This is a genomic window from Promicromonospora sp. NPDC019610 (genome assembly GCF_044389365.1).
Taxonomy (GTDB): domain Bacteria; phylum Actinomycetota; class Actinomycetes; order Actinomycetales; family Cellulomonadaceae; genus Promicromonospora.
Map to the genome: position 1 here is coordinate 7,888 of NZ_JBIRXX010000001.1, position 56,471 is coordinate 64,358.

General features: G+C 73.4%; 49 protein-coding genes and 1 tRNA gene (1 of these 50 running past the window's edge). 19 read left to right on the forward strand and 31 right to left on the reverse strand.

Going from position 1 to position 56,471, the window contains the following annotated elements:
* Nucleotides 1-14: 14 nt before the first annotated feature.
* The 3 genes from ACH45N_RS00050 to ACH45N_RS00060 are packed head-to-tail and all read right to left on the reverse strand — an operon-like array spanning nt 15 to nt 5,037.
* Nucleotides 15-425, reverse strand: coding sequence for a DUF742 domain-containing protein (locus ACH45N_RS00050; protein ID WP_020017526.1), 411 nt, complete (start codon nt 423-425; stop codon nt 15-17).
* Between the two features lie 10 nt (nt 426-435).
* Entirely contained in the window at nt 436-885 is a 450-nt protein-coding gene (locus ACH45N_RS00055; protein ID WP_020017525.1) for a roadblock/LC7 domain-containing protein, read from the reverse strand.
* A gap of 36 nt (nt 886-921) precedes the next feature.
* Nucleotides 922-5,037, reverse strand: coding sequence for an ATP-binding protein (locus ACH45N_RS00060; protein WP_397389965.1), 4,116 nt, complete (start codon nt 5,035-5,037; stop codon nt 922-924).
* Between the two features lie 142 nt (nt 5,038-5,179).
* On the opposite strand from ACH45N_RS00060, the gene ACH45N_RS00065 reads away from it, so the two are divergent.
* Together ACH45N_RS00065 and ACH45N_RS00070 are read left to right on the forward strand one after the other, a co-directional pair.
* A complete protein-coding gene (locus ACH45N_RS00065) occupies nt 5,180-6,157 on the forward strand; it encodes an NAD(P)H-quinone oxidoreductase (protein ID WP_397389967.1) in 978 nt (325 codons plus the stop codon).
* A 94-nt stretch (nt 6,158-6,251) separates the two neighbouring features.
* Entirely contained in the window at nt 6,252-6,875 is a 624-nt protein-coding gene (locus ACH45N_RS00070) for a bacterial proteasome activator family protein (protein ID WP_397389969.1), read from the forward strand.
* Between the two features lie 62 nt (nt 6,876-6,937).
* Here ACH45N_RS00070 and ACH45N_RS00075 read toward each other — a convergent pair whose 3' ends face one another.
* The 3 genes from ACH45N_RS00075 to ACH45N_RS00085 form a co-directional block, all read right to left on the reverse strand.
* A complete protein-coding gene (locus ACH45N_RS00075; protein ID WP_397389971.1) occupies nt 6,938-8,059 on the reverse strand; it encodes a hypothetical protein in 1,122 nt (373 codons plus the stop codon).
* Nucleotides 8,060-8,165: 106 nt separating this feature from the next.
* A complete protein-coding gene (gene dcd, locus ACH45N_RS00080) occupies nt 8,166-8,741 on the reverse strand; it encodes a dCTP deaminase (protein ID WP_397389973.1) in 576 nt (191 codons plus the stop codon).
* Nucleotides 8,742-8,851: 110 nt separating this feature from the next.
* On the reverse strand, nt 8,852-9,301 hold the full coding sequence (locus ACH45N_RS00085; RefSeq protein ID WP_397389975.1) for a TM2 domain-containing protein: 450 nt from the start codon (nt 9,299-9,301) through the stop codon (nt 8,852-8,854).
* A 154-nt stretch (nt 9,302-9,455) separates the two neighbouring features.
* On the opposite strand from ACH45N_RS00085, the gene ACH45N_RS00090 reads away from it, so the two are divergent.
* Nucleotides 9,456-9,529, forward strand: a tRNA-Gly gene (locus ACH45N_RS00090).
* Between the two features lie 98 nt (nt 9,530-9,627).
* Here the strand turns inward: ACH45N_RS00090 and ACH45N_RS00095 are convergent.
* The 4 genes from ACH45N_RS00095 to ACH45N_RS00110 all read right to left on the reverse strand — a co-directional run bounded on the left by ACH45N_RS00095 (nt 9,628) and on the right by ACH45N_RS00110 (nt 11,832).
* Nucleotides 9,628-10,218 carry a hypothetical protein gene (locus tag ACH45N_RS00095; RefSeq protein ID WP_397389977.1) on the reverse strand — a complete coding sequence of 197 codons (591 nt, stop codon included), beginning with the start codon at nt 10,216-10,218 and terminating at the stop codon, nt 9,628-9,630.
* Nucleotides 10,218-11,030 (reverse strand): DUF1206 domain-containing protein, encoded by an 813-nt coding sequence (locus tag ACH45N_RS00100; protein ID WP_397389979.1) that lies wholly within the window; start codon nt 11,028-11,030, stop codon nt 10,218-10,220. The genes ACH45N_RS00095 and ACH45N_RS00100 overlap by 1 nt, the downstream gene beginning before the upstream one ends.
* Before the next feature lie 131 nt (nt 11,031-11,161).
* A complete protein-coding gene (locus tag ACH45N_RS00105; RefSeq protein WP_397389981.1) occupies nt 11,162-11,536 on the reverse strand; it encodes a hypothetical protein in 375 nt (124 codons plus the stop codon).
* A complete protein-coding gene (locus ACH45N_RS00110) occupies nt 11,533-11,832 on the reverse strand; it encodes a hypothetical protein (RefSeq protein ID WP_397389983.1) in 300 nt (99 codons plus the stop codon). The genes ACH45N_RS00105 and ACH45N_RS00110 overlap by 4 nt, the downstream gene beginning before the upstream one ends.
* A gap of 140 nt (nt 11,833-11,972) precedes the next feature.
* Between ACH45N_RS00110 and ACH45N_RS00115 the strand changes: the two genes are divergently transcribed.
* Nucleotides 11,973-12,692 carry a GntR family transcriptional regulator gene (locus ACH45N_RS00115; protein ID WP_397389985.1) on the forward strand — a complete coding sequence of 240 codons (720 nt, stop codon included), beginning with the start codon at nt 11,973-11,975 and terminating at the stop codon, nt 12,690-12,692.
* Nucleotides 12,693-12,890: 198 nt separating this feature from the next.
* Here ACH45N_RS00115 and ACH45N_RS00120 read toward each other — a convergent pair whose 3' ends face one another.
* Together ACH45N_RS00120 and ACH45N_RS00125 are read right to left on the reverse strand one after the other, a co-directional pair.
* Nucleotides 12,891-13,805, reverse strand: a complete 915-nt coding sequence (locus ACH45N_RS00120) for a hypothetical protein (RefSeq protein ID WP_397389987.1) — start codon at nt 13,803-13,805, stop codon at nt 12,891-12,893.
* A gap of 1 nt (nt 13,806) precedes the next feature.
* On the reverse strand, nt 13,807-14,862 hold the full coding sequence (locus ACH45N_RS00125; RefSeq protein ID WP_397389989.1) for an SPFH domain-containing protein: 1,056 nt from the start codon (nt 14,860-14,862) through the stop codon (nt 13,807-13,809).
* A gap of 88 nt (nt 14,863-14,950) precedes the next feature.
* Here ACH45N_RS00125 and ACH45N_RS00130 point away from each other — a divergent pair, with 88 nt between their 5' ends.
* Nucleotides 14,951-15,751, forward strand: coding sequence for an NUDIX hydrolase (locus ACH45N_RS00130; protein ID WP_397389991.1), 801 nt, complete (start codon nt 14,951-14,953; stop codon nt 15,749-15,751).
* Here ACH45N_RS00130 and ACH45N_RS00135 read toward each other — a convergent pair.
* Together ACH45N_RS00135 and ACH45N_RS00140 are read right to left on the reverse strand one after the other, a co-directional pair.
* Entirely contained in the window at nt 15,720-16,760 is a 1,041-nt protein-coding gene (locus ACH45N_RS00135; protein WP_397389993.1) for a pirin family protein, read from the reverse strand. The two genes, ACH45N_RS00130 and ACH45N_RS00135, sit on opposite strands and share 32 nt — an antisense overlap.
* 508 nt (nt 16,761-17,268) lie before the next feature.
* On the reverse strand, nt 17,269-18,201 hold the full coding sequence (locus tag ACH45N_RS00140) for a hypothetical protein (protein ID WP_397389995.1): 933 nt from the start codon (nt 18,199-18,201) through the stop codon (nt 17,269-17,271).
* Between the two features lie 388 nt (nt 18,202-18,589).
* Between ACH45N_RS00140 and ACH45N_RS00145 the strand changes: the two genes are divergently transcribed.
* Nucleotides 18,590-19,201 (forward strand): TetR/AcrR family transcriptional regulator, encoded by a 612-nt coding sequence (locus ACH45N_RS00145; RefSeq protein ID WP_285106540.1) that lies wholly within the window; start codon nt 18,590-18,592, stop codon nt 19,199-19,201.
* Between the two features lie 96 nt (nt 19,202-19,297).
* Nucleotides 19,298-20,641 (forward strand): MFS transporter, encoded by a 1,344-nt coding sequence (locus tag ACH45N_RS00150; RefSeq protein ID WP_397389997.1) that lies wholly within the window; start codon nt 19,298-19,300, stop codon nt 20,639-20,641.
* Nucleotides 20,642-20,647: 6 nt separating this feature from the next.
* Here the strand turns inward: ACH45N_RS00150 and ACH45N_RS00155 are convergent, their stop codons facing one another.
* From ACH45N_RS00155 to ptsP, 3 genes are all read right to left on the reverse strand, one after another.
* The gene (locus ACH45N_RS00155; RefSeq protein WP_397389999.1) at nt 20,648-21,781 is read right to left on the reverse strand and encodes a magnesium and cobalt transport protein CorA; all 1,134 of its coding nucleotides are present in this window, start codon (nt 21,779-21,781) and stop codon (nt 20,648-20,650) included.
* 318 nt (nt 21,782-22,099) lie between these two features.
* A complete protein-coding gene (locus ACH45N_RS00160) occupies nt 22,100-22,978 on the reverse strand; it encodes a sugar phosphate isomerase/epimerase family protein (RefSeq protein ID WP_397390001.1) in 879 nt (292 codons plus the stop codon).
* A gap of 58 nt (nt 22,979-23,036) precedes the next feature.
* A complete protein-coding gene (gene ptsP, locus ACH45N_RS00165) occupies nt 23,037-24,686 on the reverse strand; it encodes a phosphoenolpyruvate--protein phosphotransferase (RefSeq protein WP_397390003.1) in 1,650 nt (549 codons plus the stop codon).
* A gap of 109 nt (nt 24,687-24,795) precedes the next feature.
* On the opposite strand from ptsP, the gene ACH45N_RS00170 reads away from it, so the two are divergent.
* The gene (locus ACH45N_RS00170; RefSeq protein WP_397390005.1) at nt 24,796-25,281 is read left to right on the forward strand and encodes a PTS glucose transporter subunit IIA; all 486 of its coding nucleotides are present in this window, start codon (nt 24,796-24,798) and stop codon (nt 25,279-25,281) included.
* Nucleotides 25,282-25,320: 39 nt separating this feature from the next.
* Nucleotides 25,321-25,965, forward strand: coding sequence for an HAD family hydrolase (locus tag ACH45N_RS00175; protein WP_397390007.1), 645 nt, complete (start codon nt 25,321-25,323; stop codon nt 25,963-25,965).
* A gap of 84 nt (nt 25,966-26,049) precedes the next feature.
* On the opposite strand, the gene ACH45N_RS00180 is transcribed toward ACH45N_RS00175, so the two are convergent.
* Both ACH45N_RS00180 and ACH45N_RS00185 read right to left on the reverse strand, forming a co-directional pair.
* Nucleotides 26,050-27,984, reverse strand: coding sequence for an NHL domain-containing thioredoxin family protein (locus tag ACH45N_RS00180; protein ID WP_397390009.1), 1,935 nt, complete (start codon nt 27,982-27,984; stop codon nt 26,050-26,052).
* Nucleotides 27,985-27,994: 10 nt separating this feature from the next.
* Nucleotides 27,995-28,210 carry a hypothetical protein gene (locus tag ACH45N_RS00185; protein WP_377228184.1) on the reverse strand — a complete coding sequence of 72 codons (216 nt, stop codon included), beginning with the start codon at nt 28,208-28,210 and terminating at the stop codon, nt 27,995-27,997.
* Between the two features lie 258 nt (nt 28,211-28,468).
* Here ACH45N_RS00185 and ACH45N_RS00190 point away from each other — a divergent pair, with 258 nt between their 5' ends.
* Together ACH45N_RS00190 and ACH45N_RS00195 are read left to right on the forward strand one after the other, a co-directional pair.
* The gene (locus tag ACH45N_RS00190; RefSeq protein ID WP_397390011.1) at nt 28,469-29,524 is read left to right on the forward strand and encodes a hypothetical protein; all 1,056 of its coding nucleotides are present in this window, start codon (nt 28,469-28,471) and stop codon (nt 29,522-29,524) included.
* A gap of 238 nt (nt 29,525-29,762) precedes the next feature.
* Nucleotides 29,763-30,131 carry a hypothetical protein gene (locus ACH45N_RS00195; RefSeq protein ID WP_397390013.1) on the forward strand — a complete coding sequence of 123 codons (369 nt, stop codon included), beginning with the start codon at nt 29,763-29,765 and terminating at the stop codon, nt 30,129-30,131.
* Nucleotides 30,132-30,199: 68 nt separating this feature from the next.
* Here ACH45N_RS00195 and ACH45N_RS00200 read toward each other — a convergent pair whose 3' ends face one another.
* Entirely contained in the window at nt 30,200-32,377 is a 2,178-nt protein-coding gene (locus ACH45N_RS00200) for a prolyl oligopeptidase family serine peptidase (protein ID WP_397390015.1), read from the reverse strand.
* A gap of 48 nt (nt 32,378-32,425) precedes the next feature.
* Nucleotides 32,426-34,471 (reverse strand): cytochrome c oxidase assembly protein, encoded by a 2,046-nt coding sequence (locus ACH45N_RS00205; RefSeq protein ID WP_397390017.1) that lies wholly within the window; start codon nt 34,469-34,471, stop codon nt 32,426-32,428.
* 167 nt (nt 34,472-34,638) lie between these two features.
* On the opposite strand from ACH45N_RS00205, the gene ACH45N_RS00210 reads away from it, so the two are divergent.
* A complete protein-coding gene (locus tag ACH45N_RS00210) occupies nt 34,639-34,911 on the forward strand; it encodes a WhiB family transcriptional regulator (protein ID WP_182620063.1) in 273 nt (90 codons plus the stop codon).
* A gap of 240 nt (nt 34,912-35,151) precedes the next feature.
* Here ACH45N_RS00210 and ACH45N_RS00215 read toward each other — a convergent pair whose 3' ends face one another.
* Genes ACH45N_RS00215 through pdhA form a run of 3 tightly spaced genes read right to left on the reverse strand, consistent with a single transcriptional unit; the run spans nt 35,152 to nt 38,834 of the window.
* Nucleotides 35,152-36,603, reverse strand: a complete 1,452-nt coding sequence (locus ACH45N_RS00215) for a dihydrolipoamide acetyltransferase family protein (RefSeq protein ID WP_397390019.1) — start codon at nt 36,601-36,603, stop codon at nt 35,152-35,154.
* Between the two features lie 24 nt (nt 36,604-36,627).
* The gene (locus ACH45N_RS00220) at nt 36,628-37,659 is read right to left on the reverse strand and encodes an alpha-ketoacid dehydrogenase subunit beta (RefSeq protein ID WP_397390021.1); all 1,032 of its coding nucleotides are present in this window, start codon (nt 37,657-37,659) and stop codon (nt 36,628-36,630) included.
* A 5-nt stretch (nt 37,660-37,664) separates the two neighbouring features.
* Nucleotides 37,665-38,834: a pyruvate dehydrogenase (acetyl-transferring) E1 component subunit alpha gene (gene pdhA, locus ACH45N_RS00225; protein ID WP_397390023.1), complete on the reverse strand. Its 1,170-nt coding sequence runs from the start codon at nt 38,832-38,834 to the stop codon at nt 37,665-37,667.
* A 305-nt stretch (nt 38,835-39,139) separates the two neighbouring features.
* Here pdhA and ACH45N_RS00230 point away from each other — a divergent pair, with 305 nt between their 5' ends.
* Nucleotides 39,140-40,150 (forward strand): acetylxylan esterase, encoded by a 1,011-nt coding sequence (locus ACH45N_RS00230; protein ID WP_397390025.1) that lies wholly within the window; start codon nt 39,140-39,142, stop codon nt 40,148-40,150.
* A 62-nt stretch (nt 40,151-40,212) separates the two neighbouring features.
* Here ACH45N_RS00230 and ACH45N_RS00235 read toward each other — a convergent pair whose 3' ends face one another.
* Entirely contained in the window at nt 40,213-41,763 is a 1,551-nt protein-coding gene (locus ACH45N_RS00235) for an MFS transporter (protein WP_397390027.1), read from the reverse strand.
* A 102-nt stretch (nt 41,764-41,865) separates the two neighbouring features.
* Here ACH45N_RS00235 and ACH45N_RS00240 point away from each other — a divergent pair, with 102 nt between their 5' ends.
* A complete protein-coding gene (locus ACH45N_RS00240; RefSeq protein ID WP_397390029.1) occupies nt 41,866-42,765 on the forward strand; it encodes a helix-turn-helix transcriptional regulator in 900 nt (299 codons plus the stop codon).
* A gap of 85 nt (nt 42,766-42,850) precedes the next feature.
* Here the strand turns inward: ACH45N_RS00240 and hisC are convergent, their stop codons facing one another.
* On the reverse strand, nt 42,851-43,939 hold the full coding sequence (gene hisC / locus ACH45N_RS00245) for a histidinol-phosphate transaminase (protein WP_397390031.1): 1,089 nt from the start codon (nt 43,937-43,939) through the stop codon (nt 42,851-42,853).
* Between the two features lie 14 nt (nt 43,940-43,953).
* Here hisC and ACH45N_RS00250 point away from each other — a divergent pair, with 14 nt between their 5' ends.
* Nucleotides 43,954-44,361 carry a phage holin family protein gene (locus tag ACH45N_RS00250; protein WP_397390033.1) on the forward strand — a complete coding sequence of 136 codons (408 nt, stop codon included), beginning with the start codon at nt 43,954-43,956 and terminating at the stop codon, nt 44,359-44,361.
* An 18-nt stretch (nt 44,362-44,379) separates the two neighbouring features.
* On the opposite strand, the gene ACH45N_RS00255 is transcribed toward ACH45N_RS00250, so the two are convergent.
* A complete protein-coding gene (locus tag ACH45N_RS00255) occupies nt 44,380-45,972 on the reverse strand; it encodes a hypothetical protein (protein ID WP_397390035.1) in 1,593 nt (530 codons plus the stop codon).
* Nucleotides 45,969-46,214 carry a hypothetical protein gene (locus ACH45N_RS00260; protein WP_397390037.1) on the reverse strand — a complete coding sequence of 82 codons (246 nt, stop codon included), beginning with the start codon at nt 46,212-46,214 and terminating at the stop codon, nt 45,969-45,971. The genes ACH45N_RS00255 and ACH45N_RS00260 overlap by 4 nt, the downstream gene beginning before the upstream one ends.
* 242 nt (nt 46,215-46,456) lie before the next feature.
* Here ACH45N_RS00260 and purB point away from each other — a divergent pair, with 242 nt between their 5' ends.
* Nucleotides 46,457-47,938, forward strand: coding sequence for an adenylosuccinate lyase (gene purB, locus ACH45N_RS00265; protein ID WP_397390039.1), 1,482 nt, complete (start codon nt 46,457-46,459; stop codon nt 47,936-47,938).
* On the opposite strand, the gene ACH45N_RS00270 is transcribed toward purB, so the two are convergent.
* A complete protein-coding gene (locus ACH45N_RS00270) occupies nt 47,935-49,548 on the reverse strand; it encodes an AbgT family transporter (protein ID WP_397390041.1) in 1,614 nt (537 codons plus the stop codon). The two genes, purB and ACH45N_RS00270, sit on opposite strands and share 4 nt — an antisense overlap.
* Before the next feature lie 87 nt (nt 49,549-49,635).
* Between ACH45N_RS00270 and ACH45N_RS00275 the strand changes: the two genes are divergently transcribed.
* From ACH45N_RS00275 to ACH45N_RS00285, 3 genes are all read left to right on the forward strand, one after another.
* On the forward strand, nt 49,636-51,096 hold the full coding sequence (locus ACH45N_RS00275) for a M20 family metallopeptidase (protein ID WP_397390043.1): 1,461 nt from the start codon (nt 49,636-49,638) through the stop codon (nt 51,094-51,096).
* 246 nt (nt 51,097-51,342) lie between these two features.
* Complete coding sequence (locus tag ACH45N_RS00280; RefSeq protein WP_397390045.1) at nt 51,343-52,746, forward strand: acetamidase/formamidase family protein; 1,404 nt, start codon at nt 51,343-51,345, stop codon at nt 52,744-52,746.
* A gap of 71 nt (nt 52,747-52,817) precedes the next feature.
* Complete coding sequence (locus ACH45N_RS00285; RefSeq protein WP_397390047.1) at nt 52,818-53,192, forward strand: hypothetical protein; 375 nt, start codon at nt 52,818-52,820, stop codon at nt 53,190-53,192.
* A gap of 65 nt (nt 53,193-53,257) precedes the next feature.
* Here ACH45N_RS00285 and ACH45N_RS00290 read toward each other — a convergent pair whose 3' ends face one another.
* Both ACH45N_RS00290 and ACH45N_RS00295 read right to left on the reverse strand, forming a co-directional pair.
* Nucleotides 53,258-55,639: a hypothetical protein gene (locus tag ACH45N_RS00290; protein ID WP_397390049.1), complete on the reverse strand. Its 2,382-nt coding sequence runs from the start codon at nt 55,637-55,639 to the stop codon at nt 53,258-53,260.
* Nucleotides 55,636-56,471, reverse strand: partial view of an MMPL family transporter gene (locus ACH45N_RS00295; RefSeq protein WP_397390051.1) — the 3' portion only. Its footprint extends 1,999 nt past the window's final position; only the last 836 of its 2,835 coding nucleotides appear in the window; the start codon falls outside the window, past its right edge — the gene reads right to left on this strand; its stop codon occupies nt 55,636-55,638. Before ACH45N_RS00295 ends, ACH45N_RS00290 begins: the two co-directional genes overlap by 4 nt.

Below are 56,471 nucleotides of genomic sequence, written 5' to 3' on the forward strand. Positions count from 1 at the left end.
TACGGGCCCCGCCGTCAGAGGGCGGAAATGCCATTAAGAACACTCTCCAAGACGCTCAGCGACAGGCCCGAGTTCGAGCTGCCGTGGCCTGTGTGGACGTTAACCGGTGTCGAGGTGTGCACGGTGACGTGCCCTTCCTCCTGCATGTCCGCCACAAGGATCCGGACGACACCCAGGGGCAGCCGCAGAAGGGCCGAGAGCTCGGCGATCGACACGTACGTGTGCGCGGCGTGCTGGAGGATCGCGCGCTTCTCGGGAGGCAGTCCGAAACTGCTGACTGCCCCGGGAAGAACCTCCACGAGGGCCTCGAGCGGCAGGTCGGACAGTTCCGACCGCACCCGGCCTCCGGTGACCGCATAGGGGCGGACGGTGGACGTCTCACGGACGTCCCCCTGCCCCTGGGAACCGAAAGGTGCGTACGTCATGGTCGAGTCCTCATCCCACGCTGGCGGCTCGGGTCTGCCCATCGACCGGGAGGCTGCCACGCATCTCCGAGATGAGCTGCGGCGTGAGGGTGGCCTCGGTGCGCGACACCAGGAGAGCCATCTCGTAGCCGATGAGGCCGATGTCACACGTGGCCTCCGCGACGACGCCGAGCACGGACCCGTTCGAGACGTTCATCAGGAAGAGGAAGCCGTTGTCCATCTCGATGATCGCCTGACGGACGTTACCGCCGTTGAGCTGCCGAGAAGCTCCACGCGTGAGGCTTGACATACCGGAGACGATCGCCGCGAGCTGGTCGCCGCTGGTGCGGTCGAGCTGGTCGGACATCGCCATGAGCAGGCCGTCTGCCGACACGACGAGCGTGTGCCGACTGCCGGGAACGGTACGCACGAAGTTGTCGAGCAGCCAACCGAAATTGGTTGCTTCGGTGCTGAGGGTCACTCTGTTCCTCCTAGTCAGAATCCACAGACGCGCTTGTCACCGCGACTGCGGCGCTGAGTCAGGGACATGATTCACGGTCGAGGGTGCCCACGTCGAGTCCCCACCGCCGTTCTTGCCGTTCTCGTGCTCCGACTTGCCCTCGTCCACCGACTCCGACCGGCCACGCGCGGTGGCCGACTGGAACGCCGAGAGACGTGAGCGAAGCTGCTCGGGATCACGGTCGATGCGAGCCGAGAGCCGCTCGACAGCTGGGTCCGCACCGGTGCCGGAGGCACCGCGGGTACGGCGGGTCAGCCCACCACTGGCAACCTCGGTGCTGACGGCTGCCGGACGGTACGAGTCGTTCTCTTTCACATCATCTTCCTGATAAGCCCCTCGACGGAGAAGGCTCGTCATCTCCTCGTAGAGCACTGCCGAGGCGGTCCATTCCGACCGTGCCTCCACCGAGTCACGCACGTACTCGGGGTCTAGGGGGTCCTTCCCGTCGCCGTCGGTCCCGGCGGCTCGCTTGGCGAGCGGGGCCGGCGAACCGTACGACGGGTCGTACACGGCGCCCGTCGGGTACGGCTCGCTGAACTCGCGGGCGGGAGGCTCGAAGGCCTGCTGCTCGAAGGCCTGCTGCACGTCCGCCACGGGCACGGCCTGGGTGGCCGGTGCCGACGCGAACGAGGTGGGCACGCGCTCGGGGGCCGGGGCCGCCGGGGCCGGAGCCAGCGGTGCGGCAGCCGCACGGGGCGCCGCGTCCACGAACGGGTTGGTACCGGGGGCGGGGGCCTGCGCCTGTGCGGCGGGCAGGGGGACGGTGCCACCGGCGGGCGGGGCCGACAGAGCCGGCAGCGCCGACGTCAGCGACTCCTGGACCGCCTTCTGGTAGCCCTCCTGGTAACCCCGCTGGTACGTCGGGTCCGCGACGGGAGCCTCCGGCGCCTGCGCCGGGAAGGCCCCGGTCAGCGGAGCGGGGTTGCCCTGGGGCGGACCGCTCGGAGCCTGGAAGTTCTGCGCCGGGAGGTTCTGGGTCGGGAAGTTCTGCGTGGCGAAGCCCGACGTCGGGAAGCCCTGCGTCTCGACGTTCGGGGCGGGCACGACCGGGGCGCCGAAGGTCGGCGGACCGGCCACGGGGCTCGCGACGGTCTGGATCGGACGCGACGCCGGACGCTGCTCCTGGGGCTGGTAGGCCCGCAGCTCGCCGGTGGCGGGCTGGCCCGGGCGGCGGCCGAACAGGCCCCGCTTCTGGACCGGCTTGCCCTGCTGGGCACCCGACGCCGTCGAACGACGGCTCGGGAGGTCCGCCATGAGCTCCTCGAACGCGGGCAGCGCCTCGAACGACGAGTCGGGACCCTCCGGGGACTCCGCACCGAAGCCCTGGGACTGCGGCTCGTCGCCCTGGAACCCGCCGAACCGCTCGGGCTGCGCGCCGAAGCTCTGCGCGGGAGCAGGAGCAGCAGGAGGCCTGCCACCGCCTGCCGCCGGGAACCGCATCACGTCGGTGTCGGACATGCCGGGCAGTGCCGCCGGGTCCTGCGTGACCGGGTCGAGCTGCAGCGACTGCGTGCTGCCCTCGACGGGGTCGATCGTGTTCAGCGAGCGGAAGCTCGAGAAGAGTGCGCTGCGCTGGTCCACGTCGACCGCGGCCGGCGTGGTGTCCTCGAAGACCGGGGCCACCGGCTCGACCGGCTGCGGTGCGCGCTGGCGGCTCGGGAGCGAGCTGCCCTCGGACACGTTCGACGGCGGGGCCCAGGCGTTGTCGTCGGCCTGGTACCCCTGCGGGAGCGACGGGGTCTGGATCTCCGGCAGGACGATCGAGCCGGTCGGCGTCGTCTCGGCCGCCGGCTGGGCCGCGGTCGAGCTACGCCGCCGGGCGAGGCCGAGCGCCGTCGTGCCGTCGGTGAGGGCGTTGAGGTCGACCGGCTGCGCGACCGGGGCCGGCTGGGCCGCGAACGCGGCCGCCGCGATCTGCGACGTACCGGTCGGGACCGGCATGCCGCCCTGCTGCGGCACGGACGTGGTGGCCGGGGACGCCGCGGTCACGGCCGGCGAGCCGAAGCCGCTGGTGGGTGCACCCGCGCTCCGCATCGCACCGGTACCCGGACCGGTGGCCACGCCGCCGTTGAACTGCGAGGCGGCCGCCTGCGTGTTGGCCTCCAGCGGGTCGGTCGGCATCGGCAGCGGCATCGCGTTGTCCGGCATGAACAGCACCGCCGGGAAGCGGACCGTCACCTCGGTGCCCGTGCCGCCCTCGCCCGGGCCGAACGCCACCTGGGCGCCGAGGCGGTCCGAGAGGCGGCCGACCACGTAGAGGCCGAGGCGCTGGGCGCCGACGGCGTCGGACGCGGCGTGGCTGGCGACCTTGCGGTTCGCCTCCGCGACCTCCTGGGGGTTCATCCCGAGGCCATGGTCACGGACCACGACGGTGACGAACTGCTCGTCACGCGCCGTGGTGACCTCGACCGGTGTGTGCGGCTCGGAGAACATCGTCGCGTTCTCCAGGAGCTCGGCCAGCAGGTGCGCCGCGTTCAGCGCGTTGTGGCCCAGCATCATCGGGTCGACGACGAGGTTCAGGCGGACCCGGTCGTACAGCTCGATCTCGGACGACGCGGTACGGATGACGTCGGAGACCGGCATCGGCTGGCGCACGCGACGACCGGAGTCGATGCCCGCGAGCACGAGCAGGGACTCGGCGTTGCGGCGCATCCGGGTCGCGAGGTGGTCGAGGCGGAAGAGGTTCGACAGCGTCGACGGGTCTTCCTCGGAACGCTCGAGGTCGTCGAGGAACGCGAGCTGCCGGTTCAGGAGCACCTGGTCACGGCGGGCCACGTTGACGAACATCTCGGCGATCGACCCGCGCAGGGCGGCCTGTTCGCGGGCGACGTCGATGGTCGTCCTGTTGACGTCGTTGAACGCCGCGGCGAGCTGGCCGATCTCGTCCGAGGACTCGACGGTGATCGGGTCGAGGTCGATGCTCGGGCCCTGGCCCGGCACCGAGACCTGCTCCACCAGCGTGGGGAGCCGGTCACGGACCACACCGGCCGCCTGGGTCAGGCGGCGCAGCGGCGAGACCAGGCGACGGGCGATGACCAGCGCCATGATGACCGAGAAGCCGAGCGCCGCGATCGCGACGCCACCGGTGAGGTACGCGCGGTTCGCGGCGACGTCGGCGCGCTCCTGGGCGAAGCCCGCGGTGTCCTCGCGGACGGCGTCACGGACGATGCGGCTCTCCTCGACCCACTTCGCGGACTCGCCCTGGAAGGCGTCGGCCTGGGCCGGCTGGATGGACGTGAGGTCGCCGCGCGCGACGTAGCCGCGCACGGTGCCGTAGACGCCGTCCATGCCCGGCACCTGGTACTCGCCGGGGATGCGGTCGAAGAGGTCCTGCGTGCTGTCCCACTCGCGGTCACCCAGGTTCACCAGGTCCGCGGCGCGGAGCGCCAGGGACTGGGCGGCGGCCTCGTGCTGCGGGTGGTTCGCCACGACACCGAGCGTCAGGCCGACGATCGGGCGCTCGTAGGTGTTGGTCAGCATGAGCTGGTCGATCGAGTAGTACGCCTCGAGGCGGGTACCCAGGTCACGGTCCTCGGAGGTGTCCGCGATGGCGTCCATCACCTCGAGGGCGCCGTCGATGTACGTCCCGTAGGCGTCGGTCGCGACCTGCTCGGTGAGCCGGCCCTGCGCCACCTTGTTCTGCACGTCGGTGATGGCCGCGCGGTCCTCGATGGTCTGCGTGACGGCGTCCTTGACGCGCTGGTCCAGCATCGAGATGTCGATGTCCAGCAGCTCGTCGTCACGGGCGTCGAGGGCCGTGATCGTCTGCGCCTGGGCGGCGGGGGCGGCCCACACGGGGTTGCCGTCCTTGTCCATGACCTGCTTGCCGTCTTCCCCGATCTTCGGGGTTCCGCGCAGCAGGGCGACGCGGGCCTGGTCACCCGTCGCGCTGCTGTCGATCATCGCGACGATGTTGTACGCCCGCTCCTGCGCGAACGCCGTGCCTGCCTGGTCCTGGTACTCGAGCGCTGCGACGAGATCAGCGGTCTGCTGCGCGCGCATCGCGTCGGCCACGGAGAGGCCGATGATGTACGCCGCGGCGATGACCAGGACGACGGCAGGCGTGACCAGTGTCGCAAGAACTTTCCCGCGCACTCCCAACCTGCGGAACATGCGTACCTCTCTCCATCACTGATCCGGAAGGGGGTGGCGTGCGTGGTGCCCGCCGAACACCCCTCGGTGCTGCGTACAAGTTACCGGCACCCGGTTTCCACTGGCGACCAACGCGGGCCACACGGAAGTAGGCTTCATCGATGTGCGAGCCGTCACGATATCCGGACCGGGGCCATCAGGGAAACTCTCCATTTCATCCCTGAACCACCCGAATGCTGGCCAAAGCGACGTGGTGATCACCGTCGCCGCCGCCGGAGTGAACCGTGCTGACCTGCTACAACGGGCCGGATACTACCCCCCTCCGGCGAATGCCCCGGACTGGCCGGGTCTTGAGATATCCGGAACTGTGAAGCGTGTCGGACACGGCGTGTCGCGCTGGCGCGCCGGGGACCGGGTCGTCGCGCTGCTGGAGGGCGGCGGTTACGCGGAGGAGGTCGCGGTCCGCGAGACCCAGGTGCTCCCGGTGCCGGACGGCATGGACCTGGTCGACGCCGCGGCCCTGCCCGAGGCCGCGTGCACGGTCTGGAACAACCTCGTCGACGTCGGCGGGCTGCGCCCCGGCGAGTGGGTGCTGGTCCACGGCGGGTCCGGCGGCATCGGCAGCATCGCGATCCAGGTCGCCAAGGCGCTCGGCGCCCACGTCGCCACGACGGCGGGCGGCCCGGAGCGCGCGGCGCGGTGCGCCGAGCTCGGCGCCGACGTCGTCATCGACCACCGGCAGGAGGACTTCGTCGAGGCGGTCCGCGCCGCCACGGACGGCCGTGGGGCCGACGTCGTGCTCGACCTGCTCGGCGGGGGCGCCCTGGGCGACAACGTCCGCGTCCTGGCCCGCGGCGGTCGCCTCGTGGTCATCGGGATGCAGCAGGGGCGACGCGGCGAGCTCGACCTCAGCGCCCTCCTCGCCCGGCGCGGCACCATCTCGGGGACGCTCCTCCGGTCCCGGCCGCCGGAGGAGAAGGCGCGCATCGTCGCGGATACCGAACAACACCTCTGGCCACTGTTCGCCGCAGGCACTGTTCGGCCGGTGATTCACGCCCGGATCCCGTTCGCGGAAGCGCAGTCGGCACACGATCTGCTGGAGTCGGGAGAGGCCTTCGGCAAAGTGCTCCTGGTCCCCTGATCAACGCGTGCCTATATATAGGCATGGCCGACAATTTCGTTCCCCACCCGGGAATGCAATGCAGGCGACCGGCGATTCGGGCAAGACTGGACCCATGAACGACGAGCGAGCCACCCCCCAGTCCGCCGAGCGACCCGACGACCGCCGCGACCAGACGCATGTCGCGCACCCCCAGGTGGTGACGCCCGACGGCGCGGCCGTGCCGCCGGAGCGCGAGCCCGAGAGCGCCGGCGACGAGCGCGAGGCCGGCGAGGCCGAGGCCGTCGTGGGCCAGGTCGAGGAGCCGGCCAAGGTCATGCGCATCGGCGGCATGATCAAGCGGCTGCTCGACGAGGTGCGGGACGCCCCGCTCGACGAGGCCGCCCGGACCCGCCTGGCCGAGATCCACGAGCGCTCGATCCACGAGCTCGAGGACGGGCTCTCCCCCGACCTGGTCGACGAGCTGCACCGCATCACGCTGCCGTTCTCGGACGACTCCGCGCCGTCCGACGCGGAGCTGCGCGTCGCGCAGGCGCAACTCGTGGGCTGGCTGGAGGGCCTGTTCCACGGCATCCAGACGGCGCTCGTCGCGCAGCAGATGGCGGCGCAGGCGCAGCTCTCGCAGATGCGACGCGCGCTGCCGCCCGGCACCGGCGCCTTCGGCCCGGGTGGGCCCACCCTGCCCGGTGCCCCCGACGACGAGTCGGGCGAGCGCCGGACCCCCGGTCAGTACCTCTGACCTCCGCCGTTGCCTCCGGGGTGCGACCCCGGAGGCAACACGGCGGGTAAAGGCCGGGGCGCCTACAGGTCGGCCGGGTCCACCAGGAAGCCGTCCTCGTCGGCGACCTCGCCGCCGGCCGCCTCGTGGATCGCCCCCGCGAGCCGGGCCACCAGCTCCGCGGCGCGCTTGCGCGCGATCCGCAGCTCCATGTTGGGGAACTCCCGCTGCGACTCCACGAGGTCCTGCGGCTCCCAGTGCACCCAGTAGCAGACGGCTCCCTGCTCGGCCCACGGCAGGCCGCGCAGGAGCCGCGGCAGCTTCTCCTCGCCGCTGATCTCGACCGAGACGATGCCGTCGACGCCGAGCTCCACCACCAGGCCGTACCCGTCCAGCACGCGGGGGCCGGTGAGCGCCTTGATGTCGTACTCGTCGGCGGCCGCGTGGATCTTCTTGCGCAGCTCGGGGTCCATCTTCTCGCCCCGGTAGAGCGGCTTGTCCGCGATGCCGTCCGGCGGCCCGCCCCACTCCTTGCCGTCCATGTGCAGCCGGGCGCGCGGGTGCACCTTCTGCAGGATGGCGTGCGCGGCCTGCGGGTCGAGCCAGACGTCGGAGTAGACGGTCATGTCGATCGCGGCCCCGGCGTCGGGGGTCAGCACGACGCCGGAGCCCGGACGCGTCGTCGGACCGTCGGGCGCGGTGTCCCAGAGGCCGCCCACGTCCAGGCGGAGGGACCCGCCGAGGCGCCGCGCGACGGCGACGAGCCACTCGACCAACCGGCGCTCCTCGCGCTCGGGCATGCCGGCGGCGAACGCACGCCCGACGCCGTCGCGGTCGCCCGCGGGGAACGGCGGCTCGCCGCGCTCCCGGTGGCAGACGATGTCGAAGGCCATCTCGGCGCCCGGCGGCACCCCGAGGTCGAAGCCGTCGCCCACGGGCTGGTACGGCCCGTTCATCACCGCGTGCCGCGAGACCCGCAGCACGCCCGGCTCCCGGCCCTGCGCGCGGCGGCCCTGCGGGGCGCCGGCCACGTTGCCCGGGAGGATCCCGGCCGGGACGACGTCCCAGCGGGTGGCGGAGAACCGGGAGAGCGCGAGGACCTCGATCTCGTCCAGCTCCACGTCACCGGGCACGGTCAGCACGTGCCGGGCCTGGTGCGCCTGCGCAACCGTGCGCGGCAGGAGAGGAAGCTGGGGAGCGGCCATCGGGGTCCCTTCTCGGTCCGGGTGCCCGGTCCGCGCCGGGCACCCGGAGCCTACCTCCCGGCGAACGCCCGTCGGGGCGCCGGGACGGCCCGTGGGCGGGCCCCGTTCACACCGTCGTGCGGTGGAAGTTCTTCGAGGAGCGGGACGCCGTCGGGCCGCGCTGGCCCTGGTAGCGGGACCCGTACAGGTCCGACCCGTACGGGTGCTCGGAGGCCGACGAGAGCCGGAAGAAGCAGAGCTGGCCGATCTTCATGCCCGGCCACAGCTTGATCGGCAGCGTCGCGACGTTGCTCAGCTCCAGCGTGACGTGCCCGCTGAAACCGGGGTCGATGAAGCCGGCCGTCGAGTGCGTCAGCAGGCCGAGCCGCCCGAGGGAGGACTTGCCCTCCAGGCGGGCCGCGACGTCGTCGGGCAGCGTGACCGCCTCGAAGGTGCTGCCGAGCACGAACTCCCCCGGGTGCAGCACGAACGCCTCACCGTTGTCGGCCTCCACGAGCCGGGTCAGCTCGGGCTGGTCCGTCGCGGGGTCGATGAAGGGGTACTTGTGGTTGTCGAACAGCCGGAAGAACTTGTCGAGGCGCACGTCGATGCTCGACGGCTGCAGCATCGACGCGTCGTACGGGTCGAGGACGACCCGGTCGGCCTCGAGCTCGGCACGGATATCGCGGTCGGAGAGGAGCACCCGGATACGGTACTGGGCGGCGCGCGGAGGCGCCGCCCCGGTCCGGGGCGGCACCGTCCGCACCCGGGGGGACGCCGTCCGCGGGACGCCGCCGCGTCAGCGCGCGGCCGTCACCACTGCAGCGGCCGGTGCTTCGCGTCCACCGACCAGTAGCCCTTGCGCATCACGAGATAGAGGATGCCCTCGATGGCGCCCCAGATGGCCGGCACGAACCACGCCTGCCCCAGGGAGACCGCCGTGATGAGGAGCATGATCCAGCCCAGGCCCTTGTAGCCCAGGTAGAACCGGTGCGCCCCGACGACGCCGAGCAGGATCCCGAGCAGGCCGGCGGTGATGCGCGACTTGCGGCCCGGCACGTGCTCCGGCGGCGGGGTGGGGCGGTCGTAGTCGTACTGCTGCTGGTAGTTCGCGGGGGCGGCCTTGGCCGCGGACCCGGACGTCGGCTTCTGCAGGGCGCGCGTCTCCTGCGGGGGCGGCGGGGGCTGCGGCGGCCGCGGGGGCAGGGGCTTCGTCTCCTGGTAGATCGGCTCGGTCGGCTTCTCGCTGGGGTGCTCGCTCACTGCTGCTCCGGCTGCTCGGCGACACTCGCACGGATCTGGTTCGGGCATCCGGGCGAGTTTGGGTATGATCGGGTCGCGCGCCAGGTTCACGGGCGCTGTTGCGGAACCCTAGCGGGATTCCGGAACGGCAGAAACCGGGTCAGAACCGGACGTTGCGGGTGTAGTTCAATGGTAGAACTTCAGCTTCCCAAGCTGATAGCGCGGGTTCGATTCCCGTCACCCGCTCCAGCACGAAGCCCCAGGTCAAGAACTTCCGACCTGGGGCTTCGTCGTTCCCGGCGAGATGCCCGGCGCCGCCCGCGGGACCCGACGGGCCCCGATCTCCGTCAGCGGCAGTCGATGGCGTGGGCGGCCGGCATGACGGGATCGGACGGGGTGCCGCGCACCGTCAGGGTCCCGCCGTCCGGCCCCAGGGCCAGGTCGTAGGTGCCGGCACCCACCGGGCGGTAGCCGTCGTCGGCGGTCCAGGTGCCGACCCGCTCCCCGACGCCGAGACCCCGCACCACGTAGACGTCCCCGCTCCCGATCATCAGGTAGGACGTCTCCCGCGTCACGACGCGGCAGCCGTCGGAGGCCTCGGCCGGGAGCAGGCGGTAGTCCGCCTCGTAGAACATGTCGCTGCCGGCCGCGAGGCCGACGCTCACCACGGCCAGGACCGTCGCGGCCGCGCGGCTCCGGCGCAGCACCGGCCGTCTCGTCTCCTGCGCCTCGTCCCCGGCAGCCACCCGGACAGGACGCGGGTACCAGAGGAGCACCAGCGCGACGGCGAGGAGCACGACGCCGATCCCCCACCCGGGGACCACCTGGTCCCGGACGACCAGCACCCACCCGAGCCAGGGCGCCACCGCCGCGAGCGCCGCGCCGCCGAGTCCGACGAACCTCGTCGTGCCGAACGCTCCGGCGGTTCCCGTGCGCATCAGAGGCGCGCGAACCGGGCGCGGGCGAAGGAGTAGCCGCCGAACGCGGCGATGCCCACCCCGACCACCAGGAGCAGCACGGTGCCGTACGGCTGGTCGCGCATCGTGTGCAGCGCCTCATCGAGGCCGCCGGCCTGCTCGGGGTCCGTCGTCACCGCGGCGGCGACCACAAGGCCGCCGACGACGCCGAGCGCGATCCCCTTGGCCACGTAGCCCGCCTGTCCGAGCCGCACCACCACCGGCCGGACGGTGCTGCCGCCCGTGCCCGCGAGGTCTTCCAGGAACTTCTTCCGGACGCCCTTGACCACGTGGTAGACACCGACGCCGACGATCACCAGGCCGGCGGCCCCCACGAGCCAGGCGCCCCCGGGCATCGCGAGGACGCGCGCCGTCAGGCTCTCCTCGCTGCCGCTGCCGCCGCCGGTTCCCTGCGCGTACCGGACGCCGGTGACCGCGAGCGCCCCGTAGAGCACGGCCTTGGCCACGCTCTTGGCGCGCGCGGCGAGCTGGTTCTCCGCGTTCGGCACGCCGACGACGGCAGTGGCGAGCTGCCAGAGCGCGAGCGCGGTGAAGCCCACGGCGACCAGCCAGAGGAGCGCCTCCCCGCCCGGCATCCGGGCTACCGCACGGAACGCGCCGGACTGGTCCGCCTGCCCCTCGGTCTGCCCGAGGGCGAGCTGGACGGCGAGCCAGCCGATCAGCAGGTGCAGCACGCCGGACGCGACGTAGCCGCCCCGGGCCAGGCCGCGGACGGCGCGGCTGTTGCGGACCCGCCGGACGGCGTCGCCGGCAGCTGTCGAGTTCTCGGACATGGGGACACCTCCGTCGGGTCGCGGGGGTCGCGACGCCGTACACACTCGCGCACCCGCACCCCGGTCAGCAAGAACGCCGCGGGCCGGACCCACCGTCCGGCCCGCGGCGTTCGTTCATGGGGGAGCCGCGCTCATCCCCGGACGGGCGCCGTCACGTGCAGCGACACCGGGAGGCCCTCCCCTGCGGCGGGTACCCAGCCGCTCCAGCACCGCCACACCGCGCGCCCGTGTGCCTGCCCGTCGTGATGCCCTCGCCGCTCGGTGAGGTGGAGCATCCTGGCGAGCCGCGCGGCGTCGGGCTCGCGGGCGGCGACCACGTCCACGGTCAGCATGCCCACGACGTCGTCCTCGAGGTCGAGGTGGTCCACGCCGGCCCGCACGTCGAGGGTGTGGATGTCGAAGATGTGGGCGATGAGCGCGGTCACCTCCACGAGCTCCGCGAGGTGCGCGCCCGGCGTCGGGCAGCCTTCCGGGCCGAGGCCCGCGTTGCACGACCCTGCTGTCATGTGGGCCACGCCCGGACCTCGCGGATGCTGCCCCGCAGGTCCCCGTAGACATACAGGTCCATGCCGTTCCAGCACCCGGTCCACATCGTGAAGCCCGGCCTGGTCGCCGGATAGTCCGTCGCCACGGTGATCCCGAGCTGCGCCGCGATCGCAGCACCCTCCGAACGTCGCGTCGGATGCACCACCAGATGATCGCGGAACACCTCGACCCACTTGACCCGCGCATCCCCGATCTCCGCCAGCAGCAGCGTCGCACCCGTCGCGGAATCCGCCAGGTTGCCCGCAATCGTTGCCATTTCTCCCACCTCTCTGCACCTACCTCTAGGCGCATAGACAGCCTGTTGCGGGTTAACTGGGAGGTGCAACCGCTACGCGGAAAAGTTGCGTATACGCACTGGCTGCGGGTTAGGTGGGTTCCGTGTCTAGAGAGGGACGTGTGACTGCCGCAAGCATCGCCAAGGATCTTCGTGCCGCGATCCGCTCCGGGACCTACAAACCGGGCGATCGTCTTCCGAGCGAAGCAGCGCTCATGTCGAACTACGGCGTGGCCCGCATGACCGCGCGCCACGGCCTGTCGATGCTCAAGGACGAGGGCCTGACGGTGACCCGGCACGGCTCCGGCGTGTTCGTGCGTGCCTTCGAGCCGATCGTCCGCGACAGCACGGGCGGTGAGCCCGGCGAGTCCACGGTGACGGCCGAGATCGACGAGACCGGCGCCGGCCTCACGGTCCGCACGCTCGCCGTCACGGCCGAGGCCGAGCCCTCGGAGAAGATCCGCGCCACTCTCGGCCTCGCCGAGGGTGACAAGGTGACCGTCCGCGAGCGCCTGCACCTGCGGGAGCGCAAGCCCGTCCTGTTCGCGACGTCCTACCTGCCCGCGTCGATCGCTGCGGGGACGCCGATCGCCGACCAGGAGGTCGGGCCGGGCGGCACCCACGCGCGCCTGACCGAGGCGGGGCACGCGCCGGTGCGGTTCCGCGAGGACGTGGTGGGCCGCATGCCGACGATCGAGGAGATCGAGGAGCTGCGCATCGAGCCCGGCACACCGGTGCTGGCGGTCACGCGCACCGCCTTCACCAAGGACGGCTCGGCCGTCGAGGTGAGCCACGTGGTGCTGGACGCGGGCGAGTTCATGCTCCGCTACGACATCGACTGAGCCGGAGGTGCAGCGCAGGGTGGGGGCCGAGGAACGAGGCACCCGCCCGAAGCGGAACCGCAGGCTCAGTCGACACAGACAGAGCCTGAGCCGCAGGCGCAGCGCAGGGTGGGGGCCGAGGAACGAGGCACCCGCCCGAAGCGGAACCGCAGGCTCAGACGACCAACAGGCAGAGCCTGAGCCGGAGCCTGACCCACCTCACACGAGCCGCAGCCTCCGCTCCGCCACACCGATCCGGACCTCCTGGCCCCAGGAGACCTCGAGCCGGTCGGCCTCCATGCCGTCGCCGAACACGACGAGCCGGTCGGACTGGACGGTCACCACGAGCTCGCCGCCGCCCCCGAGCACCCCCTCCGTCATCGTGACGCCGGTGACCGGCGACGGCCACGCCTCCCGGACGAACCAGGCCAGCGCCGGGTCCGTGGGACCGGGCAGCCGGCGCCCGCCCCGGTCGTGCGCGATCGACGCGCACCAGCCCGTCGCGCCGGTGCCGGTGCTGACGATCAGGCCCGACGACGACTGCCGCTCCGTACCGCCGTCGACCCCCAGCAGGTAGCGCGCCGACTGGTGGCTCGGGTGCCCCAGGAACAGCTCGTTGACGGCGTGGAGCTCCTGGCCGTCGTCGAGCCGCGCGTGCACCATGGTGAGCTCGTCGTGGAGCAGCGGCGCGAACGACGGCTCGTTCGCGCCACCCCGGGGCGCGGCCAGCGCACCGATGATCGCGCCGACGTCGCCCACGTCGTGCCGCACGAGCACCCCGAGGTTGGTGCCCGGTTCGGGGTCGACGCCGATCACGAGCTGCCGGTCCAGGTACTTGGCCACGTTCGCGACCAGCCCGTCCTGTCCCACCACGAGGACGACGTCCTCGGGCGCGAAGAGGAACCGGTCCAGGTCTCCGCGCTCCACCTCCGCGAGCGCCCAGTCGGACGGCACGCTCGCCGCGACCACCTTGCGGGCGGTCGCGGCGGCGTCGTGCCGGGCCTCGACGTCGGCGAGCGTGCGACCCCGCGTGCGGAGGAAGAACTCCGCCTGGCCGCGGGTCGCGTGCCGGTCGAGCAGCTCGTCCAGCTCCGTTCGCCGGTGCACGAGGACCGCGCGGGTGCGGAGGGCCATGTCAGCGCTCCGTGGCCGGCGCGCCGTTCGCCGCGGCGGCGACGTCCGACGCCGGCTCGCCCGCCCGGGCGGTCAGCGCGCCCAGGAGGCCGCTCACCAGGTCGGGCGTGACGGTCAGCGAGCCCACGTTCGGCAGGTGCGGCGCGGCGTCGCGCAGGGCGAGCGCCATGAGCACGTCGCGTCCCACGTTCGCGTAGACCGCCATGAGCGCGGCCTCCTTGGCAGCCTCGGCCTCGCCGAGCCGGCGCAGCGAGGCCGCCTGGGCGGTCGCCGCGATCTCGCGGCGCTCGGCGTCGGACTTCGCGGACACGAGGGCGGCGGCCGCGGCCTCCTCCGCCTCGCGACGCTTGTTCGCACCCTCCTGGGCCACGAGCTGCTCGCGCCGGGAGGCGAGCTCGATCTGGCTCGCGAGCTCGTTCTCCGCGATCTTGCGCTCCCGCTCGACGGCGACGGCGCGGCGCTCGTAGGTCGCGCGGTCGGCCTCGGCCTGGAGCCGCTCGCGCACGGGCGTGCGCAGCGCCTTCTCGACGTCGCCCTCGGGCCGGACGGCGAGCACCCGCACGCCCAGGATCTCGATGCCGGTCGCGGCCAGGCGTGCGTCCTCGCCGAGCGCGCCGAGCGCCGTCCGCACGCGGCCGACGCCGGACTCCAGGGCCTCCGCGAGGTCCAGCGTGGCGATGAGGTCGACCGTGAGGCTCTGCGCGAGCTGGCCCACGATGGCCCCCACCTGCTGGCGGCCGCTCGCCTCCTGCCCCTTGCCGACGACGGGGAAGATCCCGAAGTCGAGACGCTGGGACGCGAGCACCGGGTCGCCGAACCGGTAGGTCACGTTCGACTGCACGCTGACGTCCTGCTGGTCGCGCGTCACGGCGTGGAACAGGACGGGGAGCTCCTGGTCGGTCGCGGGCACCTCGCTGAGCACGGACGTGTCGGGGCGGAACCAGAAGGCCTGGCCCACACCCTCGTGCCGCACGGTGCCGTTGCTGAGGTGCACCACGTAGTCGCTCGCGGAGCCCAGGAACTGCCGGAACCCGGGGTAGCGCTTGATCGTCGCCATCGTCGGCCTCTCTCGTTGTTGTCGTCAGATTGACGATATCTACCCGCTCGGCTTTTCGTCAAGGTGACGAGAATGTACGGTCGATGTCATGGCCCGCACCACACCCGCCCCGTCCGCCGTACCCGACTCCGCCGGCGCGTTCCCCGTCACCGTCGACGTCGTGGCCCTCACGGTGCGCGACGGCGTCCTGCAGGCGCTCGTCGTCGACCGCCTCCTGGAGCCGTACCGCGGCCGGGCGGCGCTGCCGGGCGGGTTCGTGCTCCCGGGCGAGACCCTGGAGCAGGCGGCGGGGCGGGAGCTGGAGGAGGAGACCCGGCTGACCGTGCCGGCCGGCGCGACCGGCACCGGCCCGTGGCACCTGGAACAGCTCCGCACCTACGGCCCGCTGGGGCGCGACCCGCGCGGCCCCGTGCTCTCGGTCGCCTACCTCCTGCTCGCACCGGCGTTCGGGCTGCCCGCGGCGGGCGGCGACGCGGCCGAGGCCCGCTGGGTTCCCGTCGGCGAGCTCCGCGGGCGGAGCGGCGGCGCACGGGGCGCGAGCCTCGCCTTCGACCACGACGGGATCCTGGCCGACGGCGTCGAGCGGGCCCGCGCCAAGATCGAGTACTCCCCGCTGGCGGCCGCGTTCTGCCCGCCCGAGTTCACGGTCGCCGAACTGCGCGGCGTCTACGAGGCGGTGTGGGGCACGCAGCTCGACGCACGCAACTTCCACCGCAAGGCCACGGGCACCCCGGGCTTCCTGGAGCCGACGGGGCGCCTGGGCGGCGGCGGGCCCGGCCGTCCGGCCGAGCTGTTCCGGCTCGCGCCCGGGGTCGACCCGAGCGCGGCCGTGCTGCACCCGCCGCTGCTGCGGCCGGTCAGCCCTGGCCCGGCCGCGCCCTCGGCTTGAGCCGCAGGTCCGGCAGCGCGGGCGCGCGCAGCGGCCCGCTCGGATAGCCCAGCACCCGGCCGAACAGCCGCCCCTCCGCGCCGGGCGCGTACCCGGTCGCGCCGCCGTCGAGCTCGGCGATCTGCGCCATCCAGGCGTCGCGGGCCCGCACGATGTCCTCGTGGGTGCGGCCCATGAAGTTCCACCACATGATGACGTCCTCCTCGAACGGCAGGCCGCCGATCAGGACCGCCCGCGCCGGCGCCCCCGCCCCGGCGCGCACCACGAGCACGGACCGGCCCGGCGCCACGTAGCCGAGGTTCGACGGCGGCACGGCGCTGCCCTCGAACGTCACGTCGCCGGCGTCGACCAGCAGGGCGTGCTCGTGCTCCGCGTCGACGTCGATCCGCACCTCTGCGCCCGGCTCCAGGTCGATCTGCGCGCCCACGAGCGGCGTGTAGGTCGTCGCGGCCGACGCCAGCTCCTCCCCCGCCACGGTGAGCCGCCCGACGAAGACCTGCACGACGGCGCCGTCGGCGTGCGCGACCGGGAGGTCCCCGTGGTGCTCGAAGTGCGGGTCGACACCGAGCGCGGACCCGGGCAGCGCCGTCCACAGCTGCACGCCGTGCAGGCGGGGCGGACGGACCCCGGCGGGCGACTCCTCCGAGTGCGAGATGCCCCTGCCCGCCGTCATGAGGTTGAGCTCGCCGGGCCGGACCGTCTGCAGCGAGCCCACGGAGTCGCGGTGCAGGATCTCGCCCTCGAAGAGCCAGCTCACGGTCTGCAGCCCGGTGTGCGGGTGGGGCGGGACCTGCATGCCCTCGCTGTCGGAGACGTCGTCGGGGCCGTAGTGGTCGCTGAAGCACCACGCCCCCACGAGCGACCGCGCGCGCTGCGGGATGGTGCGCCGGACGTTCATCGCGCGTGGCCCGCCGAGCGGAACGTCGCGCGGGGTGAGGAGCTCGATGCCGTCGCCTTGCTCACCCGCGACGCAGACCTGCTCGGTCGGCCGGGTCTCGAGGTTGCTCATGGGCCGAGCCTAGATCGCGCGGGAGACCCCCGGGGAGGGGCCAGGGCCCCCGGGGCAGGCCGGGGGCCCTGGCGAACCGCATACCCGTGGCCCGCGCTCGGCGCGTACCAGGGGCGCCGTGTCGACGTCACGACTCCGATGTGCTCGTCAGACCCGGATCGCCAGGCCTGTTCTGCACGAACACCTCGAACGCGGGCGGTCTTCCGGCCCCGTACAGGCACCTGTGGCGTCATCCACAGCCCGCACCGCGGTACGGGACGTCCTGTCGTTCTCCGGTCGACCATGTGTCCGATGCCCGGGTCGGTCGGTACTGCTGCAGCGCACCGCATCTGCACCCGGATCGTCGAACCACTGCCAACGTTTCTATCCGCGTGCCGCACCAGCGGCAACCGCTCCACCGTTGTAATTTTCACCCTGCGGTATTACACAGTTCTATCCACAGGAAGAACCCCGAATTTCCCACACAACACACAGGGCTGTGGATCAAATCTGTGGATAACTAATTCCGTCAGACCCAGGCACGAGAACCCGGGGCGCCACCCGTGGCCGAGTCGTTGCGCCCGTCCAGCTCCTCGGGAGTGGCGATGAAGCCGCCGTCGTCCACGACGATGCCGGCGATGCGGCCGTGGAGGGAGACGCCGAGGCGGGCGATCGAGACGCGCATGCGCGCCCGGGCGATGACGTGCAGGCCCGACCCGTGCTCGAGCTCCAGCTCGTAGGGGTCGGCCGGCATCCAGGTGAGGCGGTAGGCGTACGGTCCGTAGCTGCGCCAGTCCAGCGCCCCGAGGGCGCGCGGCACCCGGTCGACCCGCTCGACGTCGACCACGATCGAGCCGTCGTACGCGGTGCTGCCCGCGAGCGTGTAGCGCGGGGACCCGTCCGGTGTGACCTGCTCGGCGGACACGTCGGCGGTGGCGATGAACGACCGGAGCATGGGCAGCACGTCCGCGGGCTGCAGCGCGTGCGCGGAGTAGAGGGCCAGGTTGACGGATGCCGCGGGGTCGGGGAGCAGCGGCTGCCGGCCGTCCGCGAGCACGCCGCCGGCGGTCTTGCGTGCCGCCGCGACCATCCACTGCACGATGCGCAGCTCCTCGCCCTGCGGGAGCGCGTGCGGAAAGGCGCGGGCGATCCCGTCCCGGTCGTCGTACGAGGTCGGGGCGGCGCCGCGCACGTCGCGCAGACCGTCGCTGCGCGCGATGGAGTACGCCTCCGCCTTGGTCGCGGGGATCGACAGCTCGGCGAGGTGCGCCTCGCCCACCTCGAAGGGGCCGGTCGCGACGTGCGCCTCCCCCAGACGCATGACACCAGGAACGAGCGAGTCCGGCTGCGCCATGCCCCGGAACCGGGACCCGGCCATGCGCCGCGAGCCGGAGGCGCGGGACGGTTCTCGGAGCCACGCGACCTCCGAGAACCACGCGGCGGCGAGCTCGCTGACCGCCACGGGGCCGTTCGTACTGGGCAGGATCAGAATGTGACCCGAGGCGTGTTCCGCTGGAATCACGCCCGCCAGAAATGTCATGCGGGCACCTTACTGCCGGGCACTTTCGCCCATGATGCGGGCGTGTTACAGAGAGGAAACACACTCGTGACGAAGCGCTCACGCCATTAAGGCAACGGATGGCGTTATTCCGCGGCAGCGTCCCGGGCGCCCGATCGGCATTTCCGGGCGACTGAGTCTCAGTGCAAATACATGAAGATAGCCTCACCGCACCACGCAAAAAGGGATCTATCCGAACTTAACGCTATCTGTCCGATGAAAGCGCATGCTGTCTCCGCAGACCGCCGATCCCGCGTTCCAGTTACTGACGACGCGGGCATATGATGTCAGCATGCCCAAGATCATCGGCAAGAGCCTGCACGAGCACCGCCAGATGACGAGGCACAAGCTGTTCACCGCTCTGTCCACCCTCATGGCGGAGCGCGGGTTCGACACCATCACCCTGGCCGACATCGCCGCAGCGGCGAACGTCGGCCGGACCGCTGTCTACAACCACTTCCACGACAAGGAAGCGCTGCTCCTCGGGTTCATCACGCACGAGACCGAGCAGTACGCCCACACGCTGGAGCGCGCGCTGGACGGCGTGAGCGACCCGGTCGAACAGCTGCGTACCTACATCCGCCAGCAGGCTCAGCTCACCCGCGTCTTCCACCTCGCCCCCGGCCCGGACCTGCGGACGGTCCTGTCCCGCGCCACGCAGCAGCGCCTGCGGGAGCACGCCGACATCGTCGAGGCGATCCTGCGCCGGATCCTGACCGCCGGGATCGAGGCGGGGACGTTCCCGCCCCAGGACATCGAGCCCACGGTGCACCTGGTCAATGCCTGCCTCTCGGGGCGTCTCATCCCGGACGAGCCCGTGGCCCGCGAGCGCACGATCCGCGCCGCCGAGTCGTTCGTGCTGCGCGCCGTGGGGGCGCGGGTGCCGGAGCGCGTGCCCGCTTAGCCGTCCCCGCTGAACCGCCCGCCGCCACCGACGGGAACCTTCGCTGCCGGCAATTCGGGTGAAAACCCCTGCCGCCGAGACGGTAGCCTCTGGCGCGTGTCCTCCCCCGCCGTGAACCCCGAGCCCGCCCCCGCGACGCGCCCGGCGCCGCTCGGCGGCCCGTTCACCCGGGTCGTCGCCGCCAACCTCAGCTCCAGCCTGGGCGACGGCATCGCTCGCGTCGCCGCACCGCTGCTGGCCGCGCAGCTCACGAACGACCCGCTGCTCGTGTCCCTCGTGGCGGTCGCAGCGCTGCTGCCCTGGCTCCTGTTCGCCATCCCGGCCGGCGTGCTCGTGGACCGGATCGACCGCCGACTCGCCCTCGCCCTGGCGGGCGGGGTCCGCGCCCTCGTCGCCGGTGGCCTCCTCGCCCTGCACCTCACCGGCGCGCTCACCATCTGGTGGCTGCTGCTCGTGGTGCTCCTGTACGGCGTGCTGGAGACGGTGTACGACGGCGCCATCCGTGCCGTGGTCCCGTCCCTCGTGGGTCGCGGCGACCTGCCCCGCGCCAACTCGCGCATCGAGGCCACCGAGATCGTGGTGCAGCAGTTCCTCTCCCAGCCGCTCACGTCCTGGCTGCTCGCGTTCTCCGCGGCCTGGGCGCTCGGGCTGAACGCCGCCGCGTACGCGGTGGCCGGCGGGCTGGCGCTGGCGCTGCCCGCCGTGGCATCGGGGATCGCCGCGCGACGGCGCCGGGCGGAACCGGCCGCCGGGCCGGCTGCCGCCGAGCCAGGCGCCGAGCCGGCCGCCGACGCGGACCAGGACGGCGGGCCCGCCCCCGCCGCGGGCTGGCGGGCCGAGCTCGTCGCTGGCTTCCGGTTCATCTGGGCCAGCGCCATGCTGCGGCCGCTGTGGATCGTGAGCGTGCTCATCGGCATCTGTCACGCCGCCATCACGTCCACGCTGGTGCTGTTCATCCTGGAACGGCTCGACGTGCCCGAGGCCTGGTACGGCACCTTCATGCTGGCCGGCGCGCTGGGTGCCCTGACCGCCGCGGCCGTCACGGGCCGGCTGAAGGCGCGCTTCCGGACGGGGCCCGTGATGGCGGTCGCGAACGCCGTCGGGCTCGGCGCCTGGTTCCTGGCCGGCGCGTTCCCGCTGGTCTGGGTGGGGGCCGTCGCGATCTTCGTCTCGTTCGGCTGCACGACGACGTGGAACGTGCTGGTCATGTCCCTGCGTCAGGCCGCGGTGCCGAACCACCTGCTCGGCCGGGTCCACGGCACCTGGCGCACCGCGCTGTGGGGTGCGATGCCGCTCGGCTCGCTCCTCGGCGGACTGCTGGCCCGGTCGGGCTACGGCACCCCGCTGCTCGTCGGGGCGACGGCCGGCCTGGTCGTCGCCGTCGTCGGGCACCGGTACATCGCGGGCCTGCCCGACCCGGAGTCCCTCGACCCCGCCTGAGGCAGGTCAGATCCAGCGCTTCCAGCGGAAGACGCCGAACAGGCCCACGCTCACGGCGAGCATCGCGACCAGCGCCGCCGGGTATCCCCACGCCCAGCCCAGCTCCGGCATGGTGTCGAAGTTCATGCCGTAGACGGTGCCCACGAGGGTCGGGGCGAACAGGATGGCGGCCCAGCCGGAGATCTTCTTGACCTCCTCGCCCTGGCGGATGCTGACCTCCGAGAGGTGCTTCATCTCCTCGTTCTGCCGCTGCGCGACGAGCGTCGCGGCCACGGTCAGGATGTCGCGCAGCGCGGCGCGGAAGACCTCGATCCGGTCGGCGGCCTCGGTGAGGTGGTCGGCGACGTCGCGCAGGTAGGTCTGCAGCTCCGGGTCCACGCCGTACTTGTCGGCGCCCTTGGCGAGCGAGGCGCACAGGGCCTGCTCCGGCCGCACGGCCCGCTGGAAGTCGAGCACCTCGCGGGACAGCTCGTAGACGCGCCGCGACACGTCGGGGGCGCCGCCCCAGACGTCGGACTCGATCTCGTCGATGTCGTGGTCCAGCCCGGCGACGACCGGCGCATACCCGTCCACGACGCTGTCGAGGATGGCGTAGAGCACGGCCTCGGGGCCGCGGGCGAGCATCTCGGGGTCGGCCTCCAGGCGCGTGCGCACCGCCGCGAGGTCGGGCGAGGCGCCGTGCCGCACGGTCACCACGAAGTCGGGGCCCACGAACACGTGCAGCTCGCCGAACTCGACCTCCTCGGCGTCGTCCAGGTAGCGCGCGGCGCGCAGCACGACGAACAGGGTGTCGCCGTAGCGCTCGATCTTGGGGCGCTGGTGCGCCTGGATGGCGTCCTCGATGGCGAGCGGGTGCAGGTCGAACTCGCGCGCGAGCGACGTCAGCTCGGTCTCCTCGGGACGCTCCAGCCCGATCCAGGCCATGCCGCCGGGGCGGGACCGGAGCGCGCTGAAGGTCTCGGCGAGGTTGTCGTAGCGGGCGGTGCGGACACCGTCGTCGTAGATCGCGGCGGCGACCACCGCGGAGCGGGGCTCGGGGGCGACAGGGCGCGGGGCGACGTCGGGCACGCCGACGGTGCGGCGCTGCCGCAGCGCGCCGAGCAGCGGGCGGGCAGGGCGGGAGGGCAGGAACGTGGCCATGGGAAAACTCCTGGGGTCGAGCGCAGGAAGACGGACTGCGAACGCACACCGCAGCAGCGGACGGCCGGGCGACCGGTGGACCTCACGCCCCGTCAGGGGGCGGAGCGCACCGGTGCGCGAGAACCCGCGGACACGCGGGCAGGGGAACCGTCAGCTCAGCTGCGGTTCGGACTACTCGGAGGCTCGCTACGGGTCATGCGCGCCACCTCCTTCGTCCTGCGGCGGTCCGCCGCACCAGTACCTGCTCGACGGAGGCCAGTCTAGCCACGTCGCCCCTCCTCATCGAAACAGTTCGAGAGCAAGGTCACAGAAAGCTCGTCACCAGGCGTCGTGCTCGCGGTGGTGCGGCCCCGGCGGGGTGTGGAACTCATGCGGCGTGGGCGACAGGTAGGCCCGCGCGAACTGCAGCGAGGCGGCCAGGTCGTCGTGCCGCTCGGCGGCCGTGCGCGCCGCGCGGGTCGAGATCTCCACACAGACGTCACCGCTCCAGCGGCGCGCCACCAGCTCCTGCAGCACCTTCTCGGCGTGCATGCTGCCGCGGCCCGGGACCAGGTGCTCGTCCCGTGCGCCGTGGTTGCCGTCGGCGAGGTGCACGTGCCGCAGCCGGTCGCCGAAGGTGTGCAGCAGGGTGAGCGCGTCCTGCTGGGCCACGCTCGCGTGCGACAGGTCGAGGGTCACGTAGTCGTAGTCGTGCTCGGCGGGGTCCCAGCCGGGCAGGTAGGCCTGGAACTCCCGCCGGCCGCCCCGCCAGGGGTACATGTTCTCGACGGCGATCGTGACGCCGGTGGACTCGCTCAGCTCACGGACCTGGTCCTGGAACTGTCGCGCGTACTTGTACTGCCAGCGGAACGGCGGGTGCACCACCACCGTGCCGGCGCCGAGCTCCAGCGCCATCTCCGTGGTCCGCTCCAGCTTCGCGTCCGGGGACCGGCCCCAGACCCGCTGGCTCACCAGCAGCGTCGGCGCGTGCACCGACCGCACCGGCATGCCGTTGTCGGCGGAGAGCTTCGCGAGCGAGCGCGGGTTCTGGGTGACCTCCTCCGACCAGATCATCACCTCGATGCCGTCGTAGCCGAGCTCGGCCGCGGCCTCGAAGGCCAGCGGCACGCGGCGAGGGAAGACCGACGCCGTCGAGAGCGTCACCTGCACGTCGGGTGCGGCGGGCTCCTGCGGTTCGGTCCGGATCGGTTCGGGCATGCGGGCCACCTTAAAGCGCCTTCGTAACTGAGATGTGACCGTGGGGTTCAGATGAGGTTCACGTGAGGAGACGTTCTCGCGCCAGGTCGCGCGCCGCCTGGGCGGTCGAGCACTCGAGGACGGCCCGGGCGAGCTCCACGCACTCGTCACGCGACACGCCTGCGAGAGTACCGGCGACGTCCGCCAGCGCACGAGGTGTCATGGACAACGACGTTACGCCCAGTCCCACGAGGACGGGCGCGAGCAGCGGATCGGCCGCGGCCTCGCCGCACACCCCCACCGGAGCACCATGCAACGCCCCGCCCTCGCTCGCCACCCGGACGAGCTCGAGGACGGCGGGCTGCCACGGGGTGGACAGGACCGCGACCCCGGCCAGGTCACGGTCGGCCGCCATCGTGTACTGCGTGAGGTCGTTGGTGCCCAGGCTCGCGAACGACACCTCGGCCAACAGGTGCCGCGCCTGCAGCGCTGCCGCCGGCGTCTCGATCATGATCCCCGGCTGCTCCAGACCGTGCGCCGCGCACGCCGCCGCGAAGTCGCGGGACTCGTCCACGGTCGCGACCATCGGCGCCATCACCCAGACCTCGGCGGTCTCCGCGGCGGCGGCCCGGGCGATCGCGTCGAGCTGCCGGTCCAGCACGTCCGGGTGCGCGACGGCGGTGCGCAGCCCGCGCACGCCGAGGGCCGGGTTGTCCTCGTGGTCCGGCGTGAGGAAGCGCAGGGGCTTGTCGGCGCCCGCGTCGAGCGTGCGGACCACCACCCGGCGGCCCGGGAAGTGGGACAGGACCGCCCGGTAGGCGGTCACCTGCTCCTCGACGCTGGGCTCCTCGCCCCGGCCCAGGAAACAGAACTCGGTACGGAACAGGCCGACGCCGCGCGCGCCGGCGGCAGCGGCGGCCTCGGCGGCCGCCGGGTCGGCGACGTTCGCCACGAGCTCCACCTCCGACCCGTCGCGGGTCACGCCGCGGCCGTCGAACGTGGCGGCCGTGACCCGGCGCCGGGCGCCGGCGACGTCGTCGGCGGACGGGGCACGCAGGACCGTGCCGAGCGTGCCGTCGACCACGAGCTCCTCGCCGTCGGCGAGGTCGTTCACCCCGGGGAGGGCGACGACGGCCGGGATGCCGAGGGCGCGCGCCAGGATGGCCATGTGCGAGGTGGGGCCGCCGCGCGCCGTGACGATCGCGGTGACCACGGCGGGGTCGAGCATCGCGGTGTCGGCGGGGGCGAGGTCGCTCGCGACGAGCACGAACGGGTGCCCCGGGTCGGGCACTCCGGGCGGGGCTGCGCCGGTGAGCGCGGCGACGATGCGGTCGCGCACGTCACGCACGTCGCGGGCGCGCTCCGACATCGGCGGGCCGAGCGACTCGAGCTGCGACGCCACCGCCCCGGCGGCGTCCCACACGGCACGTTCCGGAGTGAGGTGGTCGTCGCGGACGCGGCGGGCCGCGGCGGCGGCGAGGGTCGGGTCGGCGGCCATGGCCGCGGTGACCGCGAGGACGTCGGCCGCGGTGCCCGACGCGCGTCCCGCGCGCTCCGCGAGGTCGGCCTCCACCTGGGCGGCGGCGTCCTCGACGGCGCGGACGGCGTCGTCCGCGGAACCCGACAGGCGGCTCGTGCTCGGCTCGGGCACCCGGGCCGGCATCCGGACCACGGTTCCCACCGCCCGGCCCGGGCTCGCCGGGACTCCCGTGAGCCTCTCGCTCGTCATCCGTACGCTCCCTCGGGCTCGTCGTCGAGTGGTCCTCGGAACGTTACACGCGACGGACGGGCCGAGCGAGACCCGGTCGCGCGGTGCGGTGTTCTGACAAGATGACCGCATGGCCGAGGCCCTGAACGTCGGATCTCCCGTCGCTGGACGGGTGGTCGCGATGCGCGACGTGCCGGATCCCGTCTTCGCCGAGAGCATCGTCGGCCCGGGACTCGCGGTCGAGCCCGACGCGGAGACCGGCGGGCGTGTCGTGGCGCCGTGCGCCGGCGTCGTGGTCAAGCTGCACCCGCACGCCTTCGTGCTGCTGGCGCCGTCCGCGGGCGCCGAGCCCGCCGGGGGCCGGGGCGTCCTCGTGCACCTCGGCATCGACACCGTCCAGCTCCAGGGCGAGGGCTTCACGCTGCTGGTCGAGGAGGGCGACACGGTCACGGCGGGCCAGGAGCTCGTCGTCTGGTCCCCCAGCACGGTGGCGGACGGCGGCCGCTCGCCCCTGGTGCCCGTCGTCGCCCTGGACCTGGGCACCGGGGCGCTCGACGAGCTGGTCCGCCCGGGCGCCGTCGTCCGGGCGGACGACCCGCTGTTCCGCCTGGCGTGACGCGCCAGATCCTCCCGGACGTGTCCTAGGGTCGGGGCCATGGTGCGCACCGTGGTGTTCGACGTCGGCGAGACCCTGATCGACGAGTCCCGGATCTGGCTCCGGTGGGCCGAGCGGCTCGGGGTCCCGCCGCTCACCTTCCTCGGTGTGCTCGGCGGCTGCGCCGCCCTCGACCTCACGCACCGGGAGGCCTTCGAGCTGCTGCGGCCCGGGCTGGACTACCAGGCCGAGGCCGCCGCCTGGGCGCTGGACGATCCGGACGGGTTGCGCACCGGGTTCGACGCCGACGACCTCTACCCCGACGTCCGCCCCGCGCTGGCGGCCCTGCGCGCGGCCGGCTTCGACGTCGTCATCGCCGGGAACCAGCCGCCCGAGGCGCGCGCCGCGCTGGAGGCGATGGACCTCCCCGCGAGCGCGATCCGCACGTCCGACGAGTGGGGCGTGCAGAAGCCGGAGCCCGAGTTCTTCGCCCGGGTCGCGGAGCTGTCCGGCGTCGCGCCGGAGGAGATCGCGTACGTGGGCGACCGGCTGGACAACGACGTGCTCCCCGCCGCCGACGCCGGGATGCGGCCGATCCTGCTCCGCCGCGGCCCGTGGGGGTACCTGCACGCGCTGCGCCCCGAGGCGGCGCGCGCAACCGTGATCGACTCGCTGGCGGAGCTCCCGGCGGCGCTGGCAGGCTGAGTTGTCAGACTCCCGCACAGGTGTCAGACGTACAGATCACCAGGGGGACCTGTACGTCTGACACGTGCGGCCGGGACTGACTGGTCAGCCGCGGAGCGGCAGGGTCAGCTCCGCGGAGCCGTCCGGTGCCACGCGGACCGGCACGCCCCAGTCCTGCTGGGCCAGGTGGCAGGCCGGGAAGACGTCGGGGTCCGGCTCGCCGTTCGGCAGCAGCGGCACCTGGTCGCACGACGCCGCCTTCGCGGTCACGTGCAGCACGCCCTCGGTCACGTCGGGGTTGATCACCAGGTCGCGGAACAGGTCCGTCCCGTTCCCGGCACCCGACAGCAGCAGCTCCGGCGGGGTCGCGCTGACCTGGAGCGACGTCGACGGACCCCAGCGGTCGTCGAGCTTCTGACCCGGGGCGGGCGCGAACGGCACGTCCAGCCGGAGCGCACCCGCGGCCACGTCGGTGGCCGGCCGGGCGACCCTGTGCGCGCCGGCGTCCAGCACCTCGCCCGCGAGCCCCGCCGGGAGCGCGACCCGCGTGAGCCGGTGCGCGGCCGACTCCACGACGAGCAGGCGCACGGCGCCGTCCGCGACCTCGACCAGCACGTCCGACGGCTCGGCCAGGTCCTTCGCCAGGGTCGTCACCTCACCGGAGGCCGGGTCGTACCGGCGCACGGCGCCGTTGTACGTGTCGGCGACGACGACGCTGCCGTCCGGCAGCACCGCCACGCCGAGCGGGTGCTGCAGCAGGGCCTGGCCGGCGGCGCCGTCGCGGTGCCCGAAGTCGAACAGCCCCTGGCCGACGGCGGTCTCGAGGGTCACCTCGGTCTCACTCACCGGCACCACGCGGCGCAGGGCGGAGGTCTCGGCGTCGGCGAGCCACAGCGCACCGTCGGGCGCCGCCGCGAGGCCCGAGGGCTGCGCGAACCACGCGCCCTCGCCGGGGCCGTCCTCCAGGCCCTCGTTCATGGTGCCCGCGAGCAGCGAGACCTGGTCGAGGTGCGGGCCGGGGTGGAAGTCCCACAGGGTGTGGTTCCCGGCCATCGCGACGACGAACACGCCGCGCTCGGCGGACCACTCCACGTCCCACGGGGAGGAGAGCCGGACGCTCAGCGCGTCGTACGCGTCCTCGGTGTCGAACGCACCGACGGTACCGGCCACGTTCTCCTGGCCGCCCACCATGAACTGCTGCCCCGTACCCGCGACCGTGTGCACGGCACCGTCCGACAGCCGCACGCCGCGCAGGGCGTGGTTGACCGTGTCGGCGACCAGGACGTCGTAGCCGAGGCTCGTCGCCAGGTCGGCGGGCACCAGGCACAGGCCGTTCGGCTCCGAGAACCGCGCCTCGTCGGGTCCGCCGTCCACCAGGCCGCGCTCGCCCGAGCCGATGCGCCGCACCAGCGTCTCGCCGTCGGGCGCGAGCTCCGCGAGGGAGTGGTGCCCGGCGTCCGCGACCAGGAGGTTGCCGTTCGGCAGGGCGAGCGCCTTGGCGGGGAACCGCAGCGTGCCCGACGCCGGGGCGGGCGGCACGTACGGACCCGAGCCGCGGTGCAGCGTGCCCTTCAGCGCGTGCTCGGCGATCAGGTCGTCCACGAGCGCCGCGATGGCGGAGCCGTGCCCCTCCCCCGCCATCTGCGCCACGATGTAGCCCTCGGGGTCGATGACCACGAGCGTGGGCCAGGCCCGCGCGGTGTACGCGCCCCAGGTGACCAGCTCGGGGTCGTCGAGCACGGGGTGACGCACCTCGTACCGCTCGACGGCGGCCGCGAGCGCGGCGGGGTCGGCCTCGTGCTCGAACTTGGGCGAGTGCACCCCGATGATCACGAGCTCGTCGCGGTGCCGCTCCTCGACCTCGCGCAGCTCGTCCAGGACGTGCAGGCAGTTGATGCAGCAGAAGGTCCAGAAGTCGAGCACCACGACCTTGCCGCGCAGCTCGGAGAGTGTGACGGTACGGCCGCCGGTGTTCAGCCAGCCGCGCCCGACGAGCTCGGACGCACGGACCCGGGGAAAGTTCTGGACTCCTGTGCTCACCGGCCCATTGTCACTCCCGGGGCGCGGCGTCCTTGCCGCCGTCCGCCCTGCGGGCGCGCCACTGCTCGACCAGGGCCTTGTCGGCCCGGCGGCGGGTGAGCTCGCTCTTGCTGGAGTGCACGGCCGCACGGTGCGCGAGCAGGGCAGCGCGGTCCCGCTCGAGGGCCCACATGAGGGCCTCCCGCACGTCGGCGCGGGTCACCCGCGCGCTCCGCGTCTCGTCCATCGTCCCGATCATTCTCGCCGTTTCGTGTCCTTCGGCGTCCGAAGCGGGCGCCGCCAACGTTTCAAGAGGCTGCCGAGGATCTTTTGTGACACCTCGGGGCTTCCTGGCTTTCACCCGGCCATGGTTGGGTGTAGCAGAGGAACGTACCGCGCAAACCTGGCAGCGCGATATCCGTCTATCGGATGACTTTCCCGGGCAGATCGGCGTGTCGCCAACTTGCTGCCGTGTCGTGTTGGTGGGTGAGGAGAGGATCAGGGCATGGACCGCGACCAGGCCAGGAAGATGAAGGAGCAGCTCACAGCCTTCGCCCGAGAGCTAGCCGAGAAGCACGGGGCCGTGGCGACACCGCGGTCGCCCGGTGCGCAGACGGAGGCCGACGCCGCGGACGCCGTGCGGGCGCCCACCCTGGCGCTGGGTCTGGTGCCACAGGCGGACGGTGAGTTCGGCATCGCGGTCCGCTACCGGCTCGGGATGCCGCGGGCCCGCTCGATCGTGCGCAAGGTCTCGGCCGAGATCGGGCCCACCGCCGACGTCCGCCGCACCGGCCGCATCCGGCCGGTGAGCGAGCTCGGCCCGCGTCCGCCCGCGCCGACGTCGCAGGCGGACGGCGACACCGACCGTCGGCGTCCGCTCCGGCCGGGCATCTCCATCGGCCACGTGGGCGTCACCGCGGGCACGCTCGGCGCCTTCGTGACCCGCGCCGTGCCCGGCGACGGTCACCTGTACGCACTGTCGAACTACCACGTGCTGGCCGGCTCGCCCGAGGCGCGGCCCGGCGACGTCGTCCTGCAGCCGGGGCCGGCGGACGGCGGGCTGGCGCCCGGCGACCGGATCGGCGAGCTCACGCAGGTGGTGGACCTGGACTCGACCGAGCCGTCGTACACGGACGCCGCGATCGCCCGCCTCGACCAGGTCCCGGTCAGCTTCGACTACCCCGTCGGGCGCGTGGTCAAGACCGCCCGCGCCCTGGGCGGCGAGATCGTCGGCAAGGTGGGCCGCACCACGTCGGTCACGCACGGGCGGGTCACCGCCATCGAGCTCGACGACGTGATCGTAGGCTACGAGGACCTCGGCGCCCTCAGCTTCGACGACCAGATCGAGATCGAGAGCCTCGACGACGGGCCGTTCTCCCGGGGCGGGGACTCGGGCGCGCTCGTCTACCGGGAGGACGGCGTGGCCATCGGTCTGCTGTTCGCCGGGTCCGAGTCCGGGGGCCGCAGCGGGAAGGGGCTCACGTACGCCAACCCGATCGACCAGGTCCTTGAGATACTGGGTGTGGAGCTGGCGAGGGAGCAGGCCCATCCGTTCGCATGAGGTCGGCGACGGAGCGCATCCACCCGGGGCGGGCCCGGGTGCCCGCGGGTGATGTTCGGCATGCGCACCAGCGTTTCCCCCGCCGGGCGTGTCGCGATCGGCGGCCCGTTCGATGGGCGTGTCGGCCCGGCGCGTCGCGGGCTACAACCCGGCTGACCTGCGGCGCTGCCCGAGGTGCCGAAGTGGGTTCCGCGACCCCTTCCGGCCCCGGTGGAAGGGGGTAGACACGGGGGACACAATGGATGACCAGGAGGTGATCGGGATGGCAACACTCGACGAGGCTCGGTCGGCAAAAGCCGCATTGCGGGAAAAAGTCACCGGGCTCGACGGTGTGATCGGGGTTGGCGTCGCCCCAGAGTTCACGGCGTCAATCGGCCAGCCACCACGTGAGCACCCCGCTCGAAAGCAGGCACAGCCCGGCACGTCCGGCAGGTCGCCGGTCGAGGTCCTCTCCGAGGACGAGCTGGTCGAGCAGGTGGCGGGACCCGGCGGTAGCTGGGTGCTGCAGGTCAACGTGACGGACGCCCGTCTCGTGGACAAGATCCCCGAGGAGATCAACGACGTCGCGGTGCGCGTGCGCGTCGTCGGCGCCGTCCGGGCGGGCTGACACCCGGAGCCGGCCCGCCGGAGCAGAGCGGACGCCGGGCGCCCGCTCCACCCCGGCGCGACGTCCGGTCAGCCGAGCGTCGCCGGCAGCTCAGGCGTCTCGCCGAGCACCCGCTCGGCGAGGAACGCCGAGACCACCTGGTACCAGACCTTGGCGTTCTGCGGGGTCAGGATCCAGTGGTTCTCGTCCGGGTAGTACAGGAACCGGTGCACCGTCTCGCCGTCGTCGGACGCCGGGAGACCCGACTTCGTGAGCAGCTCGAACCACAGGCGCAGGCCCTCGCCCACCGGGACCCGGTAGTCCTTGTCCCCGTGGATCACGAGCATCGGGGTCCGGATGTCGCCCACCGCCAGGTGCGGGCTGTTCGCCAGCGCCATCTCGGGCGTCATCTCGCGCGCCCAGTAGAACGAGGCGTCCGTGGTGGGGCCGAACTGGTCCAGCGCCCACAGGCTCGCGTGCGTGACGACGGCCTGAAACCGGTCGGTGTGCCCGGCCACCCAGTTGGCCATGTAGCCGCCGAACGAGCCGCCCATCGCGGCCGTGCGGGTCTCGTCGATCTCGGGCAGCGCCTCCGCGGCGTCCGTGATCGCCATCAGGTCCGTGAACGGCGCCCCGCCCCAGGCGCCCCAGCCGCGCTGCACGAACTCCTGGCCGTACCCGGTCGACAGCGCGGGGTCCGGCAGCAGCACGGCGTAGCCCTGGGCCACCATCAGCCACGGGTTCCAGCGCCAGCTCCACGCGTTCCAGGAGCCCAGCGGTCCGCCGTGGATCCACAGCAGGAGCGGGGCCTTGGCCTCCGGGCCGACGTCGGCGGGCAGCGCGAGCCAGGCGCGCACGCGGGTGCCGTCCTCGGCCGTGGTCTCGACCTCGGTCAGCGTGCCGGGCAGATCCGGGGCCGCCACCGGTGACCGCAGGAGGGTCGCCGCGACCGGCGTCCGCTCCCCCGGTGCGCCCGATGCCGCGAACGCCGCCAGGTCGACCCGGACCGGCTCGGCCGGGGCCGCGTAGGAGCTGCGCAGCGCGAAGAGGGTCGCACCGTCGGGGGTGACGTTCAGGTCGGAGAAGACGGCGTCGTCGGAGGTCACCTTCTCGACGACCACGTCGGCGCCGGGCAGCGCCCCCGAGAACGTGAGCAGGAAGACCGGGCCGCGGCCGTCGTCGTCGGCCTGGACCAGGAGGCCGCTGCCGTCCGGGAGCCACGTGGGGCGGCCGGGCCAGCGGTCCCAGTCGTCCGCGAGGACGACGGGCTCCGCGGAGCCGTCCGTGGGCACCAGCGCGAGCCGGACCACGGGTGCCTCGTCCGGGGACGAGATCGACTCGGTCATGTAGGCCACCCAGGCGCCGTCGGGGGAGATGCGCGGGGCGCCGGTGTCGGCGTCCGGGTCGTCCACCAGCACGCGCCGCTCGCCGGTGGTGGTGTCGTGCACGACCAGGGTGCCGCGCACGGCCGCGCCGGGGTCGCTCACGCTCCAGGTGGTGACGAGGGTCGTGCCGTCGGCGGACAGGTCTGCGGCGTGGTCCGTCAGGTGCCGCCCCGCGCCGGTGAGGTCGCGCAGGTCGAGGTGCCTGCCCGGCGTCGCCTCGTCGGCCGCCGAGGTGGCGCCCTCCGGACGCGGGGCCTTGGGCAGCGGCGCCGCCGGCTCGTCCACGAGCGACGCGAGGTCGCCGACAAGACGTCGCTCCTCGTCCGGGCCGAGGTCGTGGTCCCAGAGCCGCACGGGGTAGCCCGTGTGCAGGATCGCCGAGACCTTCTGGTCCTTGCGGGCCTTGCGCAGCTCGGCGTCCTGCGCCAGGTCCTTCGCGGAGGGCAGGAGGCTCGCGCCCACGCTCACCGTGTCGGCGTCACGCGCCGCGAGCGGGCCGGAGACGCCGCTCGGCGGGGACGCGATGACACGGGCCTCGCCGCCACCCGCCGGCAGCAACCAGAGGGCCGACCGGGGCTCGTCGGCGTCCTTGCCGTCGGGGTCGGGCCGGGCCGACGTGAACAGGAGGTCGCCGGACCGCGTGAAGACGGCGGACGACTCGCCCTTGGCGGACCGGGTGAGCCGACGTGCCGGTGCCTCGCCCGCCGGATCCACCTCCCAGAGGGCGGTGCGGTAGGCGGTGCGCTCGCCGTCGAGCGTCTGCAGCGTGGCGACGAGGCGGGTGCCGTCCGGACTGGCCGTGAGGCCGGTCAGGCGCGGGATCGCCACGTACCGGTCGAGGTCGTGGAACGGGGTCTGCGGGGTCTGCGGAGATTCGCTCACGCGGCCGTCCTATCACGCCGGAACCCGGCCGGACACGGATTTTCGCCGTCAGCCCTCCCCGCGCCGCGCGGCCTGCTCCGCCTTCTTGGCCAGCATCTCGTTGTACGCCTCCAGCTCGGCGTCGCCGTCCCGCTCCGCCTTGCGATCGGTGCGCCGGGCCTCGCGCGCGTCGGACCGGGTCCACGAGACCGCGACGAGGACGGCGAGCAGCAGGGTCGGCAGCTCGCCGATGCCCCACGCGACCGCGCCGCCCTTCTGCTGGTCCACGATCGCGCTCGGACCCCACGGGCGGCCCATGAGCCCGAACCAGTCGGGGACGAGCAGGGCGGTGCCCGACGTCAGCGTGACGCCGAAGAACGCGTGGAACGCCATCGTGGCGAACAGCAGCACGAGGCGCATCGGGTACCCCGGCCGGGACGGGCCCGGGTCGACGCCGATCAGGGCGTTCGCGAAGAGGTACCCCACCAGCGTGAAGTGCAGGATCATCCACAGGTGGCCGGCGTACGTGGTCAGCGCCAGCTCGAACAGAGGCGTGAAGTAGAAGACGATCATCCCGCCGGCGAACAGGACGGCGGCCACGATCGGGTTCGCCAGGAACCTGCCCCATGCCGAGTGCACCAGCAGCAGGACCCACTCGCGGGGGCCGCGGGAGTCGTCCTTGCGCGCGGGGACGGCCCGGGCGAGCAGCGTGATCGGCGCGGCGAGCACGAGGAAGATCGGCACCACCATCGCCAGGATCATGTGCTGGACCATGTGGGCGCTGAACAGCACGTGGCCGTAGGCGGCCGCGCCGCCGTTCGTGGCCCAGAACAGCACGACGATGCCCAGGCACCACGAGACGGTGCGGCCCACCGGCCACGCGTCCCCGCGCCTGCGCAGCCGGAGCGCCCACCGGACGTACACGATCAGGGCGGCCGCGCACGCGAACGCCACGATGACGTCCCACTGGAACTCGGTGAGCCACCGCAGCGCCGTCGGCTCGGGCGGCAGCGGGTGGCCGGTGACGATCTCGGCCGGGGTCGGGTCGGTGATCGCGTCGTCGGGCACGGGGGGCGCCGTGGAGCCGAGGGCGACCGCCACGCCGGACACGGCGCCCATCACGGCGACCTCCACCGCCGCGAGGCGCCAGAACAGGCCGACCGCCGCGTTCCGCGTGGTGCCGGCGGACAGGCGCGCGACGACGGTGCTGCGGTGCAGCCAGCCCAGGCCGCCCAGCACGATGAGCAGCACGGCCTTGACCACGATCAGGAGGCCGTAGTCGGTGCCGAGCCCGTCGAGCGACCCGATCCGGATCCAGGCGCTGACCAGGCCGGAGACGGCGACGGCGGCGAAGCACCAGATCGCGATCGCGGAGTACCGCCGGATCACGTCGGCGGTCGCGGCGTACCGCAGCCCGACGAGGACGATCGCGGCCAGCCCGCCGATCCACAGGGCGGCGCCGCCCAGGTGCAGGAACAGGGCCGAGATCGCGAGGTCGTGGCTGGCTGCGCCGGCGGCGTGGCCCGTGGAGGACTGCATTCCGAGGGCCACCAGCGGCAGCGCCATCGTGCACAGGGCGCCCACCGAGCCCCGCACGAGGAGCGCGACGGCCGCGGTGAGCGCGGCGACGATCACGATGCCCAGGTACGTGCGGCCCACCGGGATGGTCGAGACGTACTCCATCAGGGCCGGGCCGAACGTCGGCGAGTCCAGGGGCAGGTACGTGGACCACGAGAACCGCAGCACGAGCTGCACCAGCGCGGCCACGGTCCACACCCCGGCGGCGACACCCGCGACCCCGATCGCACGGTCCACGAGCGGCCCGCGGGGCAGCACCCAGGCCGCCAGCGCGAGCGCGCCGACGGTCACGGCCACGGCCAGCTCGGTGGTCACCGTCGCGACGGGCACGCCCCAGCGCACGACGACACCCGGGTCGGTGAAGTTCGCGAAGGCGGTGAACGCCCCGGAGAACGCGCCGGCCGCGACGAGGGCGGCCAGCGCCACGAGCCCCGCCACGGGCAGGGCCACACCGAGCCACGAGGGGCTGGTCGGGCCGCTCTCGGTGGTCTTCCGCGCGGTTCTGCTGGTCCCGTTGCGGGCGTCGGTGGGTGTCACACCGTCCAGCCTAGGCGCGCCGGACAGCGGTTCTGACCGCCCGCGGGCATCCCGTTGACCACACCGGGGGCATACCGCCACCGGGACTTTCGAAGAAATTCAGGAAAAGTTGGGAGGGATTATGCACCAAACCCAACCCTTTAGCCCTCTTCTGCGTTGTGACCAGTGTGGACCTCGCGAACATCATCACCGAGACCGACGACTCCGTGCCGTGCTCGGAACAGCCCGAGCTCTGGTTCGCGGAGCATCCGGCGGACCTCGAGGAGGCGAAGCGCGCCTGCGCAGCCTGCCCGCTCAAGGCGCAGTGCCTGGCGGGCGCGCTCGCACGCCGCGAGCCGTGGGGCGTGTGGGGCGGAGAGATCGTCGTGGACGGCACCGTACGCAGCCGCAAGCGTCGTCGTGGACGCCCGCGCTCGATCGGTGGCATGCGCGTGGCGTGACGGCCGCGTGAGCCCCAGACATCGCCCGGGGCACGGCGGCCGAGCCCGGCCGCCGTGAATGTCGGAGCAGTGCGCCCGTCCGTACCGCGGATCGCCCAGACCGATCCGGGCAGGCGCACTGCTCCGGCCGCACCACGTCTTGGATCGTTCCAGCGCATCGGCCGGGCGTGGGCCACAGACGTGTCAGACCCCCAGGTCACCCGGGTGACCTGGGGGTCTGACACGTTCAGGTGGTGCGGATCAGCTCCAGACGAGGCCGCGCGAGGGGTCCTCGAGCACCCGCGCGACGTCGGACAGGAACCGGGCGCCCAGCTCGCCGTCGGCCAGCCGGTGGTCGAAGCTGAAGCTCAGCGTGGTCACCCAGCGCGGCTTCACCTTGCCCTTGTGCACCCACGGCTGCTTGCGGATGGCGCCGAAGGCGAGGATGCCCGACTCCCCCGGGTTGAGGATCGGCGTCCCCGTGTCGATGCCGAAGACACCCAGGTTGGTGATGGTGATGGTGCCGTCGGACATGTCCGTGACCGAGGTGCGCCCGGCCCGCGCTGTCGCCGTCAGCCCCGCGAGCGCCTTGGCGATGCCGAGCAGGTCGAGCGTGTGCGCGTCCTTGATGTTCGGCACCACGAGGCCCCGCGGCGTCGCCGCGGCGATGCCGAGGTTCACGTAGTGCTTGTAGACGATCTCCTGGGCGGCGTCGTCCCAGGAGGCGTTGATCTGCGGGTGCCGCTTCACCGCGAGCAGCACCGCCTTGGCGGCCACGAGCAGGGGCGTCACCTTGACGTCCGTGAAGTCGCGGTCCTCCTTGAGCGCGGCCACGAGCTTCATCGTCTTGCTGACGTCGACGGTGTGCAGCACCGTCACGTGCGGCGCGGTGAAGGCGCTGGCCACCATGGCCTCGGCCGTGCGCTTGCGCACGGACCGCACCGGGACCCGCGTCTGACGCCCGTCCGGCGAAACAACACCCTGGGCGAGCCACGGTTCGTCGTCCGGGTAGCTGGTCAGCTTCTGCACCGAGGAGCGCTCGGCGTGGGCGACCACGTCCTCGCGCGTCACGATGCCGCCGGGACCCGACGCGTGCACGCCCGCAAGGTCCACGCCCAGGTCCTTGGCGAGCTTGCGGACGGGCGGCTTGGCGAGCACGCGGGCGCGAGCGGCCGTCGTCGTCCCGGTGTCCGACGGCGGGGCCGCGACCGGGGCGGGTGCCGGAGCCGGCGGGGCCGCCACGGGGGCGGGCGCCGGAGCCGGGGCGGGCGGAGCCGCCACGGCCGCGACCGGAGCCGCGGTCGAGGCGGCTGCCGCCACCTGGTGCCGGCGGCGCCGTCCGCTCGCCTTCGCCTCGGCGGTGCCGTAGCCGACGAGCACGGACCCGGAGCTCTCCTCGCCCGCGGCGGCCGGGGCCCCCGCCGCCTCGGAGGAGGTGCCGTTCGACGCGGGGGCGGGCGCGCCCGCGCCGTCGGACACCGTGATCTCGATGATCGGGGTGCCGACGTCGACGGTGGTGCCCGACTCCACGAGGAGTGCGGAGACGGTCCCGTTCCAGGGCGACGGCAGGTCGACGAGCGACTTCGCCGTCTCGATCTCGACGATCGTCTGGTTGACCTCGACGGTGTCGCCCACGGCGACCTGCCACTCGACGATCTCGGCCTCGGTGAGCCCCTCACCGACGTCGGGGAGCGGGAACCTCTGGATGTTCAAGCTCACTCTCGGTTCACTCCTGGGTCAGTGCGCGAAGGCACGGTCGACGGCGTCGAGCACACGGTCCACGCTGGGCAGGTACTCGTGCTCGTGCTTGGCCACGGGGTACGGGGTGTGGAAGCCGCCCACGCGGAGCACGGGCGCCTCCAGCGCGTAGAAGCACTCCTCCGTGACCCGGGCCGCGATCTCGGCGCCGGCGCCGAAGAACACGGGGGCCTCGTGGATCACGACGCAGCGGCCGGTCTTGCGCACGCTCGCCACCACGGCCGCGGTGTCGATCGGCGAGATGGCGCGCAGGTCGATCACCTCGGCGGACCGGCCTTCCTCCGCGAGAGCGTCGGCGGTCTTGAGCGCGGTCACGACGGACGGCCCGTAGGCGACGAGCGTGACGTCGGTGCCCTGGCGGACCACCTGCGCGGCGTTGAGCGTGTCGGTGCCCAGCGGGGTGTCGAGGTCGACCGCACCCTTGCCCCAGTAGCGGCTCTTCGGCTCGAAGAACAGGACGGGGTCCGGGGAGGCGATGGCCTCCTGGATCATTGTGTACGCGTCCTGCGGGGTGCTCGGCGAGACCACGCGCAGCCCGGCGGTGTGCGCGAACAGCGCCTCCGGGCTCTCGCCGTGGTGCTCGACGCCGCCGATGCCGCCGCCGTACGGGATGCGGATGACGACGGGCATCTGCACCGCGCCGCGCGTCCGGTTGTGGATCTTGGAGAGCTGCGTGGTGATCTGGTTGAACGCCGGGAAGACGAACCCGTCGAACTGGATCTCGCAGACGGGCCGGTAGCCGCGCATGGCCAGGCCGATGGCGGTGCCGACGATGCCGGACTCCGCCAACGGCGTGTCCACGACCCGCCGCTCGCCGAACTCCGCCTGCAAGCCGTCGGTCACGCGGAAGACGCCGCCCAGCGGGCCGATGTCCTCACCCATGAGCATGACCTTGTCGTCGCGTCGCATCGCGGCGCGCAGGCCCTCGTTGATCGCCTTGCCGAGCGACAGCGTCCGGGTGCCCGACGCCGGTTCCGCGGCGCCGCCGGTGGTGTGCGTTCGTTCCGCCATGGTTGTCATCGTGCGCCTCCCTGCGCTGAGTCCGCGATCGCGTACTGGGGGGCCGGCGGGTCACCGGCGTCGTAGGCCTCGTACCAGGCCCGCTCGGCGGCGACGACGCCGTGCGGCGTGGCGTAGACGTCGTCGAAGGTGCTGGAGACGGCCGGGCCGCCGTCGAGGGCGCGGACGCCGGTGCGCAGCTTCGCGCCCAGCTCGTCGCCCGCGGCCTTGATCTCGGCCTCGAAGTCGTCGTCGAGCCCGCCCTCGGCGCGCAGCAGGGCGCCGAGGCGGTCGATCGGGTCGCGACGCCGCCACTGCTCCTCCTGCTCGGAGGTGCGGTACCGGGTCGGGTCGTCGGACGTCGTGTGCGCGCCCATGCGGTAGGTGAACGCCTCGATGAAGCTCGGGCCCTCGCCCAGGCGGGCGCGCTCGAGGGCCTCCTGCGTGGCCGCGTACACGGCGAGCACGTCGTTGCCGTCGACGCGCAGGCTCGGCATGCCGAACGCCTCGCCGCGCTTGTAGAGCGGGCCCCTGGTCTGCTTGGTCGTCGGCTCGGAGATCGCCCACTGGTTGTTCTGCAGGAAGAAGACGACCGGGGCGTTGTTCACGGCCGCGTAGACCATGGCCTCGTTGACGTCGCCCTGCGAGGTGGCGCCGTCGCCGAAGTAGGTGATCACCGCGGTGCCGTCGTTCTTGTCGTGCGGGGTGTCGTCCCGCTGGACGCCCATCGCGTAGCCGGCGGCGTGCAGCGTGTGCGCGCCGATCACGATGGTGTAGACGGCCGTGTTGTGCTCGGTGGGGTTCCACCCACCGTGGTCCGAACCGCGGAAGAACCGCAGCCGGTCGACAGGGTCCAGCCCACGGACGTGCAGCACACCGTGCTCCCGGTAGGACGGGAAGACGTAGTCCTGCGGCCGCAGTGCGTAGGCGCTGCCGACCTGCGCGGCCTCCTGGCCACGAGCAGGCGCGAACAGGGCGAGCTCGCCCTGCCGCTGGAGCGAGGTCGCCTCGTCGTCGAAACGACGAGTCAGGGCCATGTCGCGGTACATGCCACGGAGGTCTTCCGTGGTCAGGGTCGCGGCGCGGTCGCGATAGCCCTTGGTCCCGCGCGTCGTGACGCGGTTCCCTTGGGGATCGAGTAGCTGCAACGTCGGGATCGCCTCGTTGGAGCCGTTGGTGGTAGTCACACTTTCCTCCTTCACCTGCGGACGCGAGCGCCCGCAGATGCGGAGACGCCCGGCCCGTTCCGGGGACCTTTCCATCCTGGCACGGGTCCAGCCGGAAATTTGGCCGATCCGCAACCTACGCTCTCGTAGCCTACGCAAGCGTAGGCTACGGCTCCGTAGGTAGGTCTGCCGCGATCTCCCCCAATCTCTCCCGGGACCGTTTGTCGGAACCCACCAAGGGGTGCGACCGGGTCTCGGCGGCCAGGGCCGCGGCGCCCTCCGCGCGGCGTCCGCGTCTCGGCGGGCCGCGCGCCGATACTGGTCCGATGCCGCTGCCCGAGCCGTACGACGTCTGGTTCCCCGATGCGCCGATCGACGGCACCTACGGCTACGACCTGGACGCGCTGCTCGCCGTCGAGCCGGTCCCCGCACCCGCCGGCTTCGCCGAGCTGTGGCAGGGCTGGTTCACGGCCTCGCGCGCGGTGCGCCCCGAGCCGCGGCTGACGTCGCTCGGCCGGCAGGGCGCGCACGACCTCTACGAGCTGGAGCACGTGGGCGCGGGCGGGCTGCGGCTGCGCGGCTGGCTCGCCCTCCCCTCCGACGGCGCGGCCCGGGTCGGCGTGGTGCACGGCCACGGGTACGGCGGCCGGGACGCGCCGGACTTCGCCCGCGTGCCCGACGACGCCGCCGTCGTCTTCCCCGTGGCACGCGGTCTCGGGGCGCTCAACGTCGGTGTGGGCGCACCGGACGACGCGGCCGAGCACGTGGTGCACGGCATCGGCTCGGTGGAGACCTACTCGCTGGGCCGCTGCGCCGTCGACCTGTGGCACGCGGCCGACGCCCTCGTCGAGATCGCCGGCGACCTGCCGCTCTACTACGTGGGCGCGAGCTTCGGCGGGATCGGGGTGCTGGCCGTGCCCTGGGACCGCCGGTTCGTGGGCGCGACCTTCGTGGTGCCGAGCTTCGGGCAGTACGACGTGCGGCTCGGCCTGGAGTGCACCGGCAGCGGCGAGGCCGTGCGCCGGTACGTCGCGGAGCACCCCGAGGCGCGGGACGTGCTGCGCTACTTCGACACGTCGACGGCGGCCGGGTACCTGCGCATCCCCGTGCGCTGCGAGTGCGCCCTGTGGGACGCGGCGGTGCCGCCGCCCGGGCAGTTCGCGGTGGCGAACGCGGTGGCTGGGGTGGCCGCGTCCCGGGCCGGCGGGACGGCCTGCCCCACGCTGGAGCTGGAACCCCTGCCGGCGGGGCACGCCGACTACCCCGGCGACCAGGACGTCGACGCCCGGGCCGCCGCGGCGACCCGCACCCACATCGCCCGCTGCCTGGCGGGCTGACCCGTGCTGAACCGGGGTGCCGGGGCTGCCGCGGCCGGGTCCCGGCCGGGCGTCGCACCGGATCAGGCGCCGGCAGTGTGCCGCGCGACGCGGTGCGCCAGGAGCGCGAACACGACGGCGCACCCGGCCTGGACGGCCACGGCGGTGACCAGGCCGACCGTCAGGCCCGAGCCCGTCCCGGTGGCGTCCGCCGCGGCCGTCCCGCCGGCGGCTCCGCCCGCCAGACCCGCGACGGCGTGGAAGAGCCCGCCCAGCAGCGCCACGCCCAGCCCGATCCCGAGCTGTTGCAGCGTGGTCAGCAGCCCGCCCGCGACCCCGGCCGCCCAGACCGGGGTCCGCGAGAGCACCGTCTGCAGCGCGGGCCCGTACATGAAGGCCTGCGCGGCGCCGAGCACGACGAGCAGCGGCTGCAGCGCCAGCGGGGCGCTCCGGCCGTCGTCGAGTCCGATGACCAGCGCGATGGCGAGCAGCGCCGCCGCCTGCCCGGAGGCGGCGTAGACCATGATCCGCGGCCCCACCCGGCGCAGGACGCCCGGCAGCAGCAACGCGGCGACGAGGAACCCGCCGCCGAAGCCGAGCGTCAGCATCGCGACGTCCCAGCCGTCGGCGCCCCAGACGGTCTGCGAGTACTCCGAGACCTCGTAGAGGAACGCGCCGTAGGTGACGAAGAACAGCATCGTCATGGTCAGGCCGATCCGCACCACCGGGACCCGCAGGACGCTCGGCGGCGCCACGGGCAGCCCGCCGCGTCGTTCCGTGGCCCGCTGGGCGAGGCCGAAGGACGTCAGGGTCACCGCGGCCACGCCCAGCAGGCCGAGCGACCAGGCCGGCCACCCCGCCGTCGGACCGAGGGTCAGCGGCACGACGAGCGCCACCAGGCCGCCCCCGAGGAGTGCTGCGCCCCGCAGGTCGAGCCCCAGCGGCGCCGGCGAGCGGGACTCCGGAACCGAGCGCAGTCCGACCAGCGCCAGCAGGGCGATGAGACCGGTGATGACCTGGACCGCCCGCCAGGCCAGGTGCTCCGGCAGCGCGACGGTCGTCGCACCCGCCACGACCTGTCCGGCGATCGAGGCGACCGCGCCGGCGGCCGTGAACAGGATGATCCCGCGGGTGCGGAGCCGGTCGGGCGCCGTGGCCTGGATGCTCGTCAGCACCTGAGGCGTGAACAGCCCGGCGGCGAGACCCAGGGCCGCGCGCAGGGCCACGAGGGAGACCACGTCCTGGGCGAGCCCGGTCAGGACGGCCAGCGTCCCGAAGGCGACCAGCCCGATCCGGAGCAGCCGCCGGCGGCCGTAGCGGTCGCCCAGCCGCCCGGACACCACCAGCCCGGCGGCGAAGGTGGTGGTGTAGGCGGACAGCACCAGCGCACCGCCGGACGGGCCGGCGCCCAGGTCCGCCGCGATCGCGGGAACCAGCAGGTTCACCGCACCGAACGTGAAGTTCACGGGCAGGAAGGCGAGCAGCAGCACGGCGAGGCCGCCCGCGGTCAGTGCCGGCGCCACGGCGGGGAGCGGCCGTGGCAGGCGTTCCGGGTGGGCCGGCAGCACGCGGGGGTCGACTGCGGCGGGGTCGACTGCGGCGGGGTCGACTGCGGCGGGGAGGGAAGTCGTCATGTCCTCGACGGTGCGCCGCTCGGCATCCTGGTACCAGGAGCCTGTTCATACGGGTACTGACACCACCTGGTTGTCCGCGCCCCGCGGGGTGACACTGGTCGGGTGACGAGTACCGCACCGGACCACAAGGCGCTCGGGGCGTTCCTGCGGGAGCGCCGCGGCCGCGTGACCCCGGCCGACGTCGGGCTGCCGCAGGCCGGCCGGCGCCGGACCCCCGGGCTGCGCCGCGAGGAGGTGGCGCAGCTCGCCGGGGTGGGCGTCACCTGGTACACGTGGCTCGAACAGGGGCGGGCGCCCAACCCGTCGGACCAGGTGCTCGACGCCGTCGCGCGGACGCTGCGCCTGCGTCCCGAAGAGCGGCGGCACCTCATGATCCTGGCCGGCCGCGCCGCCGACACCGGGGCTGACGCGCCGAACCCGCTCATGGAGGTACGCCCCGAGCACATCGCGCTGCTGGAGCGGCTGCTGCCCTTTCCCGCCGCGGTCCAGACCGCGACGTACGACCTGGTCGCGGCCAACCGCAGCTACCGGTTCCTGTTCGGCGACCTCGAGTCGGTGGATCCCGCCGACCGGAACTGCGCCTGGCTCCTGTTCATGAACGACGAGTGGCGCGGAAGCCTCGTGGAGCCCGAGGTCGTGCTCCGCGACCTCGCCGGACGGCTGCGCGCGCGGGAGGCCGAGTTCCGCCAGCACCCGAGGTGGAGCGGGCTGCTGGGCGGCCTGCGCGAGCACTCGCCCGAGTTCGTGCGGTACTGGGACGAGCACGAGGTGCGGGGCGACCGGGCCGGACAGCTGCGCCGCTACCTGTCCTCCCGGGTGGGCAGGCTCGACACGGTCTTCCAGGGTCTGTGGCTCGACCGCGAGCGCGGCGAGCGCATCATCGTGCTCACTCCCGCCGACGCCGACTCGGCCCGCCGGCTCGAGCGCCTCGACTCCCTGGTGGGCGCGGCGCCCGCCTGGACCGCCCGGGACGGCGTGCTGGCGGACGCGCTGATCAGCTGAGCGTGCTCCAGCTGATCAGCGTGTCCGCCGGCACCGCGCGTCGGCACCCGGTCGGCAGCGCCAGGTCGGCAGCGTCAGGTCTGCCTCAGCGCCAGGTCGCCGCGATCCGGAGGAAAGCGTCGTTGGCCTCGGTCTCGCCGATGGTCACGCGGAGCCCGTCGCCCGCGAACGGGCGCACCAGGACGCCGCCGGCGCTCGCCTCGGCCGCACGCTGCGTGGTCGCGTCGCCCAGCCCGAACCAGACGAAGTTCGCCTGCGTGTCCGGCAGTTCCCAGCCCTGCTCGCGCAGCGCGGCCGTGACGCGCGTGCGCTCGGTGACGAGCGCGTCCACCCGCTCCAGCAGCTCGCCCTGCGCGGCGGGGGCCAGCGATGCCAGCGCGGCGACCTGAGCGATGTGCGAGACGCCGAACGGCGTGGACACCGCGCGGATGCCCGCGGCGAGCCGGGGCTCGGCGACGGCGTAGCCGACGCGGAGCCCCGCCAGGCCGTAGGCCTTGGACAGGGTGCGCAGCAGCACCACGTTCGGGTGCCGGCTCAGCAGGTCGACGCCGTCAGCCACCCAGGGGTCGCGGACGAACTCCAGGTAGGCCTCGTCCACGACGACGAGCACGTCCCGCGGCACAGCCGCGAGGAAGGTCTCGAGCTCGTCGGCGTGCACCGCGGGGCCGGTCGGGTTGTTGGGCGTGCAGACCAGCACCACGCGAGTGGCGGGCGTGACGGCGGCCGCCATCGCGGGCAGGTCGAGCCGGCCCGTGCCTTCCTCGACCGGGACCATGACGGCCGTGCCGCCCGCCACGGCGACCGCGATCGGGTACGCCTCGAAGGACCGCCACGGGAACACGACCTCGTCCCCGTGCTCGACCACGGCCTGCAGCACGTGCGCGAGCACGGCGACGGAGCCGTTGCCGACCACGACGTTCTCCGGAGCCACACCCGTGTGGGCCGCGAGCGCCTCGACGAGCTCGCCGGCATACATGTCCGGGTACCGGTTCACCTCGGCCGCGCCCCGCGCGATGGCGTCCAGCACGGACGGCAGCGGCGGATACGGGTTCTCGTTGGACGACAGCTTCCAGGCCTGGGCGCCGGCGGCGACGCGTGCGCCCGGAACGTAGGCGGGGAGGGCCGACACGGCCGCGCGGAGCGGTACGAATGCATCTTCCACGGGGGTCAGCATGCCACGATGACCAGATGAAGCTCGTGGCCAGCATCCTCATCACCGCACTCGCGATCGGGCTGTCGGCCCTGATCCTCGGCTCTCACATGGACGTCGTGAGCGACGGCACCACGCTCGGCACGATCCTCGCCGTGGTCGTGGTCGCCATCGTCTACGGCCTGGTCCACATGATCGTGAAGCCGATCGTCCAGCTCATCTCGCTCCCGCTCTACATCCTGACCCTCGGCCTGGTGTCGGTGCTGATCAACGCGCTGATGCTGTGGATCACGACGCTCATCACGAACCAGTCCTGGTTCTCGGACACCCCCAACTGGGGCCTCGAGGTGAACGGCGGCTTCTGGTGGTACGTGCTGGCGGCCATCGTGATCTCCGTGGTGCAGACCATCCTGCTGGCCCTGCTCCCGAAGCGGATCTCGGACTGATCTGATCGCGGGCACAGGTCACGCACCGACCCTCTCTGCCCGGTAGAACACGGTGCTCGCCCTCGGGCCGGCGAGCCGCGCGCCGATCCGGTCGACCGTCCCGGTCACCCGGGGATCGCCCGACGCGACGGCGAGGTCCAGCGTGCGCACGTGGGTCGCGACCGCGTGCGCCTGCGGCAGGCTGCCCGACGCCGACCGGTCCGCCTGCGCGGCCGAGTCCCGCAGCGTCCGGACCACGGTGAGCCGGTCGTGCGTCCGCGGGTTCTGTGCGGCGGACCGGCCGTCGGTGTGCGAGACCAGCTCCTCCGGGGTCTCCAGGTGCAGCACGGGGACGCCGGGCGGCGTGGTCAGCAGGCCGGTCGGCGCGCCGGCGGTGACCAGCCCGCCCACCCGGTAGCGCTCGGCGAACCCCGCCCGCGACACCAGCGCGGTGGCCGCGATCCCGCCGAGGCTGTGCCCCACGAGGGTGACGGGCTCGTCGGGGCCGACGCCGGAGTCAGCCAGCGCCTCCTCGATCGCGGCCGTGGCGCCGTCGAGCTCCCCCGCGACGAGCTCCAGGTCGGTCCGCCCGTCCCAGGGGTGGTCCGCGGGCAGCGCGGACTGGGTGCCGGGTACCAGCACCGTCCAGGACACCGCGCCGTCCGCCGCCGTCACGCGCTGGACCGCGATCGTGGCCGTGGGCGCGCCGCCCGGGCCCGGGTAGAGGTTGTCGATCCTGGCCAGGGCATCCTGCACCGACCACGCCCCGCTCGTGGACCATGCCGGGACGGCGCCGCCGGCGAAGTCCTCGGGTCCGAGCCGGGTGAGCCGCAGCCCGGCATCGTCGTTGCCGAGCACCGGCACCTCGCGCGCCACGTGCGCGAGCACGCCGGCCCCGCCCGCGACGCCCGGTCGGTTGCCGGCGAGCCCCGGTCTGGCGAGCGCGACGCCTCCGCCCAGGCCGGCGAACGCCTCGTCCGACCAGGACGCCAGGTCACGGGTCAGGCCCGCCCCGGCCCACCCCGTGACCGCGGTGGAGAGGCCCCGGGTGGCCGCCCCGCCGGCCACGCGCGCCGCGATCTCCGCCCCGCCTGCGACGCCGACCCCCACGAGGGCCGCCCAGCCCAGGCTGCCGAAGGCCACCCCGGCGCCGAACGCGCCCGCCGTGACCAGCGCACCGACCAGGCGGTGCGCGGTCGACTCCGCCTCCTCGTACAGGCCCGCCGCGCGTAGCAGCCGCCAGCCCAGCAGGTCGCACCGGTCGGCCCGCTCCGCCAGGCGCCCCGCCGCGTCGCGCGCCGCCTCGTCCAACGCCAGCGCCGCGGGCGCGAGGGCGCCGGGCACCCCGCCGGCCGCCGCTGGCCACACCCCGGCAGTCCCGGCGGCGCCGGCCCATACCGCGCCCGTCCGCCCGGCCGCGCCCAGGACCGCTCCCGGCACGAGGTCGTGACTCACGCCCAGGCAGCAGCGGGCGGCCGCGCGCAGGTCGTCCGCGGCGCGGGCCAGCAGTGCCGCGGCCCGCCGCACGGACGCCGTCCCGACGACCGACGTGCCCCCGCCGCCGTACACCATGACCGTGTCTGCCGACAGGAGCCGGTCCCCGCCCCGGGGCTGCGCCGGGTCGCCGCTCACCGGACCCACCCCCCGTACGCCAGCCGCACCGCGCCGTCCAGCAGCATGCGGTCCCGGGCCAGGCCGCGCGCCACGTCGACGACCGCCGCCTGGTACAGCTCGGCCGCGCGTGCCCGCCACTCGACCTCACCCGCCGCGCGGATCCCGGCGGCCGCCCCGTCCACGAGGTCCACGGCCCGCGCGAGCGCCAGCAGCACGTCCTCCCCCGCCGGCGCGACGCACGACGGGTCCCTGCCGTTCATGGACGGGCTCTGTTCATCGGCGCTCGCACTCCCTGGGTCGGCCGGTCATGTCTCCTGGCGACGTTAGGCCGGGCCCGGGGGACGGCGTCGGGCGGAGAGGCGTGCCTGTGCACGGACAGCCCGAACCGGCCCCTGTGGTCGGCCTCGCGCCCGCCCACCGCCGTCGGGAGGGTCCCCCGGGTGTCGTCTGCCTTTCTGGCCCTGTGGACGACCAACCCGGGTCAGGACGCGCCCGTGGGAGAATGGAGGACGTGCCTGAGACCACCACGCCCAGCCCCGTCACCCGCGTCGCCCTCGCGGAGGTGAGCCCGGCCATCGCGCTCGGCCCGCTGGACGGCCGGTACCGCAAGGCGGTGGCCCCGCTCGTGGACCACCTGAGCGAGGCCGCGCTGAACCGCGAGCGCATCCACGTCGAGGTGGAGTGGCTCATCACGCTGTGCAACGGCGCCCCAGGCGTGGACGCGCCGGTGGTGCCGGGTGCGCCTACGCTGACGCAGCAGGAGATCGACTACCTGCGTGCGATCCCCGCGACGTTCGGCGCGGACGAGATCGCCGAGCTGGCCGAGATCGAGCGGGAGACGGTGCACGACGTCAAGGCCGTCGAGTACTTCATCAAGCGGCGGATCGCCGTCGCGCCCGAGGCGCTGGGCGAGACGAGCCTGCCCGCCGCCAGCGAGCTGGTGCACTTCGCCTGCACCAGCGAGGACATCAACAACCTGTCGTACGCCCTGATGGTGCGCGGCGCGGTGCGCGAGGTGTGGCTGCCGGCCGCGACCGCCGTCGTCGACCAGCTCGCGGGCATGGCGCGCGAGCACGCCGCCGCCCCCCTGCTCAGCCGCACGCACGGCCAGCCCGCCACGCCGTCGACGCTGGGCAAGGAGCTCGCCGTGCTGGCGCACCGCCTGCGGCGTCAGCTCCGGCGCGTCGAGGGCGCCGAGTTCCTGGGCAAGCTGAACGGCGCCACCGGCACCTACGGCGCGCACACGGTCGCCGTCCCGTCGGCCGACTGGCCGGCGGTGTCGAAGGCGTTCGTCGAGGGTCTCGGGCTGGACTGGAACCCGCTGACCACGCAGATCGAGTCGCACGACTGGCAGGCCGAGGTCTACGCCGACGTCGCCCGCTTCAACCGGATCCTGCACAACCTCGCGACGGACGTGTGGACCTACATCTCGCTCGGGTTCTTCACGCAGATCCCGGTCGCGGGCGCCACGGGCTCGTCCACGATGCCGCACAAGGTGAACCCCATCCGGTTCGAGAACGCCGAGGCCAACCTCGAGATCTCGTGCTCGCTCCTGGACACCCTCTCGGCGACGCTCGTGACCAGCCGCCTGCAGCGCGACCTCACGGACTCGACGACGCAGCGCAACATCGGGCCGGCGTTCGGGCACAGCCTGCTCGCGATCGACAACGTGGCGCGCGGCCTGGACCGCCTCGCCGTGAACGAGACCCTGCTGCGCGAGGACCTCGACGCCAACTGGGAGGTGCTGGGCGAGCCCGTCCAGTCCGCGATGCGCGCGGCGTCCGTCGCGGGCGTGCCCGGCATGGAGAACCCGTACGAGCGCCTCAAGGACCTCACGCGAGGCCAGCGCGTGGACGGCGCACGCATGCGCGAGTTCGTCGCCGGCCTCGGCCTGCCCGACGACGTCACCGCCCGCCTCACGGAGCTGACCCCCGCCACGTACACGGGGCTCGCGGAGCAGCTGGTGAAGGACTACCTGGACTAGTCCAGGAAGATCCCGTTGCCCGGCCCGATCGGCAGGTCGAGGAAGAAGAACACCGACAGGATCGCCGCCCACACCAGCCAGAAGGCCACCGTGAAGGGCAGCAGCCGCGCGATCACGGTGCCGAGGCCGGCCTTCGGCTCCCAGCGCCGCAGGAACGTGAGCAGCACGATCATGTACGGGTTCAGCGGCGTGATGATCTGCGTCGCGGAGTCGCCCACGCGGAACGCCGCCTGCACGAACCCGGGCTCGTACCCGATGAGCGCGAACATCGGCACGAACACGGCCGCCATGATGGTCCACAGCGACGAGCCCGAGATGATGAACAGGTTCAGCAGGGACGCCAGCAGCAGGAAGCCGACGATCGCGCCGTAACCGGTCAGCCCGCTCGACTCCAGGCCCTCGGCCCCCGCGACGGCGATCCACTGGCCCACGCCGGACCAGTTGAACAGCGCGATGAACTGGCCCAGCACGAAGGCCAGCACCAGGAACCCGGCCATGTCCTTGATCGACTGCTCCAGCAGACGCGGGACGTCCTTCATCGAGGTGACGGTCCTGGTCACCACCCCGTAGACGATGCCGGGCACCATGAACAGCACGAAGATGACGAAGGTGATCGAGCCGAGCAACGGCGACTCGGGCAGGAACCCGCCGTCCTCGTTGCGCCACGGCGACCCGGGCAGTACGAACGCGACGGCGAGCACGGCGGCGACCAGCAGCAGCGAGCCGATCGCGAACGCGAGCCCGCGGCGCTCCGCCGCCGTGAGGTCGGCGGTGACGACCGGCTCGTCGTGCACGGCCGTGCCGGACGCGCCCGCGCCGGACGTGGCACCGGGCACCACCGTGCCGGCGAACCGGGCCTCGTCGACCGGGACCCGCTGCCGCACCAGGCGCGGCTCCAGCACCTTGTCGATGAGCAGGCCGGCGAGCACGGACAGCAGCACCGCCGAGACCACGTTGAAGTACCAGTTCGACAGCGGGTTCACCGGGTCGCCCGGGTTCGGCAGGATCTCGGTCACCGCCGTCGTGATGCCGGAGAACAGCGCGTCCAGGCTGGTGACGGCGATGTTGGTGGAGTATCCGGCGCCCGCGGCCGCGAACCCCCCGAGCAGGCCCGCCACGGGATGACGGCCGGCCGCCTGGAACACCAGCGCGGCGAGCGGCGGGATGACGATGAAGGCGCTGTCGGACATGACGCTGCCCATGACGCCCACGAAACCCACGGCGTACGGCAGCGCCCAGCGGGGCGCCGAGCCGAAGACGGCGCGGACGCCGGCGGCGAGCAGGCCCGTCTTCTCGGCGACGCCGACCGCGAGCCAGATGGTCAGCACCGTGACCAGCGGCGGGAATCCGATGTAGTTGGTGCCGATGTTCGTGGTGAACCAGGTCAGGCCCTCGGGCGTGAACAGCCCCTGGACCTCCGTGACCTCGTCGGCGCCCGGGACCTGCACGGTCACGTCGGCGAGCGCCATGAACGTGGAGACGAGCGCGATCACCAGGAACAGGATGAGGAAGAGCGTGAACGGTTCGGGCAGCCGGTTGCCGAGCCGTTCGACGGCACCCAGGAACCTGTCCGTGCGGGACGGTCGGACGGGCGATGCTGCGGTGCTCAATGCGGTCTCCCTCGATCTCCGGTGGTCAGGCAGCCTAGGTCCGTAATGTAAAGGGTGATTTTTCGGTCGTGTAACGCTTTCCATACGATGGACCGCATGAACCGCCCCACCCCGCCCAGCACCGCGTACCTCGACCACCTGGTCGCCGAGACCGCGGGGCGGCGGGCCGCCCTGGCCGGCGCAGCCCTGGGAAGGGCCGGTTCGGACGGGGCAGCCTCCGGTGGGACGGCCGGTGAGGGAGCGGCCCGGGCCGAGGTCGGCGCGCCCGACGACCTGGTCGCAGCCGTCGAGCAGGCGGCGGACCGGCTCGAACCCGAGCTCGCGGAGATCGTCCGGCGGCTGCACGAGCACCCCGAGCCGGCCTTCGAGGAGCACCGCAGCGCCGCGACGCTGGTGGAGGTGCTCGCCCGGCACGGCGTCGAGGCGGAGCTGGGCGCCCACGGGGTGCCGACGGCGTTCCGGGCCGAGTTCGGCGACCCGGCCGGGCCGACCATCGCCATCTGCGCCGAGTACGACGCGCTGCCCGGCATCGGGCACGCCTGCGGCCACAACGTCATCGCGGCGTCGGGCGTGGGGGCGTTCCTCGCGCTGCACGAGGTGCTGACGTCGGGCGGCTCGGGCGGTCCGGGCGGCTCGGGCAGCGGCTCGGGTGGTCCAGGCGGCTCTGGGGCCGGCCCGGTCCCGGCGGGCCGCGTCGTCCTGCTCGGGACGCCGGCCGAGGAGGGGCACTCCGGCAAGGAGGTGCTGGCCCGCAACGGGGCGCTGGAGGGCATCGACGCCGCGATCATGGTGCACCCGTACGGGCTCGACGTCGCCGACCAGGTCTGGCTCGGCCGCCGTCTGCTGACCTGGACCTTCACGGGGCGGCCGGCGCACGCCTCGGCCCAGCCGTACATGGGCCGCAACGCGCTGGACGCCGCGTCCCTCGCCTACCAGGGCATCGGCCTGCTGCGGCAGCAGATGCCGCCCGTGGACCGCGTGCACGCGACGATCGCCGAGGGTGGCACCCGACCCAGCATCATCACCGAGCGCGCGGTGGTGCACCTGTACGCGCGGTCCAAGTACCCCGACACCCTGCGCGACCTCTCGCGCCGCCTCGACGACATCGCCCGCGGCGCGGCCCTGATGACCGGCACCGAGGTGGAGATCACCTGGGACGACGGCGCGCACCCCAGCCTGCCTGTGCGCACCAACGACGCGCTGACCGAGCGCTGGGTCGCGGCACAGCGCCGGCGCGGGCGCGACCCGCTGCCCGCGGGCGTGCTGTCAGAGACGCTCGCGGCGTCGACCGACTTCGGCAACGTCTCGTTCCGGATCCCCGGCATCCACCCGCTGGTGCAGGTCTCCGCGCCGGACGTCGCGCTGCACACGGCCGAGTTCGCGGCCGCCGCGGCGACCCCGGCGGCGGTCTCGGCCGCCGTCGACAGCGCCGCAGGGCTGGCGGCGACGGCCCTGGACTATCTGTCCGACGCCGGGCTGCGGGCCGCCGTCCACGAGGAGTTCGCCGCGCAGGGCGGCCCGGTCGACGTGGTGCGCTACTTCGACTGACGGTCGTCGCCGGCGCGGCGGGGACCGGGCAGGCCGGCGCCGGCACAGCGGCGCGGCGGCGGCCGGGCTCGCTGGCACGGGGGCGGCCGGCGTCGAGCATGCACCTGCTGCCAGTTCCGGGGATCGTGCGGCAGCAGGTGCATGGTCGCCGCCGTAACGGCCCGCACATCCGGGCGAAATCTCCGCTTCCTAGCGTCAGGGGCGCGCGGTGCCCGACCGCGCGCCCGACCGAAGGAGCGTGGACCCGTGACACCTCGCGGACAACAAGACGGACAGCACGAAGGCCGGACGGCGGCGCGGACCCTGGTCGCGGCCCTGGGCAGGCGCCGCTTCCTGCAGGCCGCGCTCGGCGTGGGGGCGGGATCGGCGCTGGCCGCCGGGTCGGCGGTGCCGGCGTCGGCCGCGACCCGGCCGGCTGCCGCGGGCACGTCCGCCGCCCGGGGCGCGGGAGGGCGGGGCTCCGGGAAGTTCTCCGGGATCCTGCAGCCCGGCCGGGGCCGCATCCGCGGCGACGTCTACCTGAGCTCGGACACCGACGACGTCCTGTGGGGCTACGTCCCGTCGGTGCACGCCGACGCCGTGGCGCGCGTGCGCTCGGGACGCACCATCACGATCGACTCCGTGTCCCACGAGGGCATTCTCGAGGACCAGGGGCGGGACCCGGTCACCTACTTCGCCGAGCGCGGTGTGCGACGCCGCGAGGTGCTCGACGACGCCGCCGCGATCGCCGCCGGGTACTCCCGGACGGCGCGGAACTTCGACGTCGACGGGCCGCACGTCGTGACCGGACCCGTGTTCGTGGAGGGGGCCGAGCCGGGCGACGTGCTGAAGATCGAGACGCTCGAGGCCACGCCCCGCGTGCCGTACGGCGTCGTGTCGTCGCGCCACGGCAAGGGCTCGCTGGCCGCGACAGCATCGGGCGCGCCCGCCGGGATCACGCTCGACGAGGTGATGCCGCCCGTCGCGACCGACGGCCGCGGCTCCGGCGTCCCGACCGAGTACGGCAACGTGTCCGTGTTCGCCGAGGTGCACGGCGACCACGCGACCATGGGCTCCGGCCGGGGACGGGTGCGGTTCCCGCTCCGGACCTTCTTCGGGATGATGGGCGTCGCCTACGCCGAGACGACCAGCCTCACCGCACCCGAGGCCAACTCGATCCCGCCGACGCTCGGCGGTGGCAACATCGACATCAGCCACCTCGGCGCCGGTTCCACCTTCTACCTGCCGGTCAGCGCCGAGGGCGCGCTGTTCTACGTCGGCGACCCGCACATGGCGATGGGCGACGGCGAGGTGGCGCTCACCGCCATGGAGGGCTCGCTGCGCGGGACGTTCCGGCTCACGGTCTGCAAGCCCGGCTCCGGGGACGCGCCGTCGGTCGCGTACTCGTACCCCTTCGCCGAGACCGCGGACGCGTGGATCCCGATCGGCCTGTCCGACCCGGACGGCGCGGTGGGCGGCCAGCTCAGCGACCTCGACGTCGCGATGCGGCGGGCCGTCGTCAACGCGCTGGACTTCCTGGAGCACGACCACGGCCTGGACCGGACGGTCGCCTACGCCTACCTCTCGGCGGCGGCCGACTTCGCCGTCTCGCAGGTCGTCGACCGGACGGTGGGCGTGCACGGGCTGATCCGGAAGTCCGACCTGGGCTGAGTGCGCCCGTGCCCGTGCCCGCGCCCGAAAACAGCGGGCGCGGGCGCGGCGGGCGACCCTAGGGTCGAGCCATGACGATGCCGGAGACTGCCCCTGTCGACACCTGGCTCGCGGTCACGCGGGAGGACGGCGAGACCGTCGGTTACCTCGAACCGGTGACCGACGACTACGCCGACGTGATCCCCCGCAACCGCCTGGGCCACGCCGTGGGCGAGGTCAGCGACTACCACACGGCCGAGGAGCTGGTGCTCGATCGTGGCCTCCGCGAGCTCGCGGAGCACTGGCTGCTGGACGGCGAGGGCAGGGAGCTCGCGATCAGCGAGCTCTCCCCCGCCGGCGTCGTGCTGCGCGACGCGTACCTGGCGAAGGCCCTCGTCCCGCTGGAGGCGGTGCACGTGCCCTGGCCGGACACGGCGGGCCGCCTCCGGCGCGTCACCAACAGCTGAGTGCGGGGTATTTGCGCCTTCCAGCCGGCTGGAGGCGCAAATATCCCGCACTCAGCGGAGGTGGGTCAGGCGGTGCGGAGCAGGTCCGCCACCCGGACGGTGCGCTCACGCGCCACCATCAAGGTCGTGACGACCAGACCCGCGGCGGCCCAGAGGACCATCGCGGCGATCGCCATGCCGATGCCGCCGGTGCCGGGCTCGATGAGCCGCACGAGGCCCACCTGGGCCGGGCCCACCGGGAGGAACCCGGCCAGACCGCCCAGCAGGCTCGGCACGGTCGACACGACTCCCGTCGCGATGACGAGCACCGCGATCAGGAGGCTCACGCCCCGGCCGATGTGCCCGAGCGCCGCGGCGAGCGCCTGGTTGACCGCGACGAACGCGACCGACACCAGCGCGCCGAAGGCCATGGCCGCGAGCCAGCCGCCGACGTCGAGGCCCTCGATGCCGGCCAGGATCGCGCCCGTCGCGAGACCCGTGAACAGGCTGATCGCGGCCGGGATCGCGAACGTCCCGAGCGCGAGCCGGAACGCCCCGCGCGTGGAGCCGCGGGCGCCCAGCGGCACCGGCGGGAACACGATCATCAGCGCGAGCGCACCGAGCCAGAGCGCCAGCACCGCGAACATCGGGCCGGTCGCGCCGGTGTTGAGGTCCGTGACCTCGCCGTCGGTCGCGACCGGGTCGGCCACGACGGAGGCCAGCGACTTGCGCTCCTGCTCCGTGTACGACGGGATCTCCTCGGTCGCCTGCCCCAGGCCGTCCGAGAGGTCCGACGCGCCGCCGGCCAGCTCGCCGACACCGTCGGCCAGGCCGTCGACGCCGGTCGCGAGCTGACTGGTGCCGGAGCCCAGCTCGGTGACGCCGCCGGCCAGACCGTCCACACCCGTGGCGAGCTGGTTCGAACCGGCCGCGAGCTGTCCGGCACCGGTGGCGAGCTGCGACGCACCGGACGAGATGCCGCCAGCGCCGGTGGAGAGCTCGCGCGCACCGGAGGACAGCGCGCTCACGCCACCGGCTGCCTGGTCGGCGCCGGCCGCGAGCTCGCCGAGACCGTCCGCGAGCTGGTGCGTGCCGGCGGCAAACTGGATGAGCCCGTCAGAGGACTTCTCCGCACCGTCGGCCAGCGGAGCGGCACCGCCGGCAAGCTTGTCGATTCCTGCCTGCAGCCCGTAAAGGCCGCTCCCAACAGAACCTGACGGCTGCCCGGCGAGATCAGCCATGCCACCAGCAACCTGCTCGGAGACACCGCTCAGCGTCTTGAGCTGGGGAAGCTGCGGGCAAAACTCCGCATAGGCCGGAGCCACGAGCGGGTTGCCGCAGGCTTGTTCGATCCCGGCCACCAGATCAACGAAACCGTCAGACACCGCCGCGGATCCGGTGGCAAGTTCGGTTGCCACCTCCGGCAGGCTCTTGTCGGAGCCCGGAGGATTGGCAATGCTCGCACTTGTCTGTGTCAACCCATCCGAGAGCCCGCGCACACCCTTGGCGAGACCTCCGGAGCCTTCAGCGAGCAGGTCCGCATTGGCTGCCAGGTCCTGGGCACCGACAGCCGACTGACCCGCGCCCGCGGCCAGCTGGTCCACGCCCGCTGCGGCCTGGTCCGCGCCCGCCGCCCACTGTTCGGCACCCGAGGCCCACTGCCCCGCACCGCCGGCCAGGCTGGAGACGCCGTTGCCGACACCTGCCACGCCGGCCGCGGTCTGGTGTGCGCCGTCCGCAAGCTGCTGCGCGCCCTTGCCCGCCTCCGTCGCGCCGTCGGCGAGCTCGCCCGCGCCGTCCGCGAGCTGCTCCGCGCCCTTGCCCGCCTCCGTCGCGCCGTCGGCGAGCTGGCCGGCGCCGTCGGCTGCCTTGCCCAGCTCTTCCGAGAGCGTGGAGAAGCCGACGAGCACGTTGTCCACGTACGTCTCGGTCAGGGTGCTGCCGAGCACGCCGGTGGCGGTCTGCGCCACCACCTGCGCGAGGGCGTCGTCGAGCACCCGGCCGTCCGGGGCGGTGGCGACGTCGATCGTCGCCTGCTCCGCCTCCTCCGGGTCGTCACCGCTGAACGACGTCGCCGCCGCGGAGAAACCCTCGGGGATGGTGATGACCGCCGCGTAGGTGCCGTCGGCCAGGCCGTCGGCCGCCGTCGCCTCGTCGGAGATCTCCCAGTCGTAGCTGGCGTCCGACGCCGGGATCGCCGCGGCCTCCCCCGCCTCGGCGTCGGCGGTCTCACCGCCGCTCACCAGGCCGGCGGCGAGCTGACGGCCGAGCGGCACAGTCTGACCGTCGATCTCCACCGGCTCGTCGAGGTTCACGATCGCGGCCTTGACGGTGTCGAGCCGGTCCTGCGGGTTCCACAGGGCCGAGATGAGCAGGCCCAGGATCATCAGGGGAAGGAGCGCCACTGCCACGGCGCGCCACGGGTTGCGGATGGGCTCGGGCCGGAGCCACCTCGTTGCGGTACTCATGCCCGCACCTCCTGCTCGGTCACGTCTGTGTTCTGGTCAAGGTGGGCGCCGGCCGTCGCTCGGTCGCCCGGGGTCACGTCCAGCGTCTGGGCGCCGGCCGGCGCCAGGTCCGTCGCCGCGAACCCGGTCGAGCCGAGCAGCACAGCGACACCCGCTCGCTGGGCGGCGGCGACGGCCTGTGCCAGCTCGGCACGTGCGGCCAGGTCGCCCACCGTCTCGGTGGCGTCCACGACGAGCACCTTCGGCTTGTCGCCCAGGGCTCGCCGGACCGCCCCTGCGGGAGACCCGCCCTCGGCAGCGGCGTCGACGACCGCGACGCGGTGCCGCACGGACGAGGCCCGCTCGGGCAGCACCAGACCCACGGTCTTCCCGACCCCGCCAGAGACCTTGACCCGGCCGGCCACGGCCAGCAGGAAGGCGCTGACCGGAGCCGTCGCGTCACCGTGGACGAGCAGCGTGCCGCCTTCGGGCACCCGCACGCTCACCGGGCCGACGATCGGGCCGGACGGGCCGTGCACCTCCAGGTCCCCGGCCGCGACCGCATCGGTCGCTCCGGGCTCGGGCCAGTCCGCCAGCGACAGCTCGCGGGTGAGCCCCTCGCCCTCGACGTCGAACGAGGGCAGCACCTTGTCGAGCCACTTCGGCATGTACCAGGCCTTCTCGCCCAGCAGAGCGAGCACCGCGGGGACGAAGACCATGCGCACCACGAAGGCGTCCACGGCCACGCCCACGGCGAGGCCCAGCGCGATCGGCTTGAGGTTCATGTCGCCGTGCGGCACGAACGCCACGAAGACCGCGATCATGATGATCGCCGCGGCGGTGACCACCTTGG

What these genes read in the sequence shown, in the direction of transcription:
- ACH45N_RS00275 (WP_397390043.1), top strand. Translation starts at nt 49,636, where the DNA reads ATGGACCGCATGAACCGCCCCACCCCGCCCAGCACCGCGTACCTCGAC.
- ACH45N_RS00160 (WP_397390001.1), bottom strand. Translation starts at nt 22,978, where the DNA reads ATGCCCGAACCGATCCGGACCGAACCGCAGGAGCCCGCCGCACCCGAC.
- ACH45N_RS00155 (WP_397389999.1), bottom strand. Translation starts at nt 21,781, where the DNA reads ATGGCCACGTTCCTGCCCTCCCGCCCTGCCCGCCCGCTGCTCGGCGCG.
- ACH45N_RS00060 (WP_397389965.1), bottom strand. Translation starts at nt 5,037, where the DNA reads ATGTTCCGCAGGTTGGGAGTGCGCGGGAAAGTTCTTGCGACACTGGTC.
- ACH45N_RS00175 (WP_397390007.1), top strand. Translation starts at nt 25,321, where the DNA reads ATGGTGCGCACCGTGGTGTTCGACGTCGGCGAGACCCTGATCGACGAG.
- ACH45N_RS00050 (WP_020017526.1), bottom strand. Translation starts at nt 425, where the DNA reads ATGACGTACGCACCTTTCGGTTCCCAGGGGCAGGGGGACGTCCGTGAG.
- ACH45N_RS00195 (WP_397390013.1), top strand. Translation starts at nt 29,763, where the DNA reads ATGGATGACCAGGAGGTGATCGGGATGGCAACACTCGACGAGGCTCGG.
- ACH45N_RS00170 (WP_397390005.1), top strand. Translation starts at nt 24,796, where the DNA reads ATGGCCGAGGCCCTGAACGTCGGATCTCCCGTCGCTGGACGGGTGGTC.
- ACH45N_RS00285 (WP_397390047.1), top strand. Translation starts at nt 52,818, where the DNA reads ATGACGATGCCGGAGACTGCCCCTGTCGACACCTGGCTCGCGGTCACG.
- hisC (WP_397390031.1), bottom strand. Translation starts at nt 43,939, where the DNA reads ATGCTGACCCCCGTGGAAGATGCATTCGTACCGCTCCGCGCGGCCGTG.
- purB (WP_397390039.1), top strand. Translation starts at nt 46,457, where the DNA reads ATGGAGGACGTGCCTGAGACCACCACGCCCAGCCCCGTCACCCGCGTC.
- ACH45N_RS00075 (WP_397389971.1), bottom strand. Translation starts at nt 8,059, where the DNA reads ATGGCCGCTCCCCAGCTTCCTCTCCTGCCGCGCACGGTTGCGCAGGCG.
- ACH45N_RS00250 (WP_397390033.1), top strand. Translation starts at nt 43,954, where the DNA reads ATGAAGCTCGTGGCCAGCATCCTCATCACCGCACTCGCGATCGGGCTG.
- ptsP (WP_397390003.1), bottom strand. Translation starts at nt 24,686, where the DNA reads ATGACGAGCGAGAGGCTCACGGGAGTCCCGGCGAGCCCGGGCCGGGCG.
- ACH45N_RS00290 (WP_397390049.1), bottom strand. Translation starts at nt 55,639, where the DNA reads ATGAGTACCGCAACGAGGTGGCTCCGGCCCGAGCCCATCCGCAACCCG.
- ACH45N_RS00185 (WP_377228184.1), bottom strand. Translation starts at nt 28,210, where the DNA reads ATGGACGAGACGCGGAGCGCGCGGGTGACCCGCGCCGACGTGCGGGAG.
- ACH45N_RS00100 (WP_397389979.1), bottom strand. Translation starts at nt 11,030, where the DNA reads ATGTCCGAGAACTCGACAGCTGCCGGCGACGCCGTCCGGCGGGTCCGC.
- ACH45N_RS00110 (WP_397389983.1), bottom strand. Translation starts at nt 11,832, where the DNA reads ATGGCAACGATTGCGGGCAACCTGGCGGATTCCGCGACGGGTGCGACG.
- ACH45N_RS00130 (WP_397389991.1), top strand. Translation starts at nt 14,951, where the DNA reads ATGGCCCGCACCACACCCGCCCCGTCCGCCGTACCCGACTCCGCCGGC.
- ACH45N_RS00235 (WP_397390027.1), bottom strand. Translation starts at nt 41,763, where the DNA reads ATGACGACTTCCCTCCCCGCCGCAGTCGACCCCGCCGCAGTCGACCCC.
- ACH45N_RS00070 (WP_397389969.1), top strand. Translation starts at nt 6,252, where the DNA reads ATGAACGACGAGCGAGCCACCCCCCAGTCCGCCGAGCGACCCGACGAC.
- ACH45N_RS00220 (WP_397390021.1), bottom strand. Translation starts at nt 37,659, where the DNA reads ATGGCGGAACGAACGCACACCACCGGCGGCGCCGCGGAACCGGCGTCG.
- ACH45N_RS00095 (WP_397389977.1), bottom strand. Translation starts at nt 10,218, where the DNA reads ATGCGCACGGGAACCGCCGGAGCGTTCGGCACGACGAGGTTCGTCGGA.
- ACH45N_RS00135 (WP_397389993.1), bottom strand. Translation starts at nt 16,760, where the DNA reads ATGAGCAACCTCGAGACCCGGCCGACCGAGCAGGTCTGCGTCGCGGGT.
- ACH45N_RS00120 (WP_397389987.1), bottom strand. Translation starts at nt 13,805, where the DNA reads ATGGCCCTCCGCACCCGCGCGGTCCTCGTGCACCGGCGAACGGAGCTG.
- ACH45N_RS00260 (WP_397390037.1), bottom strand. Translation starts at nt 46,214, where the DNA reads ATGAACGGCAGGGACCCGTCGTGCGTCGCGCCGGCGGGGGAGGACGTG.
- ACH45N_RS00230 (WP_397390025.1), top strand. Translation starts at nt 39,140, where the DNA reads ATGCCGCTGCCCGAGCCGTACGACGTCTGGTTCCCCGATGCGCCGATC.
- ACH45N_RS00125 (WP_397389989.1), bottom strand. Translation starts at nt 14,862, where the DNA reads ATGGCGACGATCAAGCGCTACCCCGGGTTCCGGCAGTTCCTGGGCTCC.
- ACH45N_RS00145 (WP_285106540.1), top strand. Translation starts at nt 18,590, where the DNA reads ATGCCCAAGATCATCGGCAAGAGCCTGCACGAGCACCGCCAGATGACG.
- ACH45N_RS00190 (WP_397390011.1), top strand. Translation starts at nt 28,469, where the DNA reads ATGGACCGCGACCAGGCCAGGAAGATGAAGGAGCAGCTCACAGCCTTC.
- ACH45N_RS00105 (WP_397389981.1), bottom strand. Translation starts at nt 11,536, where the DNA reads ATGACAGCAGGGTCGTGCAACGCGGGCCTCGGCCCGGAAGGCTGCCCG.